Here is a 57671-nt window from a genome sequence, read left to right as displayed (position 1 = left end):
AGTGTTTGAATTTTTAAACAACTGTTTAATACCTTTGTGGTGGAAATTTTTAAAGGTGACAGCAACATTTACACAAAAGCAACTGGAAATTATGGAATCGGCGGTGAAACTCTTTGCAGGCAAAGGGTTCGACAATACGTCTGTTCGTGATATTGCAAAGGCTGCCGATGTAAATGTAGCCATGATCTCTTATTACTTTGGTTCGAAGGAAAAGTTGCTGGAGGCCATATTTATAAAATATGTAACCACCATGCGGGGCAAACTGGAGGAGATCGTTTTTGCCCACGATGTAACACCGGCCGAAAAGATCGACCGGATCATTGAAACCTATATCGACACCATTGCCGCTAACCGGCATTTTCATTTGCTGATGGTGCGGGAGCAGGGGGTGATGAAGAATAAAGTGATGTATGACGGGGTTAAGAGCCTGAAACTGAAAAATACTTCGCTCATCAAAAGTGCTATAAAAGCCGGGGCCAAGGCCGGGATCTTTAAGAAGAATGTCGATATCACCATCCTGGCATTAACGGTATTTGGTACCATTAACCAGGCCTTCAACACTCAGCGGTTTTTGTGTGAGCAATACCGGATCGACCCGGATAATGAAGCCGAGTTTTTAAAAGTGATCATCCCCCGGCTGAAAGTACACCTGAAGGCCGTTGTCAGAAGTTATCTGCTGGTGGCAGATAAATAGATAGAAGAACGTATAACTCGTAAAAGCTGATTTTAGTATATGAATAAGAAAATAACAGCCATTGCAGCCTTCTTTCTGGCGTTTATGGTGTTGGGCAATCATCTTGCTGCCCAGGAAGTGAAACGGCTTTCTGTGAAGGAAGCGGTGGAACTGGGTTTGCAAAGCAGCAAGCATTTAAAGATCGACCAGGCTAAAGTACTGGAGGCTACAGCGGCGTTGGAGGAGGCAAAAGACCGTCAGTTGCCCGACTTTAAAGTAAGCGGATCCTATCTGCGTTTAACAACCGCCAAGATTGATCTGAAAACGGCACAAAAACAGGAATCCACATCTGAAGGTAATAGCGGTGGCGGTGTTCCGAAGATCTCGCAGGCAATGTATGGGATGGCCAGCCTGTCGCTTCCGATATATGCGGGCGGTAAAATCAAATATGGCATCCAGTCTGCCAAATACCTGCTGGAAGCCGAAAAACTAAGCGCAGGTAACGATCAGAATGCTATCGTGTATAATCTTATTGAAGCCTATGCCAATCTTTTTAAAGCGGCACAGGTGATCAACGTGATCAAAGAAAACCTGGTGGCCTCTCAAAGCCGGGACTCGAATTTTATACGGCTGGAAAATAACGGACTGATGGCCCGCAACGACCGGTTAAAGGCACAACTGCAAACCTCCGATATTGAGCTGCGGCTGCTGGAAGCGCAAAGCAATTATAATATCGCCAATGTCAACATGGACCTGTTGCTGGGTTTACCCGAAAGCACGGTGATTGAAGTAGATCCGGAGTTCATCAACCAGGTGCAGGAGGAACATCCGTATACTTACTATGAGGAACAGGCGATCGGGCACCGAAAGGATATGCAGGCGCTGGCCTACCAGCAAAAAGCCGCAGACCTGGGAATAAAAGCGGCCAAGGCGAATTACCTCCCTTCGCTGGCATTGACCGGCGGTTATGTGGCGGTAAACATTCCTAAATTCCTTACGGTAACCAATGCGGTAAATGGAGGAATCGGTGTTCAGTATAACCTGTCCAGCCTTTGGAAAACCGGTGCTTCCATTAAAAAGGCAAAAGCACAGGCACTGCAATTATCCGCTTCGCAGGAAATGCTTTCCGATAATATCCGCCTGCAGATCAACAGGGATTATCAGAATGCATTGCTGGCAAAGAAAAAGATCGAAGTGCATGATAAATCCCTGGTTCAGGCAGCCGAGAATTATCGCATCACAAAAAATAAATATGACAACAGCCTGGTTACCATCACCGACCTGCTGGATGCCAATGTAGCATTGTTGTCTTCAAAGATCAATGTACTAAATGCAAAGGCCGATGCCGCCCTGGCCTATCAGAAATTGCTGGAAAGCGCGGGCGCATTAGCACAGTAAATTAAAAAGCTTATTATAAATCGTTATACCATGGCAAACGGACAAGTTCAGGACCAATCAAACGAAACAAATCAAAAGAAGAAAAGAAGCCCTGTATTCTTTATCATACTTGCAGTACTGGTATTGGGCGGTGGTTATTTCGGGATCACATCGTATATCCACAGCAAGCACCATGAAGATACAGATGATGCACAGGTGGCTGCCAACGTTAACCCGGTTATTTCCAAGATCTCCGGTTACATCGCTGAAGTACGCGTAAAAGATAACCAGTTTGTACACAAAGGAGATACCCTGGTGTTGCTGGATACAAGAGATCTGAAAATGGCGCTGGAACAGGCTGAAGCAGCTCTGGCTACCGCACGCAGCAATGTGGATGCTGCCCGGGCGGGAACAGAAGCGGCCCATAAAAGTATCAGTACGGCTAATGCGGCTGTTGCTACCGCCGATGCACAGATAGAGGCCGCGAAGGTAAATGTATGGCGTACCACAGAAGATCTGAAGCGCTATGAGAACCTGATAAAGGATCATTCCATTACCCAGCAACAATATGAACAGGCGCTTGCCGCAAAGCAAACCGCAGACCGGCAGCTCGCGATTCTGAAGGAGCAGCGCGGACAGGCAACAGCACAAACCGGAGCTGTTAGCTTTCAGACAAAAGCCACTTCCAAGGAAATTGGCGTTACATCGGCTACCGCACACCAGCGGGAAGTAGATGTGGAAAATGCAAAATTGAACCTGAGCTATGCCGCTATCGTGGCACATGAGGATGGCGTGGTGTCTAAAGTTCCGGTGCAAACCGGCCAGTTTATCCAGGCAGGAGCGCAACTGTTCAGCATTATCCTGAACAATGACAAATGGGTGGTGGCAAACTTTAAAGAAACCCAGTTGTCAAGGATGGTGGCCGGACAGAAAGTTGAAGTCAGTGTGGATGCTTTTCCGAAGCACCCCTTTGAAGGCGTAGTGAGCTCATTTGCTCCTGCAACCGGATCTGTTTCTGCATTACTGCCTGCAGATAACGCCAGCGGCAACTTTGTAAAAGTGGTACAACGGGTTCCGGTAAGAATAGAATTCGTAAATAAAAATGATTCCCTGATCCAAAAATTACGCGCCGGTATGAATGTACTGGTGGATGTGCATCTTAATTAGTGAGCAGTGAATAGTGAATGGTGAATAGGCGTAGGTTACACGCGCATTTCTGCCTGCTCACATTTTGCATCGCACCATTGGCAATTGAGTATTCACCACCACCAGACCATTTACAATAAACAGATATCGAAATTATGCAACAGCAAGACTCCCTTGTAGAATATGGTGCGCGGCGCGTGATTGTTACCGTGACTGCGATCATTTGTGCGTTGCTTGAAATAGTAGACAGCACGATTGTGAATGTGGCGTTGAACGACATGAAGGGAAACCTTGGAGCCACGCTATCGGAAGTAGGTTGGGTGATTACGGCCTATGCGATCGGAAACGTGATTATTGTACCCATGACCAGCTGGCTCTCCCAGCAATTTGGGCGGAGAAACTATTTTGCGGTATCCATTGTATTGTTTACCGTTTGTTCCTTTTTGTGCGGTAATGCCTCCAATATCTGGGAGCTGGTAGCCTTCCGGTTCTTACAGGGTGTAGGCGGCGGCGCCTTGCTGGTAACCTCTCAAACAATCATTACCGAATCGTATCCTGTAGAAAAACGGGGCATGGCCCAGGCGATCTATGGGTTGGGTGTAATTGCCGGTCCAACACTGGGGCCTCCGCTCGGCGGTTATATTGTGGATAATTTCAGCTGGCCCTACATTTTTTATATCAATATCCCTCTTGGTATTATAGCTGTTCTGCTCACCCTGCAGTTTGTACGCAGTCCGAAATATGCTGAAAAAAAGGCCGCGCATGAAATTGACTGGCTGGGTATCTTTTTGTTAAGCGCTACCGTTGGTTCCCTGCAATATATACTGGAGCGGGGCCATGAGGACGACTGGTTCTCGAGTAAGGTAATTGTGGTGCTGACGATCACAGCGGTTTTGGGATTGTTCTTTTTTATCTGGCGCGAGCTTACGTATAAGAATCCTATTGTGGAGTTGAGGGTGTTAAAGAACGGGAATCTCCGGATCGGTACCGTGATGTCTTTTATACTGGGCTTTGGTTTGTATGGTTCTACGTTTATTGTTCCTCTGTATACGCAAAGCATCCTGGGGTGGACGGCGCTTCAGGCGGGGATGCTGATGATACCGGCTACGCTGGCAACTGCATTTATGATGCCCTTTATCGGGCGGATGATTGCCAAAGGGGTTCCCCAGCAATATTTGGTGGCTACCGGGTTGTTCCTCTTCTTTGTTTATAGTTTCTGGGGATATAGGATCATTACGCCGGATACCGGGAAGGATGCATTTTTCTGGATGCTGATTGTGCGCGGGGTAGGGTTGGGATTATTGTTCATTCCCATTACCACATTGGCACTGTCTACCCTTAAGGGCCAGGAAATTGGCCAGGGGGCAGCGTTTACGGGCATGATGCGTCAGCTGGGCGGTTCTTTCGGGGTGGCGGCGATCACCACGTTTATTGCCAACCGGAATATACTTTACCGCAACGACCTCGTGTCGAAGCTGGATGTGAACGACCTGAATGTACAGCAGCGCGTCAGTGCCCTGCAACACAGCTTTACCGCAAAAGGAATGACGCCGGATGCAGCCCTGGAATCGGCACATAAGATCCTCGATTTTACGGTAACCAAACAGGCCACCGTGCTTTCTTATATGGATGTATTCCTTTACCTGGGTTTGATGTTCCTGATCTGTATTCCTTTTATCCTTTTCATTAAAAAGAAAAAAGGGAAACAGGAAAAAATGGATATGGGAGAGATGATGCATTAAAGGGGAACGGTTCCCGGTTTCTGGGTTGAGGGTTTGGATTCCTGATGTAATACTGAGAACTCCTGGTTCCGGGTGGTTCAATGTCTATTTCCGTAGACCGGATGATGATATTTGTTATATACCAATTAGTGCCTTGCGCTAATTGGTTTTTTTGTTATGCCATTTTGCGGCTTTCGATACAACTTCCAAAAGTCAGATGCTGCTCCTTAGAATTGAGTACTTAGAATTTTGAATTTAAAATTCATCAGAACTTTACCGTATTTTTAATCCCGATGTTGCAAAAAATGATCGCTGCACTGGGGATTTTGTTAATGGCCGTTTCTATAAGCGGATGTGTTGTTTCGTACAGGAAGCGTCCAACACGTTTATATGAAGAGATCCTTTCAAAAAAAATGACTTTTGACGCAGGTATTGTTCCGGGGTATCCGTTTAAAGAAGGGAAATGGGATTCCGTGATGAAGGGACGAGTGCTTTGGGCCCTCTATTTGTATGAGCAGGGCATTATCCGGAATATTATATTTTCAGGCGGGGCTGTTTACACACCCTATTCTGAAGCAAAGATCATGGGGCTTTATGCGCGGCAACTGGGCATGCCCGCAGCGCATATTTTTTATGAAACCAGGGCCGAGCATAGCACGGAAAACGTTTTCTACTCCTACCAGATTGCGCGGCAGCAGGGCTTCAAATCCATTGCCCTGGTAACGGATCCCTTTCAATCGTCGATGATGAAGGGTTTCACCCGGCGTAAGTTCGGTACCCGCATCGTGCATATCCCCTTTATGGTAGACACGCTGAAGAGCCGAAACCAGGTGGATACGGTTATCGATCCGGCACCGGCTTACGTGCAGCCCTTTAAATCGATCCTGCAGCGGGAAAATTTTTTCCGCCGGTTTCGTGGCACATTGGGCGCTTTTATTCCCTGGGAAGATAAAAGACGGAGAAAGGCCCGTCCCTTATAATAGCGATTCCGGTATTACCACTATATGAAGGAACTGTTTCCCGCGGATTTTGGCGGATCTTTTACTGCCGTATCATCGCTGTTCTTCCAGGCAGTCCGGTGCATAGGTCAGGCTGTTTCTTCCTGCCGGTTAAAGCTGTATAGCAGGTAGAACAATGCAGGCAAAATAAAAATACTTCCCACAAGGAGCGCAACGGCCAACGCATGGATCGTTTTGTCTGAGCCCTTGTGAGTAAGCAGCGATAAGCCTTCCGTATCTTTCAGGTTGATCAGTACCGGGTAATGTTCATAAGTAATAGCCACTAACAGCAAGGTGATCTGTGCCCCGGCAATGATCCGCAGCCAACGGGTAGATCCGCGGAACAATGAAACCCACATCCAGATGAGCGAAATAGCGGCCAGTACCACACAGGCAATACTCACAGGATTTCCAAAAAGCCAATGCACGAGTGGAATCTCATCTATATAGGCGGCCACCAGCACCAGGGCCGCAGCTGTAATGGCGGCGAGGCTCATATGCCGGGCTTTTTGAATGAACCGCTGCCGCTCGGTTTCCGTTTTTGTTTCGCCGATAATAAAAACGGCGGCCAGGAAGCCGCAGATGGTAGCCGTAAAAATGCCTACCGAAACGGGGAAGAACGCCAGCCAGCTAAAAATATAGGCATCCAGGAAATGCGTGGCCTGCGGATCAATTTTTCCGGATACGGCACTTCCGGCAATGATCCCCAGGAATAATGGGGTAATTACACTGGAATACATAAACGTTTTCGAGTATACCACCTGCATTTTATCCTGTACGGCATCGTAATTCCGGAAACTGAAAGCGGTACCCCGCGCTACAATGCCCAGCAGCATGATGGTAAGCGGGATATGAAGATACACGGATACCGTGGCATAGATTACCGGGAAGCCAACAAACAGGATCACAATGGCGATGATCAGCCACATATGGTTGGCTTCCCATATAGGACCGATAGCGCGGTACATCACCCTGCGGGTTTGATCTTTGCTTTTACGGGTAGAAAGAAACTCAAGGATACCGGCACCAAAATCAGCTCCTCCCATTAATACATAAAGAAGGATCGAGGCCCACAAATATGCCATAACTACATAAAGCATGTTTTATTATTTATTGTTTTTGGTTTGTCGTTAGTCTCGGGCGTCAAACGATAAACCTCAGACATCAAATTTCTACGATACATCATACAATTTCCCCACCATCTTTACCTGCCGGTACAAGAGCAGCATTACAATAATGCTCAGCGAAACATAAACGGCGGTGAAAATATAAAAGGAATAAACGATGCCGGGCATGGGGGTAACAGCATCACGGGTGCGCATGATGCCATAAATGATCCAGGGCTGGCGGCCCACTTCCGTTACCGTCCAACCGGCTTCCACGGCAATAAATCCCACCGGGATAGCAATGGTGAACAGTTTCAGTAACCAACGTTTTTCCAGCCATTTCCGTTTTCGCCACAGGGTGAAAAAATAAAAAACAGCAATCAGCAGCATCAGCATTCCAAGCCCCACCATTACCTGGAAGGCATAGTGCGTAATGACAACCGGCGGATGTTCCTCTTTAGGAAATGCATCCAGACCCGTTACAGGCGTTTTAAAATCACCATGGGCCAGGAAACTCAATGCCCCGGGAATTTTCAGTGCATAACGCACAGTGTCATGCTGCTCATCGGGAATGCCGCCCAGGATGAGTGCCGCTTTTTCCTCCGTTTTAAAATGGGCCTCCATCGCAGCCAGTTTCACCGGCTGACGCTTTGCCACATCCTTGGCCGAAATATCACCACTGAGCGGCTGCAGGATGGCACCGGCACAGGCAAATACCGCTGCAATGCGAAAGGCCTTTGTATGAAATAGTACATTCTTCCGTTTCAGGATCATGAGCGCATGCACACCCGCCACCGCAAACCCTGTGGCGGTAAGTGCCGCAAGGATCATGTGCAGGGCCTGCGAAAACCAGGCATCATTAAACATGGCGGCAATAGGGTCAATATTCAGGTATTGTCCGTTCACATAGTCAAAGCCGGCAGGGCTGTTCATCCAGGCATTTGCTGCCACCACCAGGATACCGGAGGCCAGTCCGCTTACGCCAACAATTACACCGGTGAACCAGTGAAACCATTTATTAAATTTATTCCACCCATATAAATAAAAACCCAGCGCAATGGCCTCAATAAAAAAAGCTGTGCCTTCCAGTGAAAACGGCATACCAAAAATGGGACCGGCATGTTTCATGAACTCCGGCCAGAGCAGGCCCAGCTCAAAAGACAGCACGGTACCGGAAACCGCTCCGGTGGCAAAGAAAATCGCCACGCCCCGGCTCCAGGCGCGGGTTACATTGCGGTATACAATGTTTCCTGTTTTCAGCCATTTAAAATGCGAAACCGCCATAAAGAACGGCATGATCATGCCGATGCAAGAGAAAATAATGTGAAATCCCAGAGAAAGCGCCATCTGCGACCGCGCCGCAATAAAGTCATCCATAATACATGGATTGGTTTAAAAATGAACCGTTGGTCAACGGCACTTGCAAAGATAGGCCAACCGTGTGAGCAAACCAATCGAACAATGCCCGGTAATATTTTTCTTATATAAAATATGCTTCGTATCTGTAGTTGTTTCCCCCGGTTGCTCCTGTGGCCTCCCACTGGTGGCGCAGGGAAGCAAATAGCAAATTCTTACCGGGTCCCTTTTCAGGAGACCCGGTAGGGAAAGGATGATTACTCTTTTTATACGGATACCTTCGGCGGATGCTGTGTTCTTTCTCCCTGGTGTCTCCCGCAGGAAACGCCGGGGAAAGTAATAGCAAGCTCCTGCCGGGCCCGTTTCAGGAAACCGGGTAAGGGAAGGGAAGCCCCTGCGCTTTTAAACTGTCAATATCATATGTGGGCAGATCAAGTTTCAGGTGCTGCGGCGTATCTAGCTCGACGAAGTCAAAACGGACATGTTTATAAAACTGGGTATAAAGCGCCTTTTGTATTTCGGCAACGGTTCGATCAAAATCGTATTTTGTGGCGATGCCGATTACATAATAGGGCGCAGTACCTTCCGGAACATTCAGGAAAAGTCCTACGATCAGCTGTACTGGTCTAAATGCTGAAGGCAGCTTTTGGTGAAAGGCTTTTTTGAAGGAACGGATATAAGCTTTTTCGGGGTGAGAGAAAAGCATCGTAGTTTCTTTGAGATCGATCCAGGAGGTGCCAAAGGATTCTTCTGTAATGTTCAGCAGTACATCGCTGGTAACATCGATTCCGCCGGCGTTGTTCAGTTGCAGCGATTTAATCGTGTAAATGGGTCCCCAGGGAATTCCCCACCATCCGAGAAGGCAGGAAAGCAGGTTATACTTGTATTTGTACCGGGTACCTGTTTGTTCGGCCGGAATAAAAATAGCGGGAGACAATCTTCTAAGTGTAACAGCAAACACCAGTGATATGCAATATTGGTATACAATAAAACGTCCTCCTCTTTTGATTTCATCTTGCAACTGTTGCTGATTGAATGGTGCTGGCAGTTTTATTTTGTATTTCATGAGACAAAAGCAATTGATGATGCAAATTTAAAGGAAGATCAAAGCAGCACAAAAAGTGTGGCCCATTTTCCGCAGGGGTGCCGGGGGAAGGGGTGTGTTACATCTTACCGGGTCCCTTTTCAGGAGACCCGGTAAGGAAAGGATGATCTCTTAGTGTCCTGATGTTCCACCGGAAAGGAACAGCAGTGCTGCAGCTGAACGGAGCGACGCAAGTAAAGCCCCATAGCAGCACCGGCGTTTGGCCAGTCATCATAAACATGGTTGTTTTGCATACAATATTATTCTTTCTCCCGGTGTCTCCCGCAGGGGACGCGGGGGAAGGAATAGGTTAGGCTCTTGCCGGGTTCCTTTCAAGAGACCCGGTAAGGAATAGAGGAGACGATTGCATTTTCTAATGCGGTTCCCTTCTGAGACCGCTGGGATCTTTTCTCCCTGGAGTGAACAATCGTTTGTGCAACCGGCCATAAATCGGAAATAGGATGTATCTTTGCGCCCTATGACACAGGAAAAATTACAGGATATGCGGTCCCGCGTTCTCGGGATAAGGAGGTTTCTTTGACGTCGAGAACCGTCAACAGAAAATCAATGAAGATAAACAGCTTTCGTTAAGTCCCGGTTTCTGGGACGATAATCAACGTGCCACAGAAATTTTAAAGAATTTAAAGACCAATGAATACTGGATGAACCTGTTCCGGGAAGCCGAAACAGCAGTAGAGGATTTTGCGGTCTTGTTCGATTTCTGGAAGGCTGGTGATGCCACGGAAGCGGAAACCCAGGAAGCGTATGATCATGCATTGGGTGTGCTGGAAGATGCTGAATTCAAAAGCACGCTGAACGAGGCAGAGGATGAGCTGCCGGCGGTGATCCAGATCAATTCGGGTGCGGGTGGAACAGAAAGCCAGGACTGGGCCGAGATGATCGCCCGGATGTACCGGATGTATGGCGAAAAACAGGGCTGGAAGATCACCGAACTGGACTGGCAATGGGGAGATGGCGCCGGTATTAAAACAGCTACCCTGCAGTTTGAGGGGCCCTTTGCTTATGGCTTCTTAAAGGCAGAAAGTGGTGTGCACCGCCTGGTGCGGATCTCGCCGTTCGATAGCAATGCCCGCAGACATACGTCTTTTGCATCGGTTTTTGTGTATCCGCTGGTGGATGATACCATCGATATTGAGATCAAGGATTCTGAAGTAAAAATGGAAACGGCGCGGAGCGGCGGTGCCGGTGGGCAGAATGTGAACAAGGTGGAAACAAAAGTGTTCCTGACCCACATTCCCACGGGCATTGTGGTCGTTTGCCAAACGGAACGTACACAGATGGGCAACCGGGAAAAAGCCATGCAGATGCTGAAGAGCCGGTTATATGAAGAAGAACTGCGCAAGCGTGAGGAACTGAAAAATGCGGCGAATGCCAACAAGAAAAAAATAGAATGGGGCAGTCAGATCCGCAGCTATGTATTCCATCCGTATAAAATGATCAAGGATCACCGTACCGAATACGAGGTTGGAAATGTGCAGCCGGTAATGGATGGTGAACTGGATGGTTTTATCAAGGCGTATCTGATGCAGCGGAAGGAAACGGTTTAAGCAATGGGGAAACGCAGCACCCATATCTGATAAACGGATGGTTGGGGATGGAAACTGCTCAGGGCCTCAGAGGGCGGAGCGCTTCATTTTCAAATTAAAAATTTTCAAATCTTCAAATTGAGATAATATGCACCAGGGATCATTTTCTTACCCTTTACCGGCCAATGAGCCGGTGCTCAACTACGCTCCCGGAAGTAAAGAACGGGAAAACCTGAAAGCCGCCCTTGCGTTGCTGAAAGGCGAAAAACTAGATGTACCCATGTATATCGGGGCAGACGAAGTACGTACATCCAAAAAGGAATCGCTTCGTCCTCCGCATGAACATAAGTTCGTACTGGGACAATTTTCCATCGGTGAAAAGAAACATGTGCAGCAGGCGGTGGATGCGGCGGTGGGGGCGAAAAGATCCTGGGAAGCTATGAGCTGGGAAAGCCGTGCGGGCATCTTTTTAAAAGCAGCCGATCTGATCGCTACCAAATACCGCGGACAGATGAATGCGGCTACCATGCTGGGACAAAGTAAAAATGCTTACCAGGCGGAGATCGACAGTGCCTGCGAGCTCATCGATTTCCTGCGGTTTAATGTCCACTTCCTGAGTGAGATCTATACACAACAACCCATTAGTGGCGCAGGAATGCATAACCGCCTGGAGTACCGGCCCCTGGAAGGGTTTGTTCTGGCCATTACGCCGTTTAACTTTACAGCTATCGGCGGTAACCTGCCTACTTCAGCCGCGATGTGCGGGAATGTGGTGGTATGGAAGCCGGCGCATACGCAGATCTATTCCGCGCAGCTTTTTATGCGCATCCTGAAAGAAGCCGGGCTGCCGGATGGAGTGATCAACCTGATTTACGTGGATGGCCCCGTGGTAGGCGAGGTTTGCTTTAATCACCGGGAGTTTGCAGGGGTGCATTTTACCGGCTCTACTGGTGTATTCAATCATATGTGGGAAACCATTGGAAAGAATATTCCTAAGTACCGGAGTTACCCGCGCATTGTGGGCGAAACCGGCGGAAAGGACTTTGTGATGGTGCACAGAAGCGCAGATCCGGGTGTGGTGGCAACCGCGCTGTTACGGGGTGCTTTTGAATTCCAGGGGCAAAAATGTTCTGCGGCTTCCCGTGCGTACATACCATCCAATATCTGGAAGGAAGTGAAGAAACTCCTGATCGAAGGGGTGAACTCCTTTAAAATGGGATCGGTGGAAGACTTTAGTAATTTTATCAATGCCGTGATTGATGAACGCAGCTTTGATAAAATAAAGGGATATATTGATAAGGCTAAAAGAGATTCCAAAGCCAGTATTGTGGTGGGTGGAACCTGTGATAAAAAGGAAGGGTATTTTATTCAGCCTACGGTGATCGAAACGAAAGACCCGCAATATGTAACCATGTGTGAGGAGATCTTTGGCCCCGTACTGACCGTATATGTATACCCGGCCGGAAGTTTTGAAAAGACGCTGGACCTGGTAGACAGCACATCGCCCTATGCATTAACAGGGTCGATCATAGCAACGGACCGCGCTGCCATCGAAACCGCCACAAAACGCCTGTCTAACGCAGCAGGTAATTTTTATATCAACGATAAACCTACGGGTGCAGTAGTAGGCCAGCAGCCCTTCGGTGGTGCACGGGCTTCCGGCACCAATGATAAGGCAGGTTCCATCCTGAATCTGTATCGCTGGTTGAGTGTGCGCACGGTTAAAGAAACCTTTAATCCTCCGGTTGATTACCGGTACCCGTTCATGGCCGAGGAGTAATCGTTGAAACGTTTGGAACTTAAATCTGCCCGTCTGGTAAGGCGGGCGTTAAACCTGAAACCGTTTAAACTTGAAACTGATTTTAAAAGCAGAGGAGATCGCGATCACCATCAAGCGGCTGGCGCACCAGATCGTGGAGAATCATGAAGATTTTTCAAAGATTGCCATTATTGGTTTGCAGCCAAGAGGTATTTTTTTGTCGAACCGCATTTATGCAGAAGTACAAAAAATATCGAAAGGGCAGTCCATCGATTATGGAAAACTGGACATTACTTTTTACAGGGATGATGTACGGAACGAACTGCATGCCGCCAATGAAACGGATATCCCGTTTTCTATCGAAGGTAAAGATGTGATCCTGATTGATGATGTATTGTACACCGGTCGTACTACCCGTGCTGCTTTTGATGCCCTGCTGGATTATGGAAGGCCAAAGAAAGTGGAGCTCTGTGTACTGATCGACCGCCGCTTTACCCGGGAGTTTCCCATACAGGCCGACTACGTGGGGAAATATATCGACTCTTTTGAAACCCAGAAAGTGCTGGTTCGCTGGACGGAAAACAGCGATAAGGATCATGTGACGATGACGGAGGGATAAAACAATAAAAGGATTTGAAAAAGGGCGTAAGGAAAACTTGCGCCCTTTTTTTATCCGAACTTTTGAACGGTCGCATTGTTAGTAAAGACAAACCTGGCTTGGTGGGGATTTAAATACCCAATGTATACGATTGAATGTAAAAGTAAAGATTCCGTTACCGTTCCGCAATCCTGCTCCGGGCCGGGCTCTGCCACTTTATATTTTAAATTAGCGATTCCATATCTGCTCCTGATCCCTGCCTTTGGCGAGCGGTATATCATGCGGTTGTTTTGGATCCTTTTATTCCTGCTTTTCTATAAAGCCACACCGGGGCAAACCCCAATTCCTTATGACCGTATTTCTACCGTGCTGGAAGACATACTGGTGAAGGATCAGGCCCCCCGCGATACCTTAAACGCATTGGCGGCGAAATACGGTGCTTATGCAGATACGGTGGCTCGGTACTGGAAATACATCAATAAAACCGATTCCGTAAATACCCTGCAGGTTACCCGGATCATTGACCAGTATGGCTGGCCGGATCAACGGCTGATTTCAACGGAAGCTTCAAAAGCATTATGGCTTGTTGTTCAGCATGGGGATTCGCTTACCCGTGAAAAATACCTTCCGGTACTGAAACGGGCGGCTGAAGAAGGAAAAGCCCCCAAAATGTATGTTGCTTACCTGTATGACCGCGTACAAATGTTCCGGGAGCGCTTCCAGCTTTACGGAACGCAGATGGGTGGGGATTATGAAGGCAATCCGGTATTATGGCCTGTACGGGCGATGCCGAAATTGGATGCGCGGCGGAAAGCCATGGGCTTGCCGCCTATAAAAGAGGCGCTGAAGCAGTATCCGGTTTCGTGGTCTGATCCTGTCTGCGATTCGTTAGCCGGAAAGATTGTTTTTTATGGACTTGTCAGCAATTTGCAGGGGCACGGACTTCCCGGTATCTCTATCTGTGAGCGCAATGGAAAACTTGCCGGGAAAACCAATGAACGGGGGTATTTCCGCATTTTGGCAAGCCGGCGGGCATTACGGCGGGGACTGCTCTTTAAGGCTGCGGGATACCGGACTTTTGTATATCATTTCCGGAATAAAGCGGCAGAAGTATTTTTTGATACTGTGTCACTTACAAAATGACCGGCTGAAGAGCAATCTTAACAGCCGTGCCCTTATTTGGCCTGATCTTGGTAGTTTTTTAGGAGATATCTGTCGGCACTGCCCGGCTTTTTCATCATTAAAAAAAATGTTATGGAAACGGGAACGAAACAGTTTGCAATTGAAGTAACCATCGACGGTAAGCGGACACAGCTGCAGGTAACGCCTGCGGAAACAACGGATGGCGTTACGTTTTATAAATGCATGGCCGGGGCTGATGAGATTACCCAGATCCGGAACGATGAAGGCATATGGAAGCAGATCTGGGGCGATTTAAGTGATGAGGAGGTAAAAGCCATCGGTGCCGTAATTGATTCCTATACCGAGAAAAATAAAATCACTTCCTGAGGAAAAAGGAGCTTATAACCCGTGCGTTCTTTGGAAGCAGATCCGTATCTGGCAGCCGTTTGCTGAAAGCACCAGTCTTCAGCGGAATGATCATTGCATTCCAGACTGTTTATAAAATGATAGGGATATTTATTGCTTAAATCAAAACATTAATGTGTACCTAAATAGGTAGCAGTGCCATTCTTAACACGGAAATCCCAATACTTCCGGAACGTGCAGCCTGCAGGGCAATCGCCGCCGCCTTCAGAGAAGGTGATCTTTATGGCATCCTGTTCCTTCAAAAGAACAATATTGTCGCCGTCAAAACATCCGCCATTTTGTTCCGCTATCAGAATGGATGGAATCTGTTTCAGCTCGTTAAAGATAGGAAGGGTATTCAATAGTTGAGATGTATTGATTGATAGCCAGTTGAATTGGGGATATCCATAAACCAGCCGTACAGAATCAAACTGGTATTTTAAGAGTATATTGTCAAGAACGGGGCTGCCGGTAGGAATTTTTCCGGCAGCAAGTTGTTTTATTTCCGGCTGTGCGGTATCTACTTTTAAAAGGATCGAGCCCGTGCTAAAGCAGTGCCGCGAATGGATTTTTCGCGTATTGAAAATATATTGCGTTTCCGGGGTATTTAAATCATAAACAGCCTGGAATATTTTTAGCGTGGAGGCAAGTTGCTGGGAGTCGATTGCCGGGTTGTTGTGGCGGTGGTGCTGTGCATTTTGTACATCCCGGAGATAGAGTTGCACCGCATCGCTGGAGTAGTTTTTTGTGATAAAATCACCGGCAATTATCGCATTTTCAGGATTCAAATCAGCGCGTGTTGGCTTTTGGCAGGCAATTGCAAGGGCGGCCACTAACAAAACGAAAAGCATTCTTCTCATAGCATGGTATTTTTATACAAAAACGTAAAGCTACCCCGAAACGCAACAGGACCTGAACAACATTTCATAATAAAGGCAGACAGGCGGGGGACTATTTGGAATGGAGCTGGCCACATTCTTATAACCGGTTCGCGGATCTGCACAATTTGTTATTAGAGGTTTAAACCGGCTGGAAGGTTTGTGTTGAGAAAATCAGTCATTAATCTCCCAAAATCTTTTTACATTTGGGCGTTTCATTCCGGGCTGTAAAATGAACGGATTGAAATACAGTATTTTAAAAAGGATTTGATTCATGGCAAAAGAAATGGCAGCACCAAAGGCAGGAGTAACATACGACGAGGATAGTATCAAAAGTCTGGATTGGAAAGAGCATATCCGTCTTCGTCCGGGGATGTATATCGGGAAATTAGGCGATGGCAGTAGTCCAGACGACGGGATCTATGTACTGGTAAAGGAGGTAATGGATAACTGTATCGACGAGTACATGATGGGCTACGGCAAAACCATTGAGCTAACCATCAAGGACAATACCGTTACCGTCCGGGATTATGGACGTGGCATACCGTTGGGGAAAGTGGTGGATGTAGTGAGTAAGATCAATACCGGGGCGAAGTACGACAGCAGGGCCTTCCAGAAATCCGTAGGATTGAACGGGGTGGGTACCAAGGCGGTGAATGCGCTGAGCAATTATTTTAAAGTGGTTGCCGTGCGGGACGGGAAGGATAAAACCGCTGAATTTGAGCGTGGGGTCTTAATAAAAGAAAGCAAGGAGGGAAAAACCGGGGAAGGCAACGGAACCATGGTTACCTTCATCCCCGACGATACCATCTTTAAAAACTTCAAATTTCACCCGGAGTTCCTCGAAAACCTGATCTGGAACTATTGTTTTCTGAATGCAGGGTTAAAGATCGTTTTTAACGGCAAAACCTATCTTAGCCGCAACGGGTTGCTGGATCTGTTGCAACGCAAGACCAATGAAGATGAGATCCGCTACCCGATCATTCATCTGAAAGGGGAGGATATTGAAGTGGCCGTTACCCACGGGAATGACTACGGGGAGGAATTGTACAGTTTCGTAAATGGTCAGCATACCACACAGGGCGGAACCCACCAGCAGGCCTTCCGGGAAGCGTTTGTAAAAACCATCCGCGAATTTTATAAAAAGGACTATGAAGCCTCGGATATCCGCGGGGCCATTGTAGGCGCTGTTGCCGTTAGAGTGGTGGAACCGGTATTCGAAAGCCAGACCAAAACAAAGCTCGGATCGCAGAACGTGGATATCAATGGTCCCAGCATGAAGCAGTTTATTGGGGATTTCCTTTCCCGGGAGCTGGATAATTTTCTGCACAAAAATCCGTCAATTGCAGAAATGCTGAAGAAGCGGATCGAGCAAAGTGAGCGGGAACGTAAAGATCTTGCAGGGATTAAAAAGCTGGCCAATGAACGGGCAAAGAAAGCAAACCTGCATAACCGCAAACTGCGGGACTGCCGCGTACATTTAAACGAGGAGCCGCCGGCAAAGAATAAGGAAGAGTACATTGCCAAGCAGAACGAAACCACCATTTTTATCACGGAAGGAGATAGTGCCAGTGGTTCTATTACCAAGGCCCGGAATGTAGAAACACAGGCGGTGTTCAGCCTGCGGGGAAAGCCATTGAACAGTTTCGGACTTACGAAAAAGGTGGTATATGAAAATGAAGAGTTCAACCTTTTGCAACATGCACTCAATATTGAAGAGGGAATGGAAGGGTTGCGGTTTAATAATATTGTCATTGCTACGGATGCGGATGTGGACGGGATGCACATCCGGCTGCTGATCATGACCTTCTTCCTCCAGTTCTTTCCGGAACTGGTAAAACAGGAGAAAGTGTATGTGCTGGAAACGCCGCTGTTTCGTGTACGTGACAAGAAAGAAACGATTTACTGTTACAGCGAGGCGGAAAAAAGAGCAGCCATCCGGAAATTGACGGGTAAACCGGAAGTAACCCGTTTTAAAGGACTCGGGGAGATCAGCCCGGAAGAATTTGCCCAGTTCATTGCAGGGGATATGCGCAAACAGTTAATGCGCCTGGAGCAGGGAGATCATATACAGCAATTGCTGGAATATTATATGGGTAAAAATACCATGGATCGCCAGGAGTTTATCATCGATAACCTGGTGGTAGAGATCGATCAGGCGGAGGAAGAGGCCGCGGCTTAAGTACCGGCAGATGTATTAAAATATTGAGTGGCTGTATCAATAAAGTTGGTACAGCCATTTTCTTTATGGGGCAACGTGGATGAAAATACAGGCGATTGCATTACTGCTGCCCGTTGTTGGGTGCCATCTGCATCAGTTTCTGCAAGGCCGCTGCGGGTATGGGCGCCATCTTACGCTGGGTGTAATCGAAACAAACCATACCTGTTTTGGCAAATACAACCGGAACCTTTTTGCCTTCCATCTCTTTTTCGACCCGGTAATACAAATCAAAGCCCACCCGCTGGAAATCGCCGGCAGCCACCGATACAAGGAGGGTTTCTCCCATAAAGGCTTCGTTTTTAAACTCAATGGCTACGTCCGCCATAATCAGTCCTACGCCTTCCATCGAAAGTTCGGTATATCCGATCCGGCTCAGGAACTGAACCCGTGCTTCGTGGATCATACCCAGCAGGGCATCATTGCCCGCATGCCCTCCATAATTAATATCGGTAATTCTTACCGGTATGGTGCAGGAGAAAGGGAAGATTTCTGGTAATGTGATCTTTATTCTGGCCATGGGATGTATTCGAGCTGCAAATGTAAACGGTTATTATTTTTCAATGAAGGAGTTTCCTGCAGAACGATCGCCGCTGGTCCATTGCCATGCTTCGTACAACCTTATTTTGCCATTTGGCAGGATCTCCGGCGTTGAGGTGCATTGTCCAGGAAAAACGCCCGGTGAAGGCAAAAAAAATCTTATCCGAAGATAAGATTTAAAGTATCATTTTATAGCGGGATAACAGGGTTGAGCTGTTTTATATGCCTGTTGTCAAATGCAACTCCGGGAGCTGGGTTATAACCCTGCGTTTTCGGTTTTGGCCAGTTCCAGGAGATCGAGAAAGTTATCCGGTGTGGCCGCTACAGGAGCCTTGGCCATTTCTTTCTGCCATTTTTCGATCTGGTAATTGCAGGCCTCGCCGCTGTTTTCACCTGCTACACAATCGGCCATATTGCCCAGTTTTTTAGACATACGCACCACATTCCCGTCTTCGGTCATCAGCATGATATACCGGCCCTCGATGGCTTTGTTCCGCTCCAGGGTTGTTTTATACGTATTACCCGCGGGGGTTTTTATCTGCGAAGCTTTAACGGGTGTTTCGTTAAGGGCCAGACTATGCCCGGTTTCCGGATGCGGTTTAACCGCCGGTTTGTCTTTGGGATCCTCTAAGGCTAAGGTAGGGGTACTTAAATCCTGTTTTTCCTTAAAGCGCTCTGCCAAACCTATCGTATCCCTGTTGGATTTTTCAACCAGGTGAAAAACTCCGAAACCCAGTAGTCCTACAATGCAGGCTGCTACTGCGTATTTCGACCAGTTAAAATTTCCTTTTCGTACGGGGGCGAGTGTTGACACGGGTTTTGCAGCATCCAGCGCCTCGTCTATTTTGCTCCAGAGAGCGGCCGGTGGTGCCATTTCAAAGCCCCGTAATCGTTCTGCAACATTGCTGAAGGAATGCTCATCTTCGAGATGGTTCAGGATATGATCCCAGGCAGCAGCAGGCGGTGGGGTTTCCATGGCCTGTAATTGCTGCCCCAGTGGTTTTAACGCCTGCAGGACGTCCAGTTCTCCTGCAATATTTTTCCAAGCCTCAGCCGGCGGCGTTACCTGATAGTCATATAATTTATGGCTGTTCATTGCTTACGGTATCTATTTTGTCTTTATTCTCAATGTATTTTTTTACAAGATCCTGCAGGATCGCTTTTGCACGCGAAAGCTGCGATTTACTGGTTCCTTCACTGATACCCAACATGTCGCCGATTTCTTTATGCGAGTAACCTTCCACCACATACATGTTAAATACCGTCCGGTAACCGGGAGATAATTGCGTGATCAGTTGTAAAATATCCTTTTCAGCTAGTTCGTCCAATACGGAAACATATTTCCCTTCGATAGTATTCTCTTCCTTTTCTGTTACCGGCTGCAGGTACTTCTTTCTGCGGAAATGTTCAATGGCCGTGTTTACAAAAATACGGCGCACCCATCCTTCAAATGATCCGTCCCCGCGAAAGCTATCCAGCTTTTTATAAACCTTAATGAACGCGTCCTGCAATATATCCTGTGCCTCTTCGGCATTGGAAGCATAACGCAGGCAAACAGCGTACATTTTGGGAGAAAAACGCCGGTATAGTTCTTCCTGCATCCTTCGATCTCCGTCAATACATCCTTTTATTAAGTCGCTGTCCGGTATAATATGGTTGCTTTCTGTATTCAAATTTTTAAATTTTTTAAAAAGTAGGCCCCTGGTCAGATTTTATGTGGGTTCCAGGACACTGGCGAACCCCTTTCTAACCGGCGCTGCTACATTTTTTTACCAGCAAGATTTGTCAAATATACCACCAGTTTTTTAACTGCTTTCTTCCGGTGACTAAATTCCTGTTTTTCTTCCAGGCTCATCTGGCCAAATGTTTTGGTACTGCCGTCCGGGATAAATACGGGGTCGTAGCCAAAGCCGCCGGTACCCAGGGGCTCCCGGGCTATGGTTCCTTCACAAGTGCCTTCAAAAAGAGCTTCTTCTCCATTGATTATTAATGAAATAACCGTTTTGAACCGGGCGCTGCGATCCTCTTTTCCGTTTAACAGGGCGAGTAGTTTATCGGTATTGGAGGCATACTGTGGTTCCCCGTCGGCAAAGCGGGCGCTGCGCACCCCAGGTGCACCATTGAGTGCTGCCGTTTCCAGGCCGCTGTCTTCGCTGAAGCAGTTTTTCCCGGTAAGCTCGTAGATAACGGTTGATTTTTCGGTGGCATTGGCCTCCAGGGTGGGGTGGGGTTCCGGAATATCCTTCAAAATACCGGCTTCCTGTAAGCTGATAATTGAAAACCCTTCCGGTAATGCCTGCCGGATCTCCCGCACTTTATTATCATTATTGGTAGCAAAAATGAGTTCGATCATATATTGAACATTTTTTTAAGACTGGCCCAAAGCTGGGTCTTGGCCGGTTTATCTTCTTTAAGTTCATGCAGGGCGGGCGCATGCACTACGGTGAGTCCGTCAAATTGCTGTACCTGGTATTGCGGAATTTCGAAAGGAAGACCAACGGTAGCCGTTGTAGTGCCAAACAGTAGCAGGTGGCTGCTCTGAAAATGATCTGTCATTTCTTTATAGTCCAGTCCGGGGTAGTGATGGCGGTTTACGATGGCCACGTCATTGGGGGTGAATTTGCAGGCATTGAGCAACTGCGAAAGAAATTGAAAAGCAGTATCGGGCAGGTGCAGGTCGTTGGGATAATGCACCATCACCAATATGTTTTTTTTATTCCCACCCAGCGATTTCCAGTCGGCAGGCGCAGCCACAGCCGGTACTTCTTCAACGGAGGCCTCTGCTGAAGGTTCCGGCCGCGCAGCAGGCGGGGCCTGGGTTGTAGGATCTATTGACAGGGATTTGGGATACAATCGCGCGATCAACTGGGGCGACAGATCAATTTTATTCAGACTCATTTTGATACTTTTTGAAACCACATAGACACATAGCCGATTCCTATGTTATCTATCCGGTAATTGTGAAAATAAAGCATTCACCAATGTTTTTTGCCCATATTTAAAAATATTGGTACAATGAAAGTTTATCAGCATTCCTTTGGGTTTTTGAAGCATTTGCATGTACGATAACAATACAGCATCATGAATCGGTAGAAAGCCCTCCTGGGCTTTTAGTTCTACACACAAGATATCCGCTATCAATACATCAAGTCTCAATTTTGCTTCCAGATCGATTCCCTTGTAGGTAACAGGCACATTGATCTGGGTTTTGAACTCAATATTTCTAAGGCTCAACTCCCTTGTAAAGCAAATTTCATAAACGCTTTCCAGCAGGGCGGGACCTAACTGTTTGTGCACTTCAATAGCACAGCCCAATACTTCGTATGTAAGGTCATCAAGATATTTCTTTGTTACCATGCATTTGTTTGCCTATGTGTCTATGTGGTTCAACCTTCAATGCCTGATCAGGATTTTTGCGTTAAGGCTTTTCGTATCTTCGCATTACCCGAAAAGGTATCGGGATCAAAAATAATATTTTATGGTGGAAGCAATGAGTATACCGGTAACGAAAACCGGTAAAAGCAACCTTGAGCAGGTGGATTTTAACCACCTGGGTTTTGGAAAGTATTTTTCTGACCACATGCTGGAAGCGGATTATGTGAATGGTCAGTGGACAAATGTCAATATCCGCCCATATCAGTCGCTCGGCTTCCTACCGGCCCTATCTGTACTACATTACTCCCAAACGATATTTGAAGGACAAAAAGCGCATAAAGACGAAAATGGTAATATCCACATCTTCCGGCCGCATGAAAACTGGAAGCGGATGAACCGTTCGGCAGAGCGCCTGGCTATGCCTTCCGTTCCTGAAGAAATTTTTATTGATGGGATGAAACAGCTGGTGGAGCTGGATAAGGATTTTATTCCTTCCGGTTATGATGAATCGCTTTACATTCGTCCGTTCCTTTTTGCCACAGAAGAAACATTGGGCGTAAAAGAATCATCTTCCTATAAATTCTTGATCATTACGGGCCCTGCCGGTTCTTATTTTTCTGCACCGGCCCGGATTTACGTCGAGGAGAAATATACCAGGGCTGCCCCCGGCGGTACCGGATTTGCAAAAACGGGTGGTAACTATGCCGCCTCCCTGCTGTCATCTGCCGAAGCCAAAAAACAGGGTTACGACCAGGTATTGTGGATGGATGCCCTGGAGCACAAATATGTACAGGAGGTGGGTGCCATGAATATCATGTTTATTATCGGAGATACGCTGGTAACTCCGGATCTTACGGATGGTACCATTTTAAGTGGTATTACCCGGTTGAGCCTGCTGGAGCGGTTCCGCGACCAGGGCTTTAAGGTGGAAGAGCGCAGGGTGTCGATTGATGAACTGATTGAGGCATATAAAGCCGGCAATTTAAAAGAGGTATTCGGTTGTGGTACGGCGGCTACTATTTCGCATGTAAAAGAGCTGAAGTATAAGGATTTTGTGATGGAATTTGATGTAGACAGCATGACGGTTTCCGCCGAGATGAAAAAGTACCTGCTGGATTATAAGGAAAACAAGCACGGCGATCCGTACGGGTGGCTGGAGAAAGTATAAGGTCTAAGAAGGCGGCTGAGTTTGACCGGCGGGGTATATTATAAAACAGATCTGGCATAACCAGATCTGTTTTATATAAGAACTTTGGTCTTGAACGAATATTCATGCAAACAATATGCTTGCTTATGAAAATTAAAATTTCTAATAAAATAAAACTGATCTGCATTGTTTTATTATCAATAAGTTGCGGAAAGAAGAATGTAAATGATCCCATAAGTTATTCGTGGAAAGTTGAACACGTTAGCTGGAAAAAGGTGACCCCTAAATTTACGCAGTCGGGGGAGATCACTCCTCAGGATAGTTATTTGGAGTTTTACAGGAACGGAAAGGGAAGATGGAAGGGGTCTTTTGCAAACCGGTCATTTTCTTATCATTTAAAGGATAGCATCTTGTATATGAGTGAAGGCTCCGGCGAAAATGAATACAAGATTGTTACGTTGAACAGCAACGAATTGACGTTGGAACTAAATAAAGAAAAGGTCGACTGGGATAGCGATGGGGTTGCTGAAGATATACATAACATTTATTATTGCCGTCAAAATTGATTGTAATACCGCATTTACGCCCATACAAAACCATTGAGAACATCAGGGTCTCTGGCGCTTGACTGAATGTATGGAATAAAAACAAGACATGAGCTGGTGATGGAGTTTGATGTGGAAAGCATGACGGTTTCCGCGGAGATAAAGAAATACCTGCTGGATTATAAGGAAAACAAACATGGCGATCCGTACGGATGGCTGGAAAAGGTATAGTCACTATTTTTGGTAACAAACAGGCCCGGGAATACATTCCCGGGCCTGTTTGTTAAATAACAAATCCTTTGGGTTTCATTATGTTATCGCTAACAGGTGTACGGCTATTTTTGTCTTCTACTGTTTAATGATTCACCAATTGAAACCATCATTTATGAGATCCTTATTACACACAAAACGTTTATGTGAACAACCCGTATGGTATCTTTCCGGAACATTGCCTCTTTCATTGGCGGCCCTGACGGCAACGGCGCAAACCGAACAAAGGAAACACTTGGTAGGGGGTGCTACTGTCCTTCAACGGGCCAGTGGATATAGCACCGGTCCGGTTGCCGGGCTGCATTATGAGCACCGGTTTACACACAGCCGTTTTGAAACAGGTATTCGTTACCGGGGCTACGATCTGCAAAGTGGTTACCTGGGGCGTCGTTCCAGCACCTGTCATTTCTTTTCGCTTCCGTTGCCGTACAAATACAGCTCTAATGTGATCAATGTAGCTGTCGGTCCCACGTTCAACTTATTAAACGATAAAAATGGCAAGGACACCCTTTTTAGCCCGCTGCAAAAAAGAATAGGGCAGGTAGCCTTGGGGTACCAGTTTAAGGTTGGAAAAACGATCAATCTGACGGAGCGGCTGGTGCCGGCGCCCGAAGTGTCTGTGCCGGGGGACCAGTATTTCAGGACACCGAAGGCGATAGTGAATGTTGGGTTTACATACCGGTTCTGATAAAAGTGCTTTTCTTTTCTGCGTTCAATGAAATGTGAACGCTTACAGGCACCGGTGTTGTTACCAAAACAGCGATTGTATTAACTTTGCAGGCCGGTGTCCTGTAATTTTTTGAAAAACAGATGATTATAGATCCTGCAGTACAAGGGAGTGACACAACGAAGATGAGCAGTATTACAGCAGCCGGTTTAAAAAATAAGAGCGGAGCAGAAAAAATGAGAATTATTTTTGTAAGTTCATCAACAAATGCTACCTTTGCCGTCCTAAATTTAAAGCATTAAAGAATGCCTACTATTAATCAATTAGTTCGTAAAGGAAGAGAAATCATAAGGGCAAAGAGCAAATCCAGAGCGTTGGATCAGTGTCCGCAGCGTCGTGGTGTTTGTACCCGTGTTTATACTACCACTCCTAAAAAACCAAACTCTGCGCTGCGTAAAGTAGCTAAAGTACGTTTGACCAATAAAGTAGAGGTGATCGCTTATATTCCGGGTGAAGGACATAACCTGCAGGAGCACTCGATCGTACTGATCAGAGGTGGTCGTGTGAAGGATCTGCCGGGTGTACGTTATCATATCGTACGCGGAAGCCTGGATACTGCCGGTGTAAAAGACCGTAAGCAGAGCCGCTCTAAGTACGGAACTAAAAAAGCTAAAAAATAATTAGCTGTAACAATTATCAGATTTCAGAAAAATTAGAATAAAATGCGTAAAGCACAAGCCAAGAAACTTCCGTTAGCACCGGATCCCAAATTCAACGATAAACTGGTTACCCGTTTTGTAAACAACCTGATGTGGGAGGGTAAAAAAAGTGGAGCATTCACTATTTTTTACGATGCGCTGGACAAGGTTGCAAAACAAACCAACGAAGATGGATACGAGGTTTGGAAAAAGGCTTTGTCCAATGTAACGCCTGCGGTTGAAGTACGCAGCCGTCGTATTGGTGGTGCCACCTTCCAGATTCCTTCGGAAGTGCGCCCCGATCGTAAGATTTCATTGAGCATTAAATGGCTGATCCGTTACAGCCGTGACCGGAACGGTCGCAGCATGGCGGATAAACTGGCGAATGAAATCGTTGCCGCCAGCAAAGGCGAAGGTGCAGCTTTCAAAAAGAAAGAAGATACCCACCGTATGGCAGAAGCCAACAAGGCATTTGCACACTTCCGGGTATAACTATATTAAAGATGCTTTAAACAGAAGCCCGTTCCGAAAGGAGCGGGCTTTTTGTTGTTGACCGTAAATAGGGTATTTTTATAATGGCCCGTGAGGAAGCGGCTTTTAAAAAAACTAAAGATTATCTCGTTGGAAGCAAAAAAAGAAGTATGGTTGCGGGGCGAAAAGGATCCTTTGCTGGCGCCTGAGCTGCAGCCTGCAGCAGATGCGTTGCTGCAGGCCGGGGAAGAGCTGGAGACCCTCTTGCCGGATTTCCCGGACGCCCTATTGTGGGAGCGGCCGGCGGGTGTGGCTGCGGTGGGTTTTCACCTGAAGCACATCGCAGGCGTGCTGGACCGGTTGCTGAGCTACGCCGAAGGGCAAATGCTTGAGCCCGGGCAGCTGGAATATCTTAAGAATGAAGCCCTCAACCAGGGCGATACCACACAGCAGTTGTTAAAGGCGTTAGAGAACGGTATTCAGCAAACCATCCGCCGGTACCGGAAACTGGATGCCGGATCGTTAGGCGCATTCCGGAAGGTTGGAAGGGTGGGGTTGCCTTCTACGGTGATCGGACTTTGTTTTCATGCGGCAGAGCATACGATGCGCCATACCGGGCAATTGCTGGTTACTGTGGCGGTTTTGCGTAAGGGTATTTAGCCGGAACTAATTGGTGATAAACACACGGTTTGCGGCGGCCCATTGGTCTTGGTTAACCAGCGTAACAGCCTTACCGTTTTTCCAGAACCGGGCTGTTTTTACCATCCCATTGTATTCATATCCGGTTACATATACATCCACGCCACTTACCGCAACGGCAGATGCCCCGGCGTTTGCGACTCCGTTCGTAAGACCGGAGGATACCCCGTTTTTCCACATCCGGGCAACTCTTTTTGTTCCGGTTTGCTCTTGCCCGGCGATATATACATCCGCTCCCTTTACAAAAACGGCATTGGCCTCTGCGTTAAATGTACCATCTGTAAGACGGGCAGGCACCCCGTTTTTCCAGAGTGTGGCAACCTGTTTGGTACCGTTGTACTCATAGCCGGCCACATAAACCATCTGATTGCTTATAAATATGCCGGAGGCGGCAGATTCTTTGGAACCGTCGGTAAGAGGGGTCGCTACACCGTTTTTCCAGATTGTGGCAATGGGATGCGAACCATTATGCGCATACCCTGCAACGTACACATCGTTACCGGATACAAATATGTCTTTTGCTTCTGCGTCGAATGCGCCGTTGGTAAGATTGGCCGGCTGCCCGTTCTTCCAGTATTTGGCGGTATAGCCGTTGCTACCGGTTTCATATCCGCATACATATACACTACCTTCGTTTACAAATACCGCATGTGCCCCGGTATTGCCGGGGGCATCCATGAGATTGGAAACAGTGCCGTTCTTCCAGAGCCGGGCTATTTGTTTGGTACCGTTGTATTCATTGCCTGCAACATATACATCATTTCCGGATACAAATACCCCCGTGGCATAAGCATCTGTTGATCCATTTGTAAGGCTGGTTGCAACGCCGTTTTTCCAGAGCATGGCTACATCTTTTGAGCCGTTATAGGCATACCCTGCAATGTATACATTTGCAGACGGAGCATCTGGTGTAGGGGCTGTGTCTTGTTCTTTTTTTTCACACGCAGTTATTGTAAAGACGAAGCACAGTGCCCATACCGGGCTCATATTCCTTTTGAAGCAGCGATTCATTGCGATCTGTTTTAAGCAGCACAAAGCTAGTTGCCTGAGAAATTGTTTACACCTGAAACTGCCTGCAGGACCACTTCCGATGCATGAACTGCTGTTAAGGACGGTTGAACTGATCCCTGCTCTTCAGTTGCGCCGGGTTTATCCTTTTACACCGGTGCCGCTTCCGGCATTTAAAATAGAGGATGTGGACGAAAATGTAAATTTATATTTGTCCATATCTGTATTTCAAAGTATATTTATGGACAAGTATAAAAAAATAAATTTGTCCACAACTATGCCAGCAACCACCATTATTGGCCGGGATGCCGAAAAGAAGATCCTCAAAGAAATGCTGGATTCCAGGGAGGCCGAGCTGATCGCCATTCTGGGCCGCCGCCGCGTTGGCAAAACATTTCTTGTACGGGGCTATTATGAGCAGCAGCTTGTATTTGAGTGTACCGGCCTTCATGAAGCCGGGCTGGCAGATCAATTATTAAACTTCAGTAAGGCCCTTCAGCAAGCCATGCAATCGGTGATACCTCCGGCCACTCCGGATACCTGGATACAGGCCTTCTCTTTTCTCAGTAATTTTCTGCAAACAAAAATTAAAACGCAACCGGTGGTGGTGCTGTTTGATGAATTTCCATGGATGCATACGCCCAGATCCGGATTTTTAACGGCCTTCGGACATTGGTGGAATACCTGGGCATCGCGCCAGCCACAGCTGAAAGTGGTTATCTGCGGCTCTGCAGCTTCCTGGATGATTGAAAATGTGCTGCACAACAGGGGCGGCCTTCATAACCGCGTAAGCCGTACCATCCGCTTATTGCCCTTTAGTTTAGAGGAATCTGAAACCTATCTTTTAAGTCGTGGTATCCGGTTAGACCGTTACCAGGTGTTGCAGCTATACATGGCGATGGGTGGAATTCCCCAGTACCTGAAGCAGGTTAATAAAGGCGAAAGCGCAAACCAGGTGATCGATAAACTTTTCTTTAAAAAGGATGGCATGTTAAAAACAGAATTTAATGTGTTGTACCGGTCGCTGTTTAACAATGCCAGTCATCATGAATCTATCGTCCGGCAGCTTGCAAAAAAGGCAGGCGGAATGAGCCGGACTGAAGTGATAGCGGCGTGTGGATTCACCACGGGGGGAACAACGACCCGATTATTTGAAGAGTTGGAACAGTCGGGATTTATTACTCAATACATACCATTTGAGAAAGCGGCGCGCGACGCCATTTATAAGCTATCTGATGAGTATTCCCTGTTTTACCTGAAATTTGTTGACCGGGCCCGCGCGATGGGAGCAGGTACCTGGCATAAGATCGCAGCGGGATCGTCTTATAACAGCTGGAGCGGTTATGCTTTTGAAGCTATTTGCCAGAAGCATGTACCGCAAATTAAGAAGGCCCTGGGCATCAGCGGGGTTTATACGGAAGCTTCCGGCTGGCGGTATACGCCGAAGCCGGGAGAAACCGGCACTCAGATCGACCTGCTGCTAGACCGCCAGGACCATTGCATCAACCTGTGCGAAATGAAGTTCTCCGACAAAGCATTTGTCATCGATAAAAAGTATGCTTCGGAGCTTGACCGCAAAGTAGCTGTGTTTCAGGAACGGACGCGAACCAGGAAAACGATCTTTCCTACCATGATCACGACCTATGGCACCAAACAAAATATCTATTATACCGGGCGCATTATATCGGAGGTAACAATGGAAGCCCTGTTTGCATAGCTATCCTTTCAGTTTGCCGATACATGCAATATATTCCTGCATCGCGGTTTCTTTTGATTTCCCCTTTTGTTCTTCCCAGGCGTTGTACTTTGCTTTTGCCACAAAATCAAACGGGTTGGAAGGGGCTTCTGTATGGATATCGCCTTCTGTAGCCTGTTTGTACAGGGAGTACAGCTGCAGCAGTGTTTCATTGGAAGGTTTCTCTGCAAGGGTTTTGCTGGCAGCCACAGCAGCTTCAAATTGTTGCGTCAGGTCCATATGGTATTTTTTTAATATTGCTAAAATACAGCTTGCAGGAGCAACCTGTTCAACAGGTGCTATTTCTTGTTTAATGTCAAGAAAAAGGAGGTTCTATGAGACGGGACGTCTCATAGAACCGGTATCTTAAAACGAATAGATGAAACCAGGGATCAGTTGGTTGTGAAGGCGCACAAAGGAAAACGAGAGGGAGGCCCGGTCGTTTTTATTCATGCCAATGGACTTTAGCAACTTCCGGCTTCTGTTGGCAACGGTTTTAGCACTCAGGTAGCCCATGCCCAGCGCCAGCGGATAATCGCTGGCCCAGTGCACATCATTGTTGATCATCGACATGCCTAAAAGCGCTACCAGACTGTATCCGATGGGTTTAATAAAGCGGCTTTCCGGGTAGTTCTGTGCCAGTATGGTAACGCTGCTCATCAGCGTAGCCAGGTGACCGGACGGAAATGCATCATAATTCGGCGTGTTTTTTTGATAGTCTTTAATGGATGGGAAGGGATGCCAGTTGCCCCCCGGATTGCTGGCCATAAAAGGCGATTGGCGGCCGGTGATCCGTTTTACCAGCTGGGTGCTGGCACCCATCAGGAAGAAGGATTCGAGCAGCTGACTGGCCGTGCTGCGGGAACGGTAATCGTTGGCAATTTTACCATAGGTAAATAACCCGGCACCTACCAGCAAGCTAATATAACCCTGTCCCAGCTGGTAAAAAGCGCTGTTCAGGTTATTGGGAATCCGCAGCAGGCTGGTTTTGGAAGTGCCGATCTTGACCTCCCAAACCGTTTTGTATGAATTGTCCCGATGATAATGGATGCGGTCAGAAAAGCGGTGCAATTCATCGGCAATGGGCTGGTCCAGGGCCAGCAGCACACCTGTAGCCCCGGCGATCATAATCCAGGGTTTGATGCTTTCCTTTGCAAAGCTGTTCTTTACATATTGCCATCCGTCCCTTGGAAGATCGGTAATAAAACCAAATGGCTTGGGGCGGGGATACACCAGGGTCAATCCGTTCCGGAGGTGATATACCTGTTCATCTTTTACCTGTATGCCCGAGTTTACCTGCGCTGGCAGGGTGTCTGGTGTTACAGGTGTAACCGAATCCGTCCGGAGTGGTGCGCCGGCGGGCGTTTCCAGGCTGTCTGTTTGTGCGTGCACTGTAATAAAAAAGATACAGCAGCAAAGTAAGAGCGTAAACTGTTTATTCATACCACCCTGCTATTGCCCAACTTCTGGAATGACACTACCAATACATCCGTTCGGACGCTGAATATGCAGCAATGCGGCAAGGGTAGGTGCAATGTCGGTCATATGTACTTCCCGTGTTAATTTTCCGGGTTTAATGCCCCAGCCAAACCAAACCAGGGGAATATGTGTATCGTGCGGATTCCAGGTTCCGTGGGTGGTTCCGGTACCGCCCGGTGAGCCGCTGAACCATGCTGGATCTAAAACGATCTGTAGGGCACCGGAGCGTTTGGGGTTATGCCCGTTGATGATCATCGTTTTTATAGGCTCTGGTATAGCTGCATTGCCAATGTTTTCAACATCTGCTACAAACTGAACACCATCCTGCTTTTGCAGGAATGCCATGGCTGCTTTTTTGATGGCAGTATAATCCAGTTTTCTGTTTTCGATGATGTCATAGTTAAAATGCACCTGGTAATTGGCACCGGAGCGAACCAGCTTGTCTTCCCCGAATTGTGCTTTCAGCAGGTCGTTCAACGCGCGGATGACCTTACCATTCTGGAAGAAGTCGGCCGGCATTTGATGCTCCTGCATAAACCGGATGGCATGGGCCGCTCCATGATCTGCGGTCAGGAAAACGAGGTAGTTGCCTTTTCCAACTTTCTGGTCCAGGTATTTAAAGAAAGTATCCAGGTCTTTATCCAGTCGCAGGTATACATCTTCTACTTCAATAGAGTTGGGCCCGTACATATGACCCACATAATCCGTAGATGCACAGTTGATGGTAAGGAAGTCCGTGGAAGCACCTGTTCCCAGCTGGTATCCGTCAACGGCGGCTTTTGCAAAATTCAGGGTAAGCGTATTTCCATAGGGAGAGCTGCGGATCACATCCGGATCCTGTTTAAAGATATCTTTCAGATCGTGCGGAAAGCTGGTGGTTTTTTCGCCTTTGAATTTTCCTTCCCATTTTACATCGTCGGCCGTGCTTTGGGTATAGGTATTGATGGGGTATAACGTGTTCCATGGCTTTGATGTCAGGGTCTCCGGCTCCTTTCTACCATTAAATTGGGTTACCCAGTTTGGAAGCTCTTTCATATACCAGGTGCTGGAAATGAACTGACGACTATCATCATCAAACCAGAAGGCGGCAGTAGGATTGTGGCCCGCGGGAAGAATGGACGCACGGTCCTTTAAAGAAACCCCCACTACTTTTGAACGGAAGTTGGTGGCCAGTCGCAATTCATCTGTAATGGTTGTTGCCAGGTTATTGCGGGGCGACATTTTTCCTGCTTTTGAATTACTACCTACACCCTGCACCGTGGAATCGTCGGTACAATAAACCGATTTTCCGGTCAGCTGGTCTACCCAGTCGTTACCGGTAATACCATGTATGGCCGGAACCGACCCGGTAAATACCGTGGTATGCCCTACTGCTGTAAAGGAAGGCAGGTGACTGATAAATGTATTTTCACAGGTATATCCTTCCTTTAGCATCCGGTTAAACCCTCCGGTGCCATAGCGGTCGGCGTAACGGTAAAGGTAATCCCAGCGCATCTGGTCCACTACAATGCCAACAACCAGTTTTGGACGTTTTACGGTATTTTGGGCAAAACCGGCAATAGCAATGATCAATGCAATCAGTGAAAGGTGAAGTTTTTTCATCTTAATAATCAATTTGGTCAAAAATAGCAAAAGCGAGGCGATAAAGCATACCGTTTGTGTAAGATTATGCGCATTTGCAGTTGTTTCTATCAAAAAACGGTGCGGGCTTGCGGAATCAGCCCTTCCGGGGCGTTAAAAAGAAAGCCCGGCGAAAAGCGGGTGCTTTGCCGGACCTTCTTTTAAAAAACAATTAAAAAACTATTTGCCGAAAATTTTTAAAATCGTTGCAATCGACATGCTACCTTCAAAACCACTGATCAGCTGCTTGTTGCTGGAATAAAATGCGTGGAAAGGCAGACTGCTAAAACCGTAATAGGTAGGGGTTGCAAAGGCATTGTCCTTACCGATGAGAATATTGGGGTATTTTTGCAATTGGTAATGTGCAGCAAAAGCTGCCATGTTCTTCAGCGGCAGCAGCGAAATCATTACGATCTGAATGTCTTTAAACTTATCTATATTTTTTACCAGTTCTTCCGTTTCATGTTTGCAATGATCACATTCCGGACTAAAGGCCATGATCATTACAGGTTTGTTCTTTTGAATTTTCGCTTTTAATTCCCATCCGGTACTATCGGCAGAAAGAAGCCTTATCGCCGGAAGGGTTTTGTATTGTTTATAGGGGGGTAGGGCCTGGCTCCGGGCACTGCTAAAACTGAGAATGGTTACCAATAATACGAGTAAATACTTCATCTTGTTGTTTTTATGAAAATATGTGCTACCAAAGATAACAATAGGATGCGGATTCGGTTGTAAGGGTTGTCTTAAAAAGGGAAAAAAATTTTGCATAATTACGAATCATTCGTAAGTTTACTCGAAAATCGTATAAGATGAAAAAATTAACCGCACAGGAAGAGCAGCTGATGATTGCCGTTTGGCAGGTGGGCGAGGGCAATGTAAAGGCATTTATGGAACAACTGGCGGAACAACCGCCTTATACCACCGTAGCTTCCACCATCAAGAACCTGGAGAAAAAGGGATATGTAACCAGCAGGCTGTTTGGTAATGTATATGTATACAAGCCGGCTCTTTCCGAAGATGAATATAAACGGCGCTTTATGGGCGGTGTGGTAAAAGATTATTTCAGCAATTCGTATAAAGAGCTGGTAAGTTTTTTTGTAGATCAGAAAAAATTATCAGCCCAGGAGCTAAAAGATATTGTAAAGATGATTGAAAGCGGGAAGAAGAAATAGCGATCAGTTGTCTGCTATCCGCTTTAAGCTTCCGTCTTCAGCCGTGGGCTAGCGGTTAAAAGCTATCGGAATCTGAAATCTCGAATCTTGAATCTCAACTCTTATATTATGCCTGTCATTATTGATTATGTGCTCAAGCTGAGTATTTGTCTGGCCGTTGTTTACCTGTTTTATCAGCTGTTTTTACGGCGCCTTACATTTTACAACTGGAATCGCTGGTACCTGCTGGGGTACAGTGTGCTGAGTTTTGTGATTCCCCTGATTGATGTGATGCCGGAGCTGCAGAAAAAAGAACTGGACCGTAATGCCCTGGTGCAACTGATACCGGTGTTTAGGTTTGCTGCAGATGGCCAACAAACTTCCCTGCTGGAATCTCTGTCTGCCTGGGATTGGGTACTGATTGCGGGGGGGATCGGATCAGTGGTACTGCTGTGCCGTTTTTCAATCATGTATCTTTCCTTTCTGCGGATCAAAAAACGGGCGCAGCTGATATCAGATGACCGTACCCGTATTTACCAGCTGGATGAAGATGTACGCCCTTTTTCATTTGGGAATGCCATTTTTGTAAATACGGAACTGCATAGCGGGGAAGAACTGGAAGAGATCATCCGGCATGAATTTGTGCATGTGCGGCAAAAGCATACAATTGATATCGTTTGGAGCGAATTGTTGTGTATCCTGCTTTGGTTTAATCCCTTTGTATGGCTGCTGCGTAAAAGCCTTAAGCAAAATTTAGAATTCCTTGCCGATAAACAGGTATTACAAAATGGCATGGACAAAAAAGAATACCAGTACCTGTTGCTGAAGGTGATGGGGAATAAACAGTTTGCCTTTGCCAATCATTTTAATTTCTCTTCATTGAAAAACAGGATCGCGATGATGAACAGCATCAAATCTGCACGCGTACACCTGACCAAGTTCCTGTTTTTGCTGCCGGTGGTGGCGGTATTGCTGCTGGCGTTCCGGAAGGAAGTGATCCAGCATGAGCAGCCGGCGCTTCCGGAGGACGCTGCACTCAAAAAATCATCGGATGATATTTTTGAAAGGGCCCGACAAATGGCGGGCAGTTCCCATCAACCGGTATGGTTTATAGATGGGGAGGCCGTAGTGCTTGGAGCGGGTGGGGGTGCCGTGCTCGACCGGGATGATGTAAACGGACCGGATGATTTTAAAATTTGGGCAGATAATAAAATCATGACGATGGATGAAGCTAATAAACAGATCGACCGGTTTAAGATCCTGTCTGTTGGCGCTTCACCAAAATCAGCATCCTTTGAGCATTTTGGAATAAGATCTAATTTGCTGTTGATGACCACCAGTAAAAAAATGGATGACCTGATGCATTTAAAAATGAATGGTAAAAGCCGGGATACTGTTCCTCAAAGACCGGAGGTAAAGCTGCGGATGCATGCACCAGGGGGCACGAACGAAACCGTGATTGTTCAGCTTCGAAATCCCGAAGTGAAGCCTTTACTGGTAGTAGATGGGGTAAAAAAGCCGGAACAGGAATGGAACGCCATCAGCCCCGATAATATTGAATCGGTTTCCATTTTAAAAGACGGTCAGGCGACTGCGTTATATGGCAATGAAGGGAAAAACGGTGTGGTGCTCATTGTTACAAAGAACGGTCCTGCAGCGCCAGATTCAGTAAAGAGCAAGCTGGTTTTTTCCGGAACCGTTAATTATGCATATACCACAGGGAAGGATGCTACAACGGTACCGCTAAAGGGTAGAAGCGAGGGCATTGCATTGGTGCCGGCAAATACCACCGCCAACAATTCCAGGGGCAGTGCGGTCCATGTAAACACCGGGCAACAACATGCTCAAACTTTATTTTTCAGCAGCAATGGCAACGGCGCAGACCCGTTGTATATGATCGACGGTAAACCGGCGAACTCGGATCGTTTAAAAGCAATGGCCCCTGACAAGATCCAGGCAGTATCTGTGCTGAAGGATGCTGCTGCACAAAAGACCTATGGTGAAGCTGCAAAGAATGGAGTGGTGCTCATCACCACAAAAAAGGATGCCGCTTCACCATCACTGAAGGAGGTTGTGGTAACAGGGTATGGGATAAAGGAAAAACAGGAACATGCCACTGATAAAAACGAACACAAGCCCACATTAAAGCCTGTGGTGGTAACGGGTTATAGGATGCCGGCGCAGGAAAAAGAAAAAGCACCGGCTCCGGAAGCCAATCGCAGCAAGCCGGGTCTTACCAGATCGGTACCTGTTGCTGCACGCTACTCTGCTATTTATAATGCACATATGGCGCAAAGTCTGCGATCAACTGCATCTTCAGGAAGGACGCCCAATGCAACGGGCGGTACGCCAAGCCCGAACGTCCGGACGGAAATTGGAATTGGCGGTGGCAGCCTGATGCCTGGAAAAGCAGGTTCGGCGGGTAACATGTTGGCAAAAAATGAAAGCATTGAACGCTACAAATTACAGCTTCGATATACAGCGGCGGTTAACGAAGCAATTACCCGGCCAAAAGAAGCTACAAAGCAGGGACAGCGGGTAGCGGTGATTGGAGGAAACCGGCTAAAGGTTGCGGACACACTGCGGATCTATGACCGCATTCATTTGTTATCCGAGTAAATTGTTGCCGGCACCCGGATTTTCGTTTTGCCGGTGAGCCTGTACGCTGTGTTTGCGAACACATCCACCGGCCGGCCTCCTGCCAGGGCCGGTACTGCTTAACCTGTTTTTACCATTTCAATATGAGGGATCCCGTCCTCATCATAGGGATCACCCACCGGATCAAATCCCAGGGAGGTATAAAAATTTTTCAAATATAGTTGGGCACTGATACGAATGGCTTTTTCTTCAAACTGCTCCTGGCAGGTATCCATACTGTGTTGCATCAGTTCCCTTCCCAGCCCGTAGGCCCGGTGCGATGATGCTACCACTACGCGCCCGATAGACGGCTCTTTATAGGAAATGCCGGGAGGGAGCAGCCGGGTATATGCAACCAGCTGCCCATTGTCGGTGCCGGTTATATGAAGCGCCCTAAAATCCTTACCATCCAGGTCCTGGTAAATACTGGTTTGTTCTACTACAAAAACGGCGGCCCGCAGTTGGAGGATCGTATAAAGTGTTGTTGCAGATAGTTGATCAAAAGATCGGCATGTCCATTCAATAACCGGTTGTTGCTGCATCAAAAGTTGTATTTATCTTTCCATAATTTTTTTAAGTGCGCCTTTAATTCATTTTCCCGCGGATTATTGCCCGGTTCATAAAATGCAGTACCTGCAATGCCATCCGGCAGGTATTCCTGCTCACTGAAATTGTTTTCAAAGCTATGGGAATATTGATAATCTTTTCCATAGTTAAGGTTTTTCATCAGCTTGGTTGGAGCATTGCGTATATGCAACGGCACCGGGAGGTCGCCCGTTTTGCGAACAGCCGCCAGGGCATTATCGATGGCCATGTAAGCGCTGTTACTTTTGGGAGAGGATGCCAGGTAGATGGCACATTGTGATAAGATAATCCGTGCCTCGGGATTGCCTATTTTATTAACTGCTTCAAATGCAGCATTGGCCAGCAACAAAGCGTTGGCATTCGCCATACCGATATCTTCGCTGGCAGAGATGACCATGCGGCGGGCAATGAACTTGATATCTTCCCCGCCTTCGATCATGCGTGCCAGCCAGTATACGGCACCATTGGGATCGCTGCCCCGGATCGATTTGATGAATGCCGAAATGATATCATAATGCTGGTCGCCGGATTTATCATAAATCGCCACTTTCTTCTGAGCAATGCGCATAACGGCGGCATCGGTTATAACCGCAGGCGTATCCAGGGCATCGCAGACGATTTCAAAAAGATTTAAGAGCTTGCGGGCATCGCCTCCGGAGATCCGGATTAGGGCATCGGTTTCTTTTAGCTGCACCTGCTTGCTGTGGATCTGCGCATCCTGCTCCATGGCGAGGTGCAATAGTTTTACGAGGTCTTTTTCTTCCAGGGCTTTTAAAACATATACCTGGCACCGGCTGAGTAAGGCGCTGTTGACCTCAAATGACGGGTTTTCGGTGGTGGCCCCAATCAGCGTGATGATGCCTTTTTCAACGGCACCCAGTAACGCATCCTGCTGGCTTTTATTAAAACGGTGGATCTCATCGATAAATAAAATGGCACCACGCGCTGCCGTGGCAGTTGCGATGGCATCCCGGATGTCTTTTACGCCTGCGGAAATGGCGCTTAACGATAAAAATGGCCGGTTTACCGTATGGGCAATAATCGTAGCAATGGTGGTTTTGCCTACGCCGGGCGGCCCCCAAAGGATCATGCTGGGGATATTTCCGGTTGCAATGGATTTTTGAAGGATACTGCCATTGCCCGTGAGATGTTCCTGTCCGACCAGGTCTTCCAAACGATGCGGTCTTAGCCGTTCTGCCAGTGGGGTCATAATCGATCTGATTAAAATCGTTCAAAGATAATACTAATTAATTTAGTAGAAAAGGGGTGCCCGGATCAGCTACCGCGGCTACGGATATGTCGTACGCTTAGCCAGGATTCTTACAGGGATACGGAGCAAAAGTGGCCAAAAGCTCAGGGGCGCCTGCTGAAAATAACGGTCATTACAAACGATAGCAGGAGGTATCCTGCCACAAAGTACCAACCGGCATGCACATACGTTTTAAGCATGAACCAATCTCCGTAATAATAAAGAATGCCCACACCGCAGCTCCCTTTCAGCGCTTCCCAGATCCATGCCTGTGAACTTCCATCCATCAGCTCGGCCAGGGCATACACGAACAGAAAGATAAACAGTCCGTAGTAAAAGATACCGGGAGAACCGATGGCGGCAATATTGCCGAAAAGGAAGCAAATAAAAAACAATAGGGCAATGAGTTGTACCCAAAGCCAGGCCTTTGTGCTCTTCGGGAGGGAAGGGTTGTATCTTTCAAAATGATAAACATCTTCTATTTTGTAAACAGGATATTTTTCCTGAACGTCTGCCGGCCGCCACCCGGTGGGCATCAGCCAGATACGCAAGCGGTCGCGCCAGCTACGCGTACGCCAGGCATCCTTTATTAAAAGCCCCACATGCTGAAAATTGATTTTTACCGGGTTCCAGGTCCGCACGGGCCGTGTAATACCATATACCGGTGGAATATCCGGCCGTTCTTCCTGATAAGTACCAAATAATTTGTCCCAGAAGATAAAGATCTGTGAGTAATTTTTATCGAGGTATTCGGGATTGATTGCATGGTGTACCCGGTGCAGGGAGGGGGTTACGATCAGTTTTTCAAATACGCCCATTTTTTTTATAAAGGTGGTATGATACCAGAACTGTGCAAAAAGATGGAGGGGCGCTACCACGGCGATCACTTTATCCGGAACGCCCAGTAAAGCGGCAGGTAACAGGAAAATGACAAAAATATTTGCAAAGCCCGAAATGCTTTGCCGCAAAGCGCAGGCCAGGTTAAACTCCTCACTGCTGTGGTGTACCAGATGACCATTCCAGAAAAAATTATATTCATGCTGAATGCGGTGCACACAATAACCGGAAAAATCGAGTACGATAAAAGCAACGAGGTATGTAAGCCAGGAAGCCTCAATATGCATCAATGCAAAGTGGCGAACCATCCATGAATAAGAATAGATCACAATACTGAGGCCCAGTACATCTTTGGTAATATTAGTAACGCCGCTCAACAGGCTGCTGATGATATCGTTGGTACGCATTGCCTTGCTTTCATTGCGATAGGCATAAGCCATTTCCAGTAATACCAGTAGCAGGAATACAGGGATCGCAATCAGCAATATCTTTCCGTAAGTTTCCATACACAAAAAACAACGCGTTACCAAATGTAGTAAAAAAGAAGCGTTGTTTTTATTCCGCAACACGGATCTGGTTCCGTTAACGGAACTTTTCGACGGCCCATTCCATAAAATCGAAATAGTGCATCATCAGCGCCTCTTCGGGGATGCTTCCGGCAGCATCCCGAAGTGGCTGCAACTGAACCCAAAGCTGTTGGTTTTTATACCTCGGATTGCGGGAAGGAGCCAGCGTTACGATCTTAAAAATATATTTTTCGAGCGGGTATAATGCATTTTTCCCTTTAAAGAACCGTTTGTACGACCGGATCTCATATTCGAGATATTCAGGATCCTTCATTTCGTAATGTAGTACGATGTTAAAGAGCCGGCAAACCCGGTAATAGGGCTGTGTATAGTCCAGGGTTTTCTGTAGCAGCAGCTCGTTTACATATTTCAGGGCCTTCTTAAAGTTGCGCATATGGAACCAGGCGAGGGAAGCATAAAAGATCAGCTCTGCCTGTTTCTTTTCGTGAATGAGCGAAAAATCGCTGAAACCGGAAGCGGGCGTATTGCGGATCTGATCGATGGCTTTTTCCCATTGTTCCAGGTAGGCATAATGGCTGAGCTCGTACAGGAGGGCGGTTTTCTTTACGAGGAAACGGAAATAATCCGGGTAATGCTCCTGTTCCAGCTGGTACAACTTTTCAATAAAATAAGGCATTTCATCATAGTGCCGGATCATTTTCAAACTGTCCAGTATACCATCCAGCGTATTGTAATAATCGATCGGCGGATTGGGCCGCAGCGGTTCATTCTTTTCAAAGAGCGTGTTCAACACATAGAAGGTTTTCAGCGCAGACTGGTAATCGCCGATGCGTGTAAAATAGAACGACTGAAAGAGGAGATGCAGTTTGCGGGATTCCAGGTGGTGTTGGGTCTTGTTGTTTACAATGGCCAGTTCGCTCAACACCAGGTCGTCCAGCACCATTTTCTTTCCGGTGGTTTTCTTTTGCAGCTGGTTGCCGAGCCGGTGTTTCAGTATTTCATAGAGGGAATGATGCTCTTGCTCATGCCTCAGGTCCTTTAGCAGATCACGCGCCTCCTGTTGTTTGGCAATAAGTATTTTTTCATTGATACCCTCGAAATTGGTTTCGGAAAAATAGTTTAGCTCTGCTCTTTTTAAAAGATACCGGAGCGGAAGCTTTTGCATCTTCTCGGCTATCGGAAGCAGTGCCCTGACCTCGGTAAAGGACTGGTCCAGTAAATTCCGTTGCCGGAACAGATCTGCCTTCATGATCCCGTACATCAGTTTAAACCCTTCATCAGCCTTTACTTTATTTTGGATCAGGACGTCTGTCACCGACTGGAAAAGATAGGTTGCCGTGCTTTCCGCAGATGAAGCAGGGCAGTGTTTTTGAAACTGTTGCTTGATGTATTTCCAGTCTGTTTTATCAGACCGGTCAATCAGGTCAAAAAGGATCACATAGGCTTTTTGCTGCTGTTGTTTTTTAGCGCCCATTTTAAATTGCCGCTTTTCTGCAGGTGAAAGGGACCGGATCAACCGTATCAACGTATCTGTCATAAATATATTGAATTTGCTTTTTTTATTTTATAAATAAATAATTATCAAATTATTAGATCGGAAATTTTTTATTTTTAAACATTAAAAATAATTGTTTTTATAAAACAAGGTTTTAAAAGTGCGGCAGTGGTGTATTATTTTCGGAACAGAAATACGATTGTAAACCATGCAGAAAAAACAACATACAAATTTTCCCAGGATCGCTGTGGTTGGCAGTACCAACATGGATATGGTGGTAAATGCAGAACGGATTCCCGTTCCGGGAGAAACGATCCTGGCGCATCATTTTTTTATGAACCCCGGTGGCAAAGGGGCCAACCAGGCGGTAACGGTGGCCCGTTTGGGCGGCGCAACCCTGTTTATTTCTAAAGTGGGTAATGATGTCTTTGGCCGGCAATCTTCCCAGTTGTTTCATGAGGAAGGTATTGATACACGCTTTATGTTGTCTGACGATATCCTTCCCTCCGGTGTGGCCTTGATTACGGTGGACCAAAAAGGGGAGAACAGCATCGTGGTTAGTCAGGGCGCCAATAATGCCCTGCTTCCGGAAGATTTTACGGGAGCAATTTTGAAGGAACTGGAAAAGTGTACGATGGTGTTGATGCAATTTGAAATACCCATGGAAACGATTTTGCATGTAGCCCGGTATGCCGCATCCAAAAATATAAAGGTGGTCATCAACCCGGCCCCCGTACAGACCATTCCCCCGCAGTTACTAAAGTATACGCATATCCTTACACCCAATGAAACCGAAGCGGAATTGCTTACAGGGATAAAGGTCAAAAACCTGGATACGGCAAAAAAAGCGGCGAAGGCGATCCTGGAAATGGGCGCTTCCGTTGTGATTGTAACACTGGGAGCGCAGGGTGCCCTGGTTTGCGAACAGGGGAAGATGACCCTGGTGCCCACAGAAGCGGTTCAGGCTGTAGATACCACCGCCGCCGGTGATGTGTTTAACGGGGCATTGGTTGTGGGGCTTTCCAACGGCATGCAATTGCCGGAGGCTACGCGCTTCGCCTGCAGGGCTGCGGCCATTTCTGTAACAAGGGAAGGTGCACAATCTTCCATCCCTTACTATAACGAGGTAATTGCCCATTTTGTGGGAAAAGAATAATCATTTCCCGGCGCTTATAGGAACCAATTATTTAAGACTATTAAAACATAACGATCATGCTGATTCAAAAATTTCTTTCTGCTTTCTTCATTACCGGAACGGTGCTTTCATCGGTTCAGGCACAGCAGGCTTCGCTGCCGGTTTTTAAAACGGACTATGCCGTTCCTGCCGCTTATGCCGTTCAGCTGCCTGAAAGCGACCGGCTGACCGGTTACCTCGGATTGCGGTATGATTATAATCTCAATAACCGGCTGCTGAAAATCGATGAAAAGGGCATCCTGGAAGGATTTCAATCCCGGCCGGGCAAGCAACGCTGGATTGGTGAACACGTTGGGAAATACCTGGAAACGGCTGCCAATACCTGGATGATCACAAAGAGCGCGGCCTTAAAAACACAGATGGACCGCATTTTTAATGCGCTGATCAACACGCAGCTGGCGGATGGTTACCTGGGTACGTACCTGCCGGATAGCTACTGGACCTCCTGGGATGTTTGGGTACACAAATATGACCTGTTCGGGCTGCTGGCCTATTACCGGGTAACGGGCGATCAGCGTGCGCTGGACGCAGCCGTAAAAGTGGGCAACCTGCTGGTGAAAAATTTCGGCGATGCCGCCGGTCAAAAAGACATTATTAAAGCGGGGTCGCATGTGGGCATGGCGGCTACTTCGGTGATTGATCCGATGGCTGATCTGTATATGTGGACCGGTGACCTGCGCTATCTCGATTTTTGCCGGTATATTGTAAAATCGTATGACCATGAAGGCGGACCTTCCATCGTTAAAACCTTATTGAATGAAAAACAGGTTGACAAGGTGGCAAATGGGAAAGCCTATGAAATGATGTCGAACCTGGTGGGTATTGTTAAATTGTACCGTCTTACGGGGGAAGACCAATACCTGAGAGCTGCTCAGTATGCGGTTGACGATATTACGGCCAGGCGCCTGTTTATTACCGGAAGTACCAGCGATCATGAGCACTTTAAACCGGATTATGTATTACAGGCAGATACTGCAGCACATATGGGGGAGGGCTGTGTTACCACTACATGGATCCAGCTGAATATGCAATTGTTTGCCATCAGCGGCGATCTGAAATATTATAATGAAATTGAAAAGGCCGTATACAATCATTTGCTGGGGGCTGAAAACCCGGAAACCGGCTGCGTGAGTTATTATACCCCACTGATTGGTGTAAAACCCTATCGTTGTAATATTACCTGCTGTTTGTCCAGCGTGCCCAGGGGCATTGCACTGATCCCATACCTGAATTATGGAAAACTAAATAATCGTCCTACCGTGCTGATGTATGAAGCCGCCAATATCAGGGACCAGGTTCAAACGGCCGATGGCAAAGCGCTTCCGCTTGTACTGCAAATCCACTCGGGCTTTCCGGCAGAAGGAAAGGCAACCATCGGAGTACAGGTTCCATCCGCCGCCCGCTTTGCACTGCAGCTGCGCGTGCCGGTTTGGGCAACGAAATTTAAAGCAACTGTTGGCGGAAAAACCTATACCGGTACGGCCAATGAGCTGATCGCTATCGACCGTAACTGGGACCGGGAAAATACGATCGCAGTATCATTTGAAATACCTGTAACCATTTTACCGGGCGGACAAAGCTATCCCAATTTTATGGCCATTAAAAGAGGGCCGCAGGTACTGTCTGTGGATCAATCATTGAATCCTGCTTTTGATATTACAAAAGTTGTCTTCCAAACGCCTTCTGCGCTGCAGCTTGCCAATGCTGCTACAAAGCTTCCGGCGCAATGGATTGGGAAGCAGGCGTATATTGCTAAGCTGAGGACAAGCGCAAACAAAGCTCAGCCGGTGCTGCTGGTGCCCTACGCCGAAGCCAGTCAAACCGGTGGAGATGCCAGCGTATGGATCGCCGCATCAAAATAAAATGGGAGTTCTAACGATCAAAAAATTGCCTTATGTACATTGTAGATAATTACGCACTTGCTGTATTCTTTTGTGTGATCACGATGCTTTGTTGGGGTTCCTGGGCCAATACGCAAAAGCTGGCAGCCAAAACCTGGCGGTATGAATTTTTCTATTGGGATTATGTGATCGGGGTGCTGCTGTTTTCATTGCTGTCTGCTTTTACGCTGGGCAGTCATGGAACACAGGGGCGTGGATTTCTTGAGGACCTGGCGCAGGCCGATACAAAAAACCTGCTGAGTGCCTTTCTGGGCGGTGTGGTCTTTAATGCGGCCAATATCCTGTTATCTGCAGCAATCGCTTTATGTGGTATGTCCGTTGCTTTTCCGGTAGGCATCGGCATTGCCCTGGTGCTGGGCGTAGTGGTAAATTATTTTGGTGCGGCCAAAGGTAATCCGGCGTTTATATGGCTGGGGATCGGGCTCATTATGGTAGCCATTGTATTTAATGCCCTGGCTTACCGGAAGGCACAGGTGGGTGCACAAAAGGCTTCGGTAAAGGGCATCGTACTGTCTGTTATAGCCGGGCTTATCATGGCATTTTTCTATCGCTTTGTAGCCGCCTCCATGGATCTTTCCGATTTTGAAAATCCGGCTGCAGGCAAGATGACGTCTTACACAGCTGTGGTGATCTTTGCCGCAGGGATCTTTATCAGTAATTTTCTTTTTAATACCATCGCGATGAAAAAGCCGGTGCAGGGCGCGCCGTTGTCTGTTTCCGGTTATTTTAAAGGAAACATCAGAACCCACCTGGTGGGTGTACTGGGCGGAATGATCTGGTGTGTAGGCCAGTCCTTCAGTCTCATTGCCTCGGGCAAGGCCGGTGCCGCCATTTCTTATGGTCTCGGCCAGGGTGCCACCTTAGTATCCGCACTTTGGGGGATCCTGATCTGGAAGGAATTTAAACAGGCTCCTCCGGCTGCGGACCGGCTCAACCTGGGTATGTTTATTTTATTTATACTGGGACTTGCCGCGCTGATCTATGCGGGTGCTTAGAAGGCGTTCGGTCTGATTGCTTTTATTTTTCATATCAGAGAATATCCGTCAGACAGGCGGCCGGCAGTACGGGCGGTTTGCAACGGGCCGGTAGAGCATTAGTTTTATCTATTGCTTCGTCGTGATCCCGTCTTCTGAAACAAACTTATGTGAATCCCGGTACAGAGCAGGATACTGCATTGGAAGATGTTTTATATATTGTGGCGATAGGAGAAACGAGCGTATGAAAATATTTCAGCTAAAGTTGCTTTTTAAGAAGATGATCCGCAACAGGCAGGGCAATAACATGAAGAAGGTAGTTGCCGCTGTGCTGGTGTTTTTGTATTCGACAGGGCTATGTAACGGCCAGGAAATTCCGTTGTACGAAGGTATAATCCCTAATACAAAGCATACAGGTATAAAGGAGGAACACCGCTTTGATCCTGTAGTTGACAGCCTGGTCAGTAAGGTGTCTGTGCCAACGCTCACGGTTTTCAGGCCGGCACATTTGCCACCCCATGCACCGGTAGTGATCATTTGCCCGGGCGGCGGATATCATACGTTACTCATCGACCGGGAGGGCCGGCGTGTGGCAGCGGCCTTTAACCAAAAAGGTGTTGCGGCCGTTGTGCTGAAGTACCGTCTGCCGGATGACGCGTATTTGACCAACAAATATATCGTTCCCCTGCAGGATGCACAGCAGGCCATTTTACAGGTAAGGAAACATGCCGCGGCCTGGGGTGTGGATACTGGGGCCGTTGGGATCATGGGCTTCTCAGCGGGAGGACATGTGGCTGCAATGGCCGGTACGCATTTCGATACGGCGTCGATCAGGAATCCTGCTGCCATCAGCCTGCGCCCGGATTTTATGATACTGATCAACCCTGTGATCAGTTTCTCTGATCGTACAGGACACCAGGGCTCCCGTACAAACCTGTTGGGGCCGTTGGTTTCAGCGGATCAGATCCGTTTTTTTTCACCGGAACGCAATGTGCGCCCGGATACGCCCCCTGCTTTTCTGGCGCATGCTGCGGATGACAACGTAGTACCGCTGGCAAACAGTACTGATTTTTTCACTGCATTGAAGCGTAATAAGGTTGCCGCAGAAATGCATATTTATGCACGTGGGGATCATGGTTTTTTAAACGACCTGCCGGCCTTTGAGCAGTGGTTTGGAAGTTGTATTTACTGGATGCAAACATCCGGGTGGTTGAAGCGGTTCCGGTAGTTCGTATATGCTCCTGGGTTCATTTTGTAATTTTAGCAAGAGCACTGCAGGATGCACCATTGTTTATTAATAAAATGTTTAAAACCATATTATGGCTATTGATATTGGCTTTGAAATCCGGCTGATCTCAAAGCATGGAGGACCTGCATACGAGGATATTGAAAAGGTTCGGGCCATTTGTGAACATGCCAAAGATAGCTGTGCTCTGGAAGGTTTGTATGGTAAGTATTGGTTTAATCTGAAAGAGAAAAGCGATTATTTGTCTGTACAACTCTATGGCTATTACCGCGGCAATGAGGAAGATGATACTGCGGCCTTGGAAACGGTATTAGAGCTGACCTGGCAGGATGAGGAAAATGCACCGTTAATTACAGCAACATATTTTGCTCCGGTTGCTGAAGTTTTTGATATCCGCGTGGTCAGGGATTACTTGGTAAGCACGAATCGCAGGTTTAGCAGAAAAGTCTGCTGTATAGCTTTATAGCACCCCGTTTGCATAATCCTGCAGGTAATCGTAATGGGGACCCAATGCCCCGTTCTGTGCAATCGTAGCCCTTGTTAATATGGTGCTGCCTTCATGCAGCAGATCATCCAGTACAAATTTGATCAGCTGTTCACCGAAATAGCGGCTGGCATCCCTGGGCAGTTCATTGGGAAGATTTCCTACTGCCATGATATCGATCGAGCTTTTCAAATAGGGCGCTGTGATGGTTCCCGTTTCCCGGTCGATGCCGTAAACCGGATCGTCGATGGTTTGCGTTCTTTTATTGATAGGCACGGAGCCGTTCTCGTCATCCGAAACATCGGCGATGGTTTCAATGATAAAGTCTTCTTTTTGGATATCGGGCGCTTCAAACAACCGGGGCACGCCTTCGTACCAGTAAACCCCATTTAGTAAGATATCCGTTTGGCGGGTATAAGGCATAAACCGGCTGATGTATTGCTGCGGATGTTCATGAAAATCGAGGCGGTTATACCTTCCGGTTGCAGCGTGCTCATAAAGATCATAGCCTTTTAGTTGCGTATATACCGGGTAGTTAAAACGCCGCTGCAGGTATTCATCCGGCTCTACTTCATGTACGCCCATAAGGTTCATGATCTCCAGCAAACCATGTGCTACCCGGCCGCTGCCAGTGACGGCGATCTTCAGGTTGGGCAATCGCAATCCAAAATAGGTATGGATCAGTTCTTTAAAGTTTTTTTGTTTGTATACCCGGTCCAGCTTGAACAGTCCGGTCCGGTTGCCATAGGCCATCAGCCCGTTATGTGCGCCTACAATACCCGCAAAAAAGCCAAAACCGATGATCCGTTTTCCGTCTTCATGTTCCAGGCATTCATAATCAATCAGGGTTATTTTTTTTTCAAGTATGGCCTGCAGCAGTTGCTGGTTATGAGGCTGCTTTTTCTTGGTATGAGAGAAAAAGAGATAGGTCTTACCGGGGATCAGCTCGTTTACCGGCACCTCTTTAATGCCCAGCAGGATATCGCAACTGCTCAGGTCTTCGCTGATCCGGATACCTGCCCGTTCGTACTCCGCATCTTTATAGCAGCGCAGTGCAGCGGGCTGTACCACAAACAAAAGGTTAGGGCGGTGTGCCTGCAGCCATTTGCATTGAGCCGGGGTGAGTGCCACCCGGCTGTCTGTGGGGATTTTACCTTCCCGTATCAGCCCTATTTTCACCTGTTTCATGGAAACCCCGTTTTCCGGTTAAACAATAAAGCAATTTAATTGTAATTTTAGTGATCCGATAATGAAAGTACTGAATAAAATATTATCCGTCCTCCGGAATATCCTGCTTCCCCGGAAAAATTGTTGTAAATAACACCGGCCAGCGGCCAAAAATATGTTGCGGGAAATGTGGTGTTTTCCACCGAAAGGTTGTAATATTGCAGCCCGTTCGCATGAAGGGTCATGCGATATGTATTTTGAAATGGTCGGAGTGATTGCCCAGATGGCGGAATTGGTAGACGCGCTAGACTCAAAATCTTGTTTCGGCAACGGAGTGCAGGTTCGATTCCTGTTCTGGGCACTTGATTATCAATTAGATACGAAGGTTCGCGCATGCGCGAACCTTCGTTGTTTTTGACTCCATTTACAGACAATTTGCACGATTTCTAAAAGATCTAGCGCGAGGTTTATTTAAAATAAACCGCTTTACTTTATCTATCTGACTCTGCCTTTACTTTCAATGTGGAATTACAACTATCGATAGTATTTTGACTTTAACCATATGCTTGCTCTTACGAGCAATATCAATACAGGCACCTCTACAAGCGGACCTATTACCCCTACAAAAGCTTGCTGGGAATGAATGCCGAATACTGCTATTGATACTGCGATTGCCAGTTCGAAGTTATTTCCAGTTGCCGTAAATGCGATGGCAGCATTTTTTTCGTATGATACCTTCAGCGACCTGTTTATAAAAAAGCTGACAAAGAACATCACTACAAAGTAAATTACCAGGGGTATGGTTACTTTAAGTACATCCATTGGCAGTGCTAATATTTGATCCCCTTTCAGGCTAAACATCAGTACTATGGTAAATAGCAGCGCATACAATGTTACCGGTGAGATCGCGGGTATAAATTTCCGGTTATACCAGCCAATGCCTTTCGCCTTTATCAGCATGTTGCGACTTATGAAACCTGCAAGAAAGGGGATACCTAAGTATATCAGCACGCTTCCTGTAACACTCTTCATTGATACGCTTACATGGTAATTGCCTAGATCCAATTTTTCAGGCAGTATGTTGATAAATAACCAGGCCATAAAGCTATAGGTCAATACCTGGAAAATGCTGTTTAGCGCAACCAGTAAAGCGGCGTATTCCCGGTTGCCTTTTGCCAGATCGTTCCATACAATTACCATTGCTATACATCTTGCCAAACCAATCAGTATAAGACCGATCATGTAATCAGGCTCATTGCTCAGGAAGATGACAGCGAGTATAAACATCAGGACCGGTCCTATTATCCAATTAAGCAGCAGTGATATACCGATTACTTTCTTGTTCTTAAGTGCATTCGGCAGCAGCGAGTAATCTACCTTGGCCAGCGGTGGATACATCATCAGTATAAGGCCAACGGCAAGAGGAACATTGGTAGTACCGACAGATAGCGTATTGGTAATACCCGAGATATCAGGAAACAGGTAGCCGATGCCAATCCCAAGCGCCATAGCAAGGAATATCCACAAAGTAAGGTAACGGTCAAGGAATTTTAATTTCGGTTGCATCAACTAGATTTTAATCAGGGAAAAAACAAAGAACATTTCAGCTGCAATCTCCAGGCTTCTTTGAAAATACACTTGTGCCTGTTCCGGGGTATTGTCAGAGAGCTTAGGATCTTCAAAAGTGATGGGTATTCTTTTTTCGGCACCGGCTATAAAAGGGCAGCCACCATCCGCCTGTGAGCAGGTCATTACCGCGGCAAATCCTGATGTGGGATTAAAAGGGCTGTCATATTTTTTTGAATAGCCAATTATCGGGTAAGCATTATCATCGTATTTTATACCGTACAGCGGATTATTACTTTCTGCAATCTTGAAAATTTTGCAACCCTGGCTCGATAATGTTTCGGAGACTTTAGGGAATAGCGCTGTTTCCTCCGTACCACCCGAATAGCAGTGTACATTTGGAACGCTAAAGTATGCTGCTGCAACCTGGGCCCATACCTGCGATAAGTGGCTCCTGCGCGAATTATGGGTGCAAATGAAGGTAATGTTGATTTCCTGCCTGGCATCTGCTTTTTGCTGTACAAAGTCGGCCAGGGGCTGCAAAATTCTACGGCGGTCGGCGCTAACTGTTTCAGCCCACTGTAGTTGTTGAATTGTATTTAATAGCGATTGGTACATTATCGTTTCTTTTATTGTATTAGCAGCATCCGGAATTCGGGGTACAACAGGTAGATTGATTTACCGGCAGCTCAGACAAATTTGTCTTTTGCCTGACAGCGGGGACGCCGCAGGCTTCCTGGGCCAGGCACGCGGTCATTTTATTCTGAAGGACAAATGTTTCACCATCGAAAGCCAGGTCGTACTTGCCAATCGTTTCGTTCTGGTATTCTACCTCAATTTCTGCATCCTTTAATCCTAACTTACGTTCCGAAAGTTCTATTATATGCAATAGTTTGCCCGGCTTAAGTCTATGTTCGTAGTCATCGGCATTCCACAGCTGAAAATTTACCACTGTTTCTTTTCGTATAACGCCCCCGCAGTCGATAAAATTTTTTTCAATAATTCCTACTTCTGTAACGTGGAAATGTTCCGGTACCGGGGTTCCGTTCTCCAGCCGAAAGGCCACATTGCTAAGAGTGGGTAGTAGGTTTTTAATTTCTGACAGTTTCATAATGTTGATATTTATTTGTATATTGCAATATTGCGATTAATTATAGTAAAAAAAATCCTCAGCAGCAATCTGAAGCATTTACTTGCTCTACAAAAAAGGTATTTAGCTGGGATTTGATCTTAAGCCATACCTTTTCATCTATACAATAGCATACGCTGGTACCTTCGATATTTCCCTTTATAATACCTATATTTTTTAGCTCTTTCAGGTGTTGCGATATGGTGGCTTGTGCCAGCCCCAGCTCATCCACCAGGTCGTTGCAAATACATGCATTTTGTTTAATGATATGCTGTAAAATAGCAATGCGAGCCGGGTGTGCCAGCGCTTTTAAAACAGAAGCCAGGTGGTTCTGCTTGTCGGTAAACATATCAGTTTTTGTTAGTCCCATCTCTACGTGTATCGCAATATTACGATTATAGTAGTTGCGCGCCAAATTTTTTTTGCAGAAAGCTGCAATCTTATTTCAGCCAGCTTATGTAAGAGTAGCCTGGATAGTGGGACTGACACCGTTATTAAAATAGAGAGGAGACAGGACGATGCCCTGTGCCTGTTGCGCTTTTTGCTAAGTCACTGTTTCCTAATACATTAAGAAGTTTATAGTTGCTACGAAGTGCAGGTTCGATTCCTGTTCTGGGCAGAATAAAAACCAAGCGATTATGAAGTTTTACTTATAGTCGCTTTTTTATTGGGGCGTAACATCGATAACCCAATTTGCCTTCTTCAACTTTTTATTTATTTTTTTAGCGATACAGCTTTTAAGAATACAAGCTATTCTTAAATTAAAAACCAGCGCCTGTTTTAAAATCATCTTTAAAGGCTTCCGTTATCAATTCCGGGTTTCTGTTTCGGCATATGGAAACGCTCGTCTAACGTAACTGATGTTCGAAAAATTAGTTCAATGGAATATTATACGCTCCGTTATTATCAGCAATTTCAACTATAACTGTTGGGCAATTAAGAGCGGAGCGAGCCTCACAAACAGGAATGCGCAATATTGTTAGGTGCGTGCCAACGCAATACAACAAAAAAGCCTCACGTTGAAACGTCAGGCTTTAAACCAAAACTAACTGCTTATGAGAAAATCTTTATATAATTATTTTATTGTTCAGAATATATAGTAAATAACGCAGTCGCTTTTGAAAAGTTTGGCGATCGGTGGGTCTTAACTGACTTTTAACCTTTTGAAATGGTAATGAGCCAAAGACCTGTGTAACAGCCGGATAAAAAAAATCAAAATCAAGTGTATTATATGAAGACGGCTGCCCTAAACCAACACTTCCTCCTTTTTTTTAGCGGCGGGCAATTTCAGCGACGCTCTTTTTTTCTTCCTTTTTTTGCCCCACCAGATATAAAACCCTGTAACGGGAAGTGATGCGGCTATCAAACCTGCAAAAAATACAAGGGTACGTCCGGCCAAACCCCCGATGCCACCGGTATGGATATCATAGGTCATCCGGTTGGCCTTTTCACCTGCGTTGGCGGATGCGTATAGTCCCCAGTTTTTTGTGTTGAAGCGCGCTCCGGTATATTGATTAAAATAAAGGTTATCTGCGGGGGCATATATTCCCTCTTTAAGGTACATGATGATCTGTATAGCAGCACTATCCGAATCGGGTAGCCGAACCTGGTAATGTTCGATGCCCGGATAATTTTGCGTAGCGCTGTTCAATGCCTTGTCGATGACTGGAGCCGCATTTGCATCGCGTTCATTCCGGGATATGAATTTTGGGGGAGCCGGGCGTTCCTTACCTCCGCTAAATAACCAGTATTCGGCCTTCATAACACTTTCGAAGCTCCAGGCCAGGCCGGTTGTAATACTAAATAACAGCACCCAGCTTGCATAAAATCCCAATATCTTGTGAAGGTCATAGTTTAAACGTTTGGGAGATGCCCGCCATTTTACCTTAAAACTGCTTTTCCTGGCATTTTTGTTCCGGGGCCACCAGAGAATAAGACCTGAGATGACGATAACGGCAAAAATGATCATACAGGTTGCAACAACGGTCTGGCCAATCTTTTGTGGCAGCCATAGATACATGTGCCCCCGTAATATAAACCGGAAAAATTCGGTATCCATATCACGGGCTTTTAAAACCGCTCCGCTGTAAGGGTTCAGGAAAACTGCCCAATAATAAGGTTGATCGCCCCGCTTAATAAAATGCACGGTTACCGCACGGTCTTTCGCGTAGTAGATGATCCTCGTGGGTTTCTTGCCTGGTAACTGTTTTGCGGCGATGGCACTCAATGCTGAAACCGGAAGATAGGGCCCCCGCTCTTCTTTAACCGTAAGATAGGGCTGGGTGAGCTTTGATAGTTCGGGTTGGAACGCATAAATGGCTCCGGTAAGACCCATAATGAAAAAAACCAGCCCGGATATTAACCCGAGCCAGAGATGAAACCATTGAATGATTTTTTTAAACCGGCCTTTAGAGTTTGAACGAGACACTGGCTATAAAATTGGATGGTTTTTGCGGCGTTCCGTTATTATTCCAGTATCGCTCATTGGTAAGATTATTTCCTTTTAGCGCAAACCGGTATCGTTGCACATCATAAAATACGGATCCGCTGATTAAGGTATAACCGGGAACCTCAAAACTGTTGGCCGCATCAAACCACGAATCTCCCACGTAGTTAACGCCGGCGCCGAAGCCCAGGCCTTTGGCGTTACTTTCGGGAATGGAATAACTTATCCAGAGGTTGCCGATATTCTTCGGACTGAAGGTGACATTTTTTCCCTGCAGGGCAGGGGTGGCATTCCGGTACCGGTTTTCATTAAAGCCGTAACCAGCAACAATGTTCATACCAGGGATCGGGCTTGCAATGACCTCTGCTTCCAAACCCCGGCTGCGCTGCGTGCCATCCTGGAATGTAACGTTCTTTCCGTCGATCAGTGCAGTGCGCGTAGCGTTGGTTACACTGATATCATAAACACTGATGCTGCCTGCGAGCTTTGTATTGAACAGGTCAAATTTAACTCCACCTTCCAGCTGGTTACCATATTGTGGTTTTAACACCAGGATCGTATTGTCCGGCTGCGTAACCGGGGCCAGGTTCACAAATCCGTTCATATAATTTCCGAATACCGATAGCTTATTGGCGATAACCTGGTACACCAAACCAAATTTGGGCGACAGGGAGGTTTGCTCATAAGCGCCCGTATAAAGACCGGTTAATATATTATAGGTTCCTTTTGTTGAATAGCGATCTACCCTTAAACTCAACATCGCCAGTAGTTGATCCGTGATATTTACTACGTCTGAAGCATAGATGCTTGCGTTTTTAGCCACGGTTGATGTGGTGGAAAATCCCTGCTTTGCCGACATTGAGTCAAGGGAAGGCCGGCTCATGCCGCGCAAGGGCTGGCGGATATTGATGATATCAAAATTAACCGTGGCCCGGTACAGATCATTGTAGTTATAGTTGTAATCGATGCCCGCTACCATACGGTTACGGATATGGCCTATTTTAAAGTCGCCAATAAAATTTTGCTGTACTTCAATATTACCAAAGGTTTCAGGCGTTTGATTTCTTACCACTCTGGAAAAAGTAGAGTCTGTGAGCATATTAAGCGCTGTCCAGTATAGATTTTTATAATATCCTACCGAGTACAGATAATTGGTTTGTGATTTCCATTTATCGGAAATTTTGTATTCAACCTGCGCCTGGATATTGTTGATCCCATTATTCACATCTATGCTGTTATTGATATAAGATTTTTTGTAATCCAGTTGAAGATCTTTAAAGCTTCGGGCAGATATATTGGCCAGGTTTCCCAATCCAAAAGAAACTACGGTATAATTACCCCGCGTCATTTCCATATCCAGGATCAGCTTCAGTCGGTCATTCACCTGGTAAGAAAAGGTGGGTGCAATGGTAAAGTTCTTATTAAAACCCTGGTCCTGGAAGCTGCCTTCCGATTGAGCCGCCGCATTGATGCGGAATAAAGCCGTTTTATCTTTATTAATGGGTGTATTAACATCGGCGGTTACGCGACCAAAATTGTAGCTGCCTCCTGCAACGCTGATCTCTCCACCAAATGCTTCATAAGGACGTTTGGTTACATAATTATAAACCCCTCCGAATGTCACATTCCGGTTACTCCCGAACAGCGTGCCCGAGGGCCCTTTAATCGATTCGATCCTTTCCAGGATAGCGGGATTTAAAGGAACAATGGCACTGGTGGCCATTCCATTTCTCATGCCGATCGTTGTAGAAAATCCTCTCATGCTAAGCCCCATCGATCCGCCGGCGGAAAAGTTGGGTACGGAACCGGGAATATTGCGATACAGGTCGGTGCGTTCGATAATTACCTGTTCCTGTATCAGGGCCCGGCCCACCACATTATAAACCTGCGGGTTCTCCAGGTTTTTCAAGGGCATACGTGCCACGTATTCACTGGATTTGTAAACGAATTTATTTTTAGAATTGGTAACGATCACTTCCTGTAACTGGCTGTTGGAGATGGTTATCTGGAAATCGGCTATCACAGTGCGGTCTGGGGTAACGGTTACTGATTTTTTCAGGGTTTCGTATCCAATAAAAGAAGCTTCCAGTTCCTGATGTCCTGAAGGGATTTTTGGAAGTGTATAAAAGCCGGCTTCATCGGAAATGGCGTTACGGCCGGTGCCTGCAACTGTAATTGTAACATATGGAGCCGGCTGATTGTCGCTCGTAATGACCCTTCCTTTTATGGTACCTGATTGTGCTAAAGCGGTACCGCACACCATCATCAACACGCAAAGCATCATTAATTGATACGTAAACCCAGGTCGTTTCATCAAAGTAATTTAAAGATTCGTAAAAAATTTCCGAAGGTATTCAACGGCAAAATGAATCATTTACGAAATACGGAAAATCTGTTACACTGCTTGAAAAACGCTAACGGCTATCGGACCACATGGAAATTATAAAGGCAGTGATCAGGGTACTTATTATGCTTGCTGCACGTTAGTATTGTTTTTAAAACCGGGTGGCGTGTAATCTGCTTAACCGGGTTCAAAAGGGGACATTTTGAGAAGGGGCGATACTTCCAGCCACAACAATTTCGCGGAAATATTGCGCTGTCGATGCGATCCGTACCATCGCGGCCTTTGCTCCACCATACACAGTTCCTGATTGAAACGGGCAGGCGTAGCAATTTTTTTATTTCGCCGGAAATAAATACATTTACGTTCTACGTGGGAAAATTACGTTCTGTGACAGACTGCTAGGTAAAAGACTCCCTATTCAAAATTAAGAGAACCATAACCTCTAAAGACATGGATGTAAACGTATCGGATTTAAAAAACGGCGATAAGGATGCCTTTAACGCTGTTTTCTATTCTTTCTATTCGCCTGTGTACGACTACCTGATGAGTAAAACAGATAACAGTTATTTTGCTGAGGAAGTTACGCAGTTGACATTTATTAAGGTTTGGGAAAAACGGAACCAGCTTGCCGTGGATATCGATATTGGCGCCCAGGTATTCAGGATCGCAAAAACCGTTTTTATCGACCAGTTGAGGACCCGGTATCGCAAAAAGAATCGCCCGGACCTGGTGACGGAGGAAGAATTATCGGAATATACCGATAACCAGCTGGTGCATAATATTAGTTATAAGGATAGCTATAAACGGCTGAACCGGATCCTGGATATGCTTCCGCCTGCAAGAAAGCAGGTATTTGAACTGAGCCGGCTGAGCGGATTTTCGCATAAGGAAATTGCGGAGATGCTCCAGATCAGCACCAAAACAGTGGAAAACCATATTACAAAGGCCTTAAAACAGATAAAGCCTTTGTGGAATGCTACTATTTTAATTGTAGCTATATTTTTGCAACGATGACTGAGCCGCTTCATATGATGATGAACGAATCTTTGTTACACCGGTTCTTATCGGGAGCCTGTACAAAGGAAGAGATGGACCAGGTATTAACCTACCTGGAACAATGCCCGGGCGTGCTGGAACGCTATCTGGATAAGGATATGGACACGGCGCCGGTTGCTGTTCCTGAAACCCGCCGGCCGGAGGCCGCAGCCATGCTTTTGCTGGTGCATGACCAGATTGCTGCCAGAGGCCGGAAGCGAAACGCTTTACGGAGTGGCGCGGTATTGTTCTTAGTCGCCAGCTTTTTTATCGGGTTCTGGAACTTTAGCAGGGAGGCGTCTGCTCCCGCTCCGGCGATGGCACTTCAGACGGCCCCCCGGATGCTTGAACATATAAATTACACCGGCGAACCGGAAAGGATCCTGCTGCCGGATCAAACAACGGTTGTCCTTTATAGTAATAGTGTACTCCGCTACAGAGCTGCATTTGAAGGCCGGGAGCGAAACCTGATCCTGGAAGGGGAGGCCGATTTTGATGTAGCTAAAGATAGCAGCAAGCCCTTTATCGTGGTGGCAAACAAAATTGCAACCAGGGCACTTGGCACGCGTTTTAAGATACATGCTACCGATACGGCGGTGCTTGTAAAACTTTTTGAAGGGAAGGTGATGATCTGGCAGGAAAATAGCGGAGCGCCGCGTAAATATTACCTTACACCCAATCATCAGCTACAATACACAGCAGCCATCAACCGGTTTACCACCTCTGCATTTGGTACGCTCAAGCCGGTTGCAAATACGGTACCGGTGATCGCAAAAAAGACAACCGTAAAACCGCCGCCAATGGCTTTCAGGAACCTGCCCCTGGAAACGGTGCTTGAAAAAATGGCCACCCGGTATAATATCCAGATCGAATATTCGGCGGCGGATATCGGGGGTATATATATTATTGCCGATGACCCCGGGGCCGGGTCGGCGGAGTATTTCCTGCAAAATATTGCGCACATGAACCAGTTGCAGCTGGTAAAAAAATCGGAGACCGTTTTTGCCATCACCCGCTAACATCTACTTTAGTAAAGCCTGTTTATTTATATTTCTTTAAGAAAAAATTAATTTTTTCTTAACAGGAGTAGGGGATTGCGTTTTAAAAAAGCGTATTGCTGTATGAAGTAACAATTAAAAACAAATAAACTGTTTGCTTTAATGATGCGAAAATTGATTCAAACCTGCATGGCAGGTTTACTGATTGCTATGTTGTTTCCCCTGAGCGGCCTGGCTCAAACGACGACTGTAAATGGGATGGTAACAAGTTCGGACGATGAGCCGCTTGAGCACGTAACCGTTGTAGCTAAAAATACCGCGAAGTCCCAGTATGTGTACAATACCATTACGGATAGTGCCGGTGCCTTTCGTTTTAACGGGGTACAGCTGGAAGGCAAGTACAGCTTTACGTTTAGCCGAATTGGTTATAAAGACAAAACCATTATCGGTTTTACGTTGAATG

The 57671-nt window shown here is 46.7% G+C and carries 54 protein-coding genes and 1 tRNA gene (1 of these 55 only partly in view); 29 read left to right on the top strand and 26 right to left on the bottom strand.

Annotated elements, in window-relative coordinates; all coding sequences use genetic code 11:
- Nucleotides 1–55: 55 nt before the first annotated feature.
- The 5 genes from LQ567_RS23995 to LQ567_RS23975 all read left to right on the top strand — a co-directional run bounded on the left by LQ567_RS23995 (nucleotide 56) and on the right by LQ567_RS23975 (nucleotide 5897).
- The gene (locus LQ567_RS23995) at nucleotides 56–694 is read left to right on the top strand and encodes a TetR family transcriptional regulator (protein WP_231008454.1); all 639 of its coding nucleotides are present in this window, start codon (nucleotides 56–58) and stop codon (nucleotides 692–694) included.
- Between the two features lie 39 nt (nucleotides 695–733).
- Complete coding sequence (locus LQ567_RS23990) at nucleotides 734–2071, top strand: TolC family protein (protein ID WP_231008453.1); 1338 nt, start codon at nucleotides 734–736, stop codon at nucleotides 2069–2071.
- A gap of 30 nt (nucleotides 2072–2101) precedes the next feature.
- Nucleotides 2102–3217, top strand: coding sequence for an HlyD family secretion protein (locus tag LQ567_RS23985; RefSeq protein ID WP_231008452.1), 1116 nt, complete (start codon nucleotides 2102–2104; stop codon nucleotides 3215–3217).
- Nucleotides 3218–3351: 134 nt separating this feature from the next.
- A complete protein-coding gene (locus tag LQ567_RS23980) occupies nucleotides 3352–4938 on the top strand; it encodes a DHA2 family efflux MFS transporter permease subunit (protein ID WP_231008451.1) in 1587 nt (528 codons plus the stop codon).
- Nucleotides 4939–5330: 392 nt separating this feature from the next.
- Nucleotides 5331–5897 (top strand): YdcF family protein, encoded by a 567-nt coding sequence (locus tag LQ567_RS23975; protein WP_231008450.1) that lies wholly within the window; start codon nucleotides 5331–5333, stop codon nucleotides 5895–5897.
- Nucleotides 5898–6004: 107 nt separating this feature from the next.
- Here LQ567_RS23975 and LQ567_RS23970 read toward each other — a convergent pair whose 3' ends face one another.
- From LQ567_RS23970 to LQ567_RS23960, 3 genes are all read right to left on the bottom strand, one after another.
- Nucleotides 6005–7015, bottom strand: a complete 1011-nt coding sequence (locus LQ567_RS23970) for a cytochrome d ubiquinol oxidase subunit II (RefSeq protein ID WP_231008449.1) — start codon at nucleotides 7013–7015, stop codon at nucleotides 6005–6007.
- A gap of 72 nt (nucleotides 7016–7087) precedes the next feature.
- Complete coding sequence (locus tag LQ567_RS23965) at nucleotides 7088–8398, bottom strand: cytochrome ubiquinol oxidase subunit I (RefSeq protein ID WP_231008448.1); 1311 nt, start codon at nucleotides 8396–8398, stop codon at nucleotides 7088–7090.
- 343 nt (nucleotides 8399–8741) lie between these two features.
- Complete coding sequence (locus LQ567_RS23960) at nucleotides 8742–9443, bottom strand: hypothetical protein (RefSeq protein WP_231008447.1); 702 nt, start codon at nucleotides 9441–9443, stop codon at nucleotides 8742–8744.
- 496 nt (nucleotides 9444–9939) lie between these two features.
- Between LQ567_RS23960 and prfB the strand changes: the two genes are divergently transcribed.
- The 5 genes from prfB to LQ567_RS23935 all read left to right on the top strand — a co-directional run bounded on the left by prfB (nucleotide 9940) and on the right by LQ567_RS23935 (nucleotide 14874).
- Nucleotides 9940–11029, top strand: a protein-coding gene (gene prfB / locus LQ567_RS23955; RefSeq protein WP_143019614.1) for a peptide chain release factor 2 whose coding sequence is annotated in 2 segments (ribosomal slippage) — nucleotides 9940–9999 and nucleotides 10001–11029 — 1089 coding nt in all. Because the reading frame shifts where the segments join, the coding sequence is not laid out codon by codon here.
- Between the two features lie 127 nt (nucleotides 11030–11156).
- Entirely contained in the window at nucleotides 11157–12788 is a 1632-nt protein-coding gene (pruA, locus tag LQ567_RS23950) for an L-glutamate gamma-semialdehyde dehydrogenase (RefSeq protein ID WP_231008446.1), read from the top strand.
- Nucleotides 12789–12858: 70 nt separating this feature from the next.
- Nucleotides 12859–13386: a bifunctional pyr operon transcriptional regulator/uracil phosphoribosyltransferase PyrR gene (gene pyrR / locus LQ567_RS23945; protein ID WP_231008445.1), complete on the top strand. Its 528-nt coding sequence runs from the start codon at nucleotides 12859–12861 to the stop codon at nucleotides 13384–13386.
- A 120-nt stretch (nucleotides 13387–13506) separates the two neighbouring features.
- The gene (locus LQ567_RS23940; protein WP_231008444.1) at nucleotides 13507–14508 is read left to right on the top strand and encodes a DUF6624 domain-containing protein; all 1002 of its coding nucleotides are present in this window, start codon (nucleotides 13507–13509) and stop codon (nucleotides 14506–14508) included.
- Between the two features lie 111 nt (nucleotides 14509–14619).
- Nucleotides 14620–14874 (top strand): hypothetical protein, encoded by a 255-nt coding sequence (locus tag LQ567_RS23935; protein ID WP_231008443.1) that lies wholly within the window; start codon nucleotides 14620–14622, stop codon nucleotides 14872–14874.
- Nucleotides 14875–15023: 149 nt separating this feature from the next.
- Here the strand turns inward: LQ567_RS23935 and LQ567_RS23930 are convergent, their stop codons facing one another.
- A complete protein-coding gene (locus tag LQ567_RS23930) occupies nucleotides 15024–15752 on the bottom strand; it encodes a hypothetical protein (protein WP_231008442.1) in 729 nt (242 codons plus the stop codon).
- Between the two features lie 292 nt (nucleotides 15753–16044).
- Between LQ567_RS23930 and LQ567_RS23925 the strand changes: the two genes are divergently transcribed.
- Complete coding sequence (locus tag LQ567_RS23925) at nucleotides 16045–17952, top strand: DNA topoisomerase IV subunit B (RefSeq protein ID WP_231008441.1); 1908 nt, start codon at nucleotides 16045–16047, stop codon at nucleotides 17950–17952.
- 100 nt (nucleotides 17953–18052) lie between these two features.
- On the opposite strand, the gene LQ567_RS23920 is transcribed toward LQ567_RS23925, so the two are convergent.
- From LQ567_RS23920 to LQ567_RS23895, 6 genes are all read right to left on the bottom strand, one after another.
- Nucleotides 18053–18508, bottom strand: coding sequence for an acyl-CoA thioesterase (locus LQ567_RS23920; RefSeq protein ID WP_231008440.1), 456 nt, complete (start codon nucleotides 18506–18508; stop codon nucleotides 18053–18055).
- A 276-nt stretch (nucleotides 18509–18784) separates the two neighbouring features.
- Nucleotides 18785–19624: a hypothetical protein gene (locus LQ567_RS23915; RefSeq protein ID WP_231008439.1), complete on the bottom strand. Its 840-nt coding sequence runs from the start codon at nucleotides 19622–19624 to the stop codon at nucleotides 18785–18787.
- Nucleotides 19611–20201: an RNA polymerase sigma factor gene (locus LQ567_RS23910; protein ID WP_231008438.1), complete on the bottom strand. Its 591-nt coding sequence runs from the start codon at nucleotides 20199–20201 to the stop codon at nucleotides 19611–19613. The genes LQ567_RS23915 and LQ567_RS23910 overlap by 14 nt, the downstream gene beginning before the upstream one ends.
- A gap of 86 nt (nucleotides 20202–20287) precedes the next feature.
- Nucleotides 20288–20881, bottom strand: coding sequence for an RdgB/HAM1 family non-canonical purine NTP pyrophosphatase (gene rdgB, locus LQ567_RS23905; RefSeq protein ID WP_231008437.1), 594 nt, complete (start codon nucleotides 20879–20881; stop codon nucleotides 20288–20290).
- Nucleotides 20878–21426 (bottom strand): hypothetical protein, encoded by a 549-nt coding sequence (locus tag LQ567_RS23900; RefSeq protein ID WP_231008436.1) that lies wholly within the window; start codon nucleotides 21424–21426, stop codon nucleotides 20878–20880. Before LQ567_RS23900 ends, rdgB begins: the two co-directional genes overlap by 4 nt.
- A 45-nt stretch (nucleotides 21427–21471) precedes the next feature.
- Complete coding sequence (locus LQ567_RS23895; RefSeq protein ID WP_231008435.1) at nucleotides 21472–21885, bottom strand: GxxExxY protein; 414 nt, start codon at nucleotides 21883–21885, stop codon at nucleotides 21472–21474.
- Between the two features lie 121 nt (nucleotides 21886–22006).
- Here LQ567_RS23895 and LQ567_RS23890 point away from each other — a divergent pair, with 121 nt between their 5' ends.
- The 6 genes from LQ567_RS23890 (at nucleotide 22007) to LQ567_RS23865 (ending at nucleotide 26361) form a co-directional block, all read left to right on the top strand.
- Complete coding sequence (locus tag LQ567_RS23890; protein WP_231008434.1) at nucleotides 22007–23071, top strand: branched-chain amino acid aminotransferase; 1065 nt, start codon at nucleotides 22007–22009, stop codon at nucleotides 23069–23071.
- Nucleotides 23072–23196: 125 nt separating this feature from the next.
- Complete coding sequence (locus LQ567_RS23885; RefSeq protein ID WP_231008433.1) at nucleotides 23197–23616, top strand: hypothetical protein; 420 nt, start codon at nucleotides 23197–23199, stop codon at nucleotides 23614–23616.
- Nucleotides 23617–23980: 364 nt separating this feature from the next.
- Nucleotides 23981–24553, top strand: a complete 573-nt coding sequence (locus tag LQ567_RS23880; RefSeq protein ID WP_231008432.1) for a porin family protein — start codon at nucleotides 23981–23983, stop codon at nucleotides 24551–24553.
- Between the two features lie 284 nt (nucleotides 24554–24837).
- The gene (rpsL, locus tag LQ567_RS23875) at nucleotides 24838–25212 is read left to right on the top strand and encodes a 30S ribosomal protein S12 (RefSeq protein ID WP_026310044.1); all 375 of its coding nucleotides are present in this window, start codon (nucleotides 24838–24840) and stop codon (nucleotides 25210–25212) included.
- Between the two features lie 42 nt (nucleotides 25213–25254).
- Nucleotides 25255–25722, top strand: a complete 468-nt coding sequence (gene rpsG, locus LQ567_RS23870) for a 30S ribosomal protein S7 (protein WP_231008431.1) — start codon at nucleotides 25255–25257, stop codon at nucleotides 25720–25722.
- A gap of 129 nt (nucleotides 25723–25851) precedes the next feature.
- Nucleotides 25852–26361, top strand: a complete 510-nt coding sequence (locus LQ567_RS23865; RefSeq protein WP_231008430.1) for a DinB family protein — start codon at nucleotides 25852–25854, stop codon at nucleotides 26359–26361.
- 6 nt (nucleotides 26362–26367) lie between these two features.
- Here the strand turns inward: LQ567_RS23865 and LQ567_RS23860 are convergent, their stop codons facing one another.
- Nucleotides 26368–27411 carry a hypothetical protein gene (locus tag LQ567_RS23860; protein WP_231008429.1) on the bottom strand — a complete coding sequence of 348 codons (1044 nt, stop codon included), beginning with the start codon at nucleotides 27409–27411 and terminating at the stop codon, nucleotides 26368–26370.
- A 262-nt stretch (nucleotides 27412–27673) separates the two neighbouring features.
- Between LQ567_RS23860 and LQ567_RS23855 the strand changes: the two genes are divergently transcribed.
- A complete protein-coding gene (locus LQ567_RS23855; RefSeq protein ID WP_231008428.1) occupies nucleotides 27674–29125 on the top strand; it encodes an AAA family ATPase in 1452 nt (483 codons plus the stop codon).
- Here the strand turns inward: LQ567_RS23855 and LQ567_RS23850 are convergent, their stop codons facing one another.
- The 4 genes from LQ567_RS23850 to LQ567_RS23835 all read right to left on the bottom strand — a co-directional run bounded on the left by LQ567_RS23850 (nucleotide 29126) and on the right by LQ567_RS23835 (nucleotide 32914).
- Complete coding sequence (locus LQ567_RS23850; RefSeq protein WP_231008427.1) at nucleotides 29126–29383, bottom strand: acyl-CoA-binding protein; 258 nt, start codon at nucleotides 29381–29383, stop codon at nucleotides 29126–29128.
- 126 nt (nucleotides 29384–29509) lie between these two features.
- Nucleotides 29510–30586, bottom strand: a complete 1077-nt coding sequence (locus LQ567_RS23845) for a phosphatase PAP2 family protein (protein ID WP_231008426.1) — start codon at nucleotides 30584–30586, stop codon at nucleotides 29510–29512.
- A 9-nt stretch (nucleotides 30587–30595) separates the two neighbouring features.
- Nucleotides 30596–32224, bottom strand: a complete 1629-nt coding sequence (gene pafA / locus LQ567_RS23840) for an alkaline phosphatase PafA (protein ID WP_231008425.1) — start codon at nucleotides 32222–32224, stop codon at nucleotides 30596–30598.
- A 198-nt stretch (nucleotides 32225–32422) separates the two neighbouring features.
- Nucleotides 32423–32914: a TlpA family protein disulfide reductase gene (locus tag LQ567_RS23835; RefSeq protein WP_231008424.1), complete on the bottom strand. Its 492-nt coding sequence runs from the start codon at nucleotides 32912–32914 to the stop codon at nucleotides 32423–32425.
- A 137-nt stretch (nucleotides 32915–33051) separates the two neighbouring features.
- Between LQ567_RS23835 and LQ567_RS23830 the strand changes: the two genes are divergently transcribed.
- Both LQ567_RS23830 and LQ567_RS23825 read left to right on the top strand, forming a co-directional pair.
- On the top strand, nucleotides 33052–33414 hold the full coding sequence (locus LQ567_RS23830) for a BlaI/MecI/CopY family transcriptional regulator (protein WP_231008423.1): 363 nt from the start codon (nucleotides 33052–33054) through the stop codon (nucleotides 33412–33414).
- 108 nt (nucleotides 33415–33522) lie between these two features.
- Complete coding sequence (locus tag LQ567_RS23825; RefSeq protein ID WP_231008422.1) at nucleotides 33523–36012, top strand: M56 family metallopeptidase; 2490 nt, start codon at nucleotides 33523–33525, stop codon at nucleotides 36010–36012.
- Nucleotides 36013–36110: 98 nt separating this feature from the next.
- Here the strand turns inward: LQ567_RS23825 and LQ567_RS23820 are convergent, their stop codons facing one another.
- From LQ567_RS23820 to LQ567_RS23805, 4 genes are all read right to left on the bottom strand, one after another.
- The gene (locus tag LQ567_RS23820; protein WP_231008421.1) at nucleotides 36111–36572 is read right to left on the bottom strand and encodes a GNAT family N-acetyltransferase; all 462 of its coding nucleotides are present in this window, start codon (nucleotides 36570–36572) and stop codon (nucleotides 36111–36113) included.
- On the bottom strand, nucleotides 36572–37825 hold the full coding sequence (locus tag LQ567_RS23815; protein ID WP_231008420.1) for a replication-associated recombination protein A: 1254 nt from the start codon (nucleotides 37823–37825) through the stop codon (nucleotides 36572–36574). Before LQ567_RS23815 ends, LQ567_RS23820 begins: the two co-directional genes overlap by 1 nt.
- 143 nt (nucleotides 37826–37968) lie before the next feature.
- On the bottom strand, nucleotides 37969–39207 hold the full coding sequence (locus LQ567_RS23810; protein ID WP_231008419.1) for a sterol desaturase family protein: 1239 nt from the start codon (nucleotides 39205–39207) through the stop codon (nucleotides 37969–37971).
- Nucleotides 39208–39283: 76 nt separating this feature from the next.
- Nucleotides 39284–40765, bottom strand: coding sequence for a hypothetical protein (locus LQ567_RS23805; RefSeq protein WP_231008418.1), 1482 nt, complete (start codon nucleotides 40763–40765; stop codon nucleotides 39284–39286).
- A 166-nt stretch (nucleotides 40766–40931) separates the two neighbouring features.
- Here LQ567_RS23805 and rbsK point away from each other — a divergent pair, with 166 nt between their 5' ends.
- The 5 genes from rbsK (at nucleotide 40932) to LQ567_RS23780 (ending at nucleotide 46505) form a co-directional block, all read left to right on the top strand.
- Complete coding sequence (gene rbsK, locus LQ567_RS23800; RefSeq protein WP_231008417.1) at nucleotides 40932–41879, top strand: ribokinase; 948 nt, start codon at nucleotides 40932–40934, stop codon at nucleotides 41877–41879.
- A gap of 56 nt (nucleotides 41880–41935) precedes the next feature.
- On the top strand, nucleotides 41936–43780 hold the full coding sequence (locus LQ567_RS23795; RefSeq protein WP_231008415.1) for a beta-L-arabinofuranosidase domain-containing protein: 1845 nt from the start codon (nucleotides 41936–41938) through the stop codon (nucleotides 43778–43780).
- Between the two features lie 32 nt (nucleotides 43781–43812).
- Entirely contained in the window at nucleotides 43813–44814 is a 1002-nt protein-coding gene (locus LQ567_RS23790; protein ID WP_231008413.1) for a GRP family sugar transporter, read from the top strand.
- A 286-nt stretch (nucleotides 44815–45100) separates the two neighbouring features.
- The gene (locus LQ567_RS23785; protein WP_231008412.1) at nucleotides 45101–46021 is read left to right on the top strand and encodes an alpha/beta hydrolase; all 921 of its coding nucleotides are present in this window, start codon (nucleotides 45101–45103) and stop codon (nucleotides 46019–46021) included.
- 91 nt (nucleotides 46022–46112) lie between these two features.
- Complete coding sequence (locus LQ567_RS23780) at nucleotides 46113–46505, top strand: hypothetical protein (protein WP_231008411.1); 393 nt, start codon at nucleotides 46113–46115, stop codon at nucleotides 46503–46505.
- Here the strand turns inward: LQ567_RS23780 and LQ567_RS23775 are convergent.
- Nucleotides 46500–47711, bottom strand: a complete 1212-nt coding sequence (locus tag LQ567_RS23775) for an NAD(P)-dependent oxidoreductase (RefSeq protein WP_231008410.1) — start codon at nucleotides 47709–47711, stop codon at nucleotides 46500–46502. The two genes, LQ567_RS23780 and LQ567_RS23775, sit on opposite strands and share 6 nt — an antisense overlap.
- 256 nt (nucleotides 47712–47967) lie before the next feature.
- Here LQ567_RS23775 and LQ567_RS23770 point away from each other — a divergent pair.
- A tRNA-Leu gene (locus LQ567_RS23770) sits at nucleotides 47968–48051 on the top strand.
- A gap of 173 nt (nucleotides 48052–48224) precedes the next feature.
- Here LQ567_RS23770 and arsB read toward each other — a convergent pair.
- The 6 genes from arsB to LQ567_RS23740 all read right to left on the bottom strand — a co-directional run bounded on the left by arsB (nucleotide 48225) and on the right by LQ567_RS23740 (nucleotide 55145).
- A complete protein-coding gene (gene arsB / locus LQ567_RS23765) occupies nucleotides 48225–49256 on the bottom strand; it encodes an ACR3 family arsenite efflux transporter (RefSeq protein ID WP_231008409.1) in 1032 nt (343 codons plus the stop codon).
- Nucleotides 49257–49259: 3 nt separating this feature from the next.
- Nucleotides 49260–49874, bottom strand: a complete 615-nt coding sequence (locus LQ567_RS23760; RefSeq protein ID WP_231008408.1) for an arsenate-mycothiol transferase ArsC — start codon at nucleotides 49872–49874, stop codon at nucleotides 49260–49262.
- 19 nt (nucleotides 49875–49893) lie between these two features.
- The gene (locus LQ567_RS23755; RefSeq protein ID WP_231008407.1) at nucleotides 49894–50367 is read right to left on the bottom strand and encodes a DUF6428 family protein; all 474 of its coding nucleotides are present in this window, start codon (nucleotides 50365–50367) and stop codon (nucleotides 49894–49896) included.
- A gap of 58 nt (nucleotides 50368–50425) precedes the next feature.
- Nucleotides 50426–50755, bottom strand: coding sequence for an ArsR/SmtB family transcription factor (locus LQ567_RS23750; RefSeq protein WP_231008406.1), 330 nt, complete (start codon nucleotides 50753–50755; stop codon nucleotides 50426–50428).
- Nucleotides 50756–51631: 876 nt separating this feature from the next.
- Nucleotides 51632–52813 carry a PepSY-associated TM helix domain-containing protein gene (locus LQ567_RS23745; RefSeq protein ID WP_231008404.1) on the bottom strand — a complete coding sequence of 394 codons (1182 nt, stop codon included), beginning with the start codon at nucleotides 52811–52813 and terminating at the stop codon, nucleotides 51632–51634.
- Entirely contained in the window at nucleotides 52794–55145 is a 2352-nt protein-coding gene (locus LQ567_RS23740) for a TonB-dependent receptor (protein ID WP_231008403.1), read from the bottom strand. Before LQ567_RS23740 ends, LQ567_RS23745 begins: the two co-directional genes overlap by 20 nt.
- A 480-nt stretch (nucleotides 55146–55625) precedes the next feature.
- Between LQ567_RS23740 and LQ567_RS23735 the strand changes: the two genes are divergently transcribed.
- The 3 genes from LQ567_RS23735 to LQ567_RS23725 all read left to right on the top strand — a co-directional run.
- Nucleotides 55626–56189 (top strand): sigma-70 family RNA polymerase sigma factor, encoded by a 564-nt coding sequence (locus LQ567_RS23735; protein ID WP_231008401.1) that lies wholly within the window; start codon nucleotides 55626–55628, stop codon nucleotides 56187–56189.
- Nucleotides 56186–57229: a FecR family protein gene (locus LQ567_RS23730; RefSeq protein WP_231008399.1), complete on the top strand. Its 1044-nt coding sequence runs from the start codon at nucleotides 56186–56188 to the stop codon at nucleotides 57227–57229. The genes LQ567_RS23735 and LQ567_RS23730 overlap by 4 nt, the downstream gene beginning before the upstream one ends.
- A gap of 168 nt (nucleotides 57230–57397) precedes the next feature.
- Nucleotides 57398–57671: the 5' end (the start) of a SusC/RagA family TonB-linked outer membrane protein gene (locus tag LQ567_RS23725; protein ID WP_231008397.1), read on the top strand. Its footprint extends 3047 nt past the window's final position; the window shows 274 of its 3321 coding nt (coding positions 1–274); it begins with the start codon at nucleotides 57398–57400; its stop codon lies off the right edge, out of view.

This window comes from Niabella pedocola (assembly GCF_021044425.1).
GTDB classification, from domain to species: Bacteria; Bacteroidota; Bacteroidia; order Chitinophagales; family Chitinophagaceae; genus Niabella; species Niabella pedocola.
The sequence above is the reverse complement of the archived record's forward strand: the minus strand, read 5'-3'. Positions and strand labels throughout refer to the sequence as shown.

Coding starts and splice junctions, on each gene's coding strand:
- LQ567_RS23990 (WP_231008453.1), top strand. CDS start 734: ATGAATAAGAAAATAACAGCCATTGCAGCCTTCTTTCTGGCGTTTATG.
- LQ567_RS23985 (WP_231008452.1), top strand. CDS start 2,102: ATGGCAAACGGACAAGTTCAGGACCAATCAAACGAAACAAATCAAAAG.
- LQ567_RS23980 (WP_231008451.1), top strand. CDS start 3,352: ATGCAACAGCAAGACTCCCTTGTAGAATATGGTGCGCGGCGCGTGATT.
- LQ567_RS23975 (WP_231008450.1), top strand. CDS start 5,331: ATGACTTTTGACGCAGGTATTGTTCCGGGGTATCCGTTTAAAGAAGGG.
- LQ567_RS23970 (WP_231008449.1), bottom strand. CDS start 7,015: ATGCTTTATGTAGTTATGGCATATTTGTGGGCCTCGATCCTTCTTTAT.
- LQ567_RS23965 (WP_231008448.1), bottom strand. CDS start 8,398: ATGGATGACTTTATTGCGGCGCGGTCGCAGATGGCGCTTTCTCTGGGA.
- LQ567_RS23960 (WP_231008447.1), bottom strand. CDS start 9,443: ATGAAATACAAAATAAAACTGCCAGCACCATTCAATCAGCAACAGTTG.
- pruA (WP_231008446.1), top strand. CDS start 11,157: ATGCACCAGGGATCATTTTCTTACCCTTTACCGGCCAATGAGCCGGTG.
- LQ567_RS23940 (WP_231008444.1), top strand. CDS start 13,507: ATGTATACGATTGAATGTAAAAGTAAAGATTCCGTTACCGTTCCGCAA.
- LQ567_RS23935 (WP_231008443.1), top strand. CDS start 14,620: ATGGAAACGGGAACGAAACAGTTTGCAATTGAAGTAACCATCGACGGT.
- LQ567_RS23930 (WP_231008442.1), bottom strand. CDS start 15,752: ATGAGAAGAATGCTTTTCGTTTTGTTAGTGGCCGCCCTTGCAATTGCC.
- LQ567_RS23925 (WP_231008441.1), top strand. CDS start 16,045: ATGGCAAAAGAAATGGCAGCACCAAAGGCAGGAGTAACATACGACGAG.
- LQ567_RS23920 (WP_231008440.1), bottom strand. CDS start 18,508: ATGGCCAGAATAAAGATCACATTACCAGAAATCTTCCCTTTCTCCTGC.
- LQ567_RS23915 (WP_231008439.1), bottom strand. CDS start 19,624: ATGAACAGCCATAAATTATATGACTATCAGGTAACGCCGCCGGCTGAG.
- rdgB (WP_231008437.1), bottom strand. CDS start 20,881: ATGATCGAACTCATTTTTGCTACCAATAATGATAATAAAGTGCGGGAG.
- LQ567_RS23900 (WP_231008436.1), bottom strand. CDS start 21,426: ATGAGTCTGAATAAAATTGATCTGTCGCCCCAGTTGATCGCGCGATTG.
- LQ567_RS23895 (WP_231008435.1), bottom strand. CDS start 21,885: ATGGTAACAAAGAAATATCTTGATGACCTTACATACGAAGTATTGGGC.
- LQ567_RS23890 (WP_231008434.1), top strand. CDS start 22,007: ATGGTGGAAGCAATGAGTATACCGGTAACGAAAACCGGTAAAAGCAAC.
- LQ567_RS23885 (WP_231008433.1), top strand. CDS start 23,197: ATGAAAATTAAAATTTCTAATAAAATAAAACTGATCTGCATTGTTTTA.
- LQ567_RS23880 (WP_231008432.1), top strand. CDS start 23,981: ATGAGATCCTTATTACACACAAAACGTTTATGTGAACAACCCGTATGG.
- rpsL (WP_026310044.1), top strand. CDS start 24,838: ATGCCTACTATTAATCAATTAGTTCGTAAAGGAAGAGAAATCATAAGG.
- rpsG (WP_231008431.1), top strand. CDS start 25,255: ATGCGTAAAGCACAAGCCAAGAAACTTCCGTTAGCACCGGATCCCAAA.
- LQ567_RS23860 (WP_231008429.1), bottom strand. CDS start 27,411: ATGAATCGCTGCTTCAAAAGGAATATGAGCCCGGTATGGGCACTGTGC.
- LQ567_RS23850 (WP_231008427.1), bottom strand. CDS start 29,383: ATGGACCTGACGCAACAATTTGAAGCTGCTGTGGCTGCCAGCAAAACC.
- LQ567_RS23845 (WP_231008426.1), bottom strand. CDS start 30,586: ATGAATAAACAGTTTACGCTCTTACTTTGCTGCTGTATCTTTTTTATT.
- pafA (WP_231008425.1), bottom strand. CDS start 32,224: ATGAAAAAACTTCACCTTTCACTGATTGCATTGATCATTGCTATTGCC.
- LQ567_RS23835 (WP_231008424.1), bottom strand. CDS start 32,914: ATGAAGTATTTACTCGTATTATTGGTAACCATTCTCAGTTTTAGCAGT.
- LQ567_RS23830 (WP_231008423.1), top strand. CDS start 33,052: ATGAAAAAATTAACCGCACAGGAAGAGCAGCTGATGATTGCCGTTTGG.
- LQ567_RS23825 (WP_231008422.1), top strand. CDS start 33,523: ATGCCTGTCATTATTGATTATGTGCTCAAGCTGAGTATTTGTCTGGCC.
- LQ567_RS23820 (WP_231008421.1), bottom strand. CDS start 36,572: ATGCAGCAACAACCGGTTATTGAATGGACATGCCGATCTTTTGATCAA.
- LQ567_RS23815 (WP_231008420.1), bottom strand. CDS start 37,825: ATGACCCCACTGGCAGAACGGCTAAGACCGCATCGTTTGGAAGACCTG.
- LQ567_RS23810 (WP_231008419.1), bottom strand. CDS start 39,207: ATGGAAACTTACGGAAAGATATTGCTGATTGCGATCCCTGTATTCCTG.
- LQ567_RS23805 (WP_231008418.1), bottom strand. CDS start 40,765: ATGACAGATACGTTGATACGGTTGATCCGGTCCCTTTCACCTGCAGAA.
- rbsK (WP_231008417.1), top strand. CDS start 40,932: ATGCAGAAAAAACAACATACAAATTTTCCCAGGATCGCTGTGGTTGGC.
- LQ567_RS23795 (WP_231008415.1), top strand. CDS start 41,936: ATGCTGATTCAAAAATTTCTTTCTGCTTTCTTCATTACCGGAACGGTG.
- LQ567_RS23790 (WP_231008413.1), top strand. CDS start 43,813: ATGTACATTGTAGATAATTACGCACTTGCTGTATTCTTTTGTGTGATC.
- LQ567_RS23785 (WP_231008412.1), top strand. CDS start 45,101: ATGAAGAAGGTAGTTGCCGCTGTGCTGGTGTTTTTGTATTCGACAGGG.
- LQ567_RS23780 (WP_231008411.1), top strand. CDS start 46,113: ATGGCTATTGATATTGGCTTTGAAATCCGGCTGATCTCAAAGCATGGA.
- LQ567_RS23775 (WP_231008410.1), bottom strand. CDS start 47,711: ATGAAACAGGTGAAAATAGGGCTGATACGGGAAGGTAAAATCCCCACA.
- arsB (WP_231008409.1), bottom strand. CDS start 49,256: ATGCAACCGAAATTAAAATTCCTTGACCGTTACCTTACTTTGTGGATA.
- LQ567_RS23760 (WP_231008408.1), bottom strand. CDS start 49,874: ATGTACCAATCGCTATTAAATACAATTCAACAACTACAGTGGGCTGAA.
- LQ567_RS23755 (WP_231008407.1), bottom strand. CDS start 50,367: ATGAAACTGTCAGAAATTAAAAACCTACTACCCACTCTTAGCAATGTG.
- LQ567_RS23750 (WP_231008406.1), bottom strand. CDS start 50,755: ATGGGACTAACAAAAACTGATATGTTTACCGACAAGCAGAACCACCTG.
- LQ567_RS23740 (WP_231008403.1), bottom strand. CDS start 55,145: ATGAAACGACCTGGGTTTACGTATCAATTAATGATGCTTTGCGTGTTG.
- LQ567_RS23735 (WP_231008401.1), top strand. CDS start 55,626: ATGGATGTAAACGTATCGGATTTAAAAAACGGCGATAAGGATGCCTTT.
- LQ567_RS23730 (WP_231008399.1), top strand. CDS start 56,186: ATGACTGAGCCGCTTCATATGATGATGAACGAATCTTTGTTACACCGG.